Here is a 56,215-nt window from a genome sequence, read left to right on the forward strand (position 1 = left end):
GGTCACTTGTGGCCCATAAAGCAGGCCGACATGGGCCACAAGTGACCCCGCGTTGCTTTAGGAAGCGTTGTAGCCGTACGGGTTGTTCTTCTGCCAGCGCCAGTGGTCCTCGCACATCTGGTCCACAGTCTTCGTGGTGGACCATCCGAGGTCTGCGAGGGCGGAAGAGGCGTCGGCCCAGAAAGCGGGAAGGTCGCCAGCGCGGCGGCCCGTGATTTCGTAGGGCAGCTCGTGTCCGACGGCCTTTTCGAAGGACCGCAGTACCTCCAGCACGGACGATCCCTTGCCGGAACCAAGGTTCCAGCGACGGACGCCAGCGCGGTCAGCAATGAAGTTCAGTGCCGCCACGTGACCTTCAGCAAGATCCACGACGTGGATGTAGTCGCGCTGGGCTGTTCCATCAGGGGTGTCATAGTCACCACCGAAAACCATGAGCTTCTCGCGGCGTCCCACGGCAACCTGTGCGATGAATGGGACAAGGTTGTTGGGAATGCCTTGAGGGTCCTCGCCGATGCGTCCGGACGGGTGGGCGCCAACCGGGTTGAAGTAGCGCAGCAGTGCGATGTGCCAGCGGTCGTCCGCATTGCCCAGGTCCGAGAGGATGTCCTCGATCTGTTCCTTGGTGCGGCCGTACGGGTTGTTGGCACCGATTTCCATCTTCTCGATGTACGGGATGGGATTGTGCTCGCCGTATACGGTCGCGGAGGAGCTAAAGACGATGGAACGGACGTTGTGCTTGTCCATGGCTCGGAGCAGGTTCAGTGTGCCCACGATGTTGTTGTAGTAGTACGCCAGTGGCTCCTGAACGGATTCGCCCACGGCCTTCAGTCCTGCGAAGTGGATCACGGCGTCGATCTGGTGCTGGTCGAACACGTCCTCGACGGCGGGCTCGTCCACCAGGTCAACTTTGTGGAAGGCTGCAGTCTTGCCAGTGAGCTCGGAAACCCTCCGCAGGGACTCTTCGCTGGAGTTCACGAGGTTATCGAGCACGACGACCTCATGGCCGGCTTCCTGGAGGGACAGAACGGTGTGCGAACCGATGTAGCCGGTGCCACCCGTGACAAGAATTTTCATGATGTCTACGCTATCGGAAATCGGAGCCACGCCGCTCAGTGTTGAGCGGTGTTGAAGCACGTTCGTGCTAAAAAATACTGGTGCCCAAAATTGTTGATGCCGAAGCCCGGCGCCAGGAAGTTGTCCAAGCTGTCTTCAGGATCATCGCAAGCGACGGTTTGGAACGGGCCTCCCTTCGTGAAGTAGCTGATGAAGCCGGGCTGGCCGTAGGCTCCGTTCGGCACTATTTTGCCAGCAGCGACGAGCTTCTCGTGTTCTCCTTTGCCTCCGTCATCGACCGTATTAGCGGTCGGCTGGAGTCAGCTTTGCTTGCCGTTGAAGGCGAAACCCAGGGCAGCGCCGGGCAGCACGCCGCGGTGTTGAACCTCTTGGGTCAGTTCCTTCCCTTGGACGAAGAACTCGCCGTGGATGCCTGCGTTTGGATGGCCTTCCGCCACGCTGCCCGGATCAAACCGGTCCTGGCTGCCGAGGCCGAACGCAGCCACCGCGCCGTCGCTGCCATTGTCGGACGCCTCATCATCCTGTTGAGCCCCGGCGAAGCTGCAGCCCGGCAAGGCCTTGTCACAGAGGCTGAACGGCTCCTGGCCACCATGGACGGCCTGTGCATGCACGCCCTTCTCCAGCCCGAATGGATGACGGCCGAGATGTGCAGTGACGTCCTCACGGCCCATCTCGCGGCTTTCGCTCCGGTGCCGGCTATGCCGTAGCTTGTCTCCCGAGCTCCCCACAAGACGACTATGTGCCGCCAGCAAGCAGTGCCTGCCGCACCGTTACCGTAGCAAGCCAACGGGAATAGACTGGGACATGTCGGGAACCTGCCAAGGGAGGAATTCGGATGCATGAGTCAGGCGGCTCTGGATGGCGCATCACCATGGACACGTCCGGGCCGATGCTCATCGCCCTGTACTTGCGCGACGTAGCTGGACTCGACGGTGCCGGAAAACCGTTACTGTCCCACGCTGCTCCCAAGGTCCGCCATGCCGATCATAGCCACCTCACCTCGGATGTGGGTGGGATCCACGCCCTCAAAACCGAGTGGGAGGCCTGGTGGGAGAAGCTCGTGAAGACCTATCCCAACCCGGCACTTGAGCTCGCGCCCCCCAGTTTCAAGGCCTTCGGCAATTCTCCTGCCCTGCAGCGTGTCCTGCAGGCACACTTTGGTTCGGCTTTGGGATGGGCAACGGACAGGATCGATGAATACGCGAAGATCGAGGCAGAGCGCGAAGCCAACGGGGTTACGGGAGTCCTGAACGAGATGGTGGAGGACAGGCTCCTGGAAGTTGGTCGGAGCTCGCGGGACTTTGATCTCACCATTATCGAGTTGCCGCTCAACGAGCCGCGGGCCTGGTACTTGGAGCCCAGCACCATGATCATGAGCCACAGGCTGCTGTCCGAGCCTGAAGTCTTCCGCAGCTATGTCCAGCCCGTGGTGGAGATGCTCGCCTAAGGAGTCAGGTGGTAGGTGCCGAGACGGTGATGGTCACTGACTCAGACGGTGCGGCCGATGCAATCCACCCGTCGCGTTTTTCCCGATTCCACGTCTGACCACCAACATCCACTTGCGTGATGGAGAGGGACTTGGCGTTGGCTACCGCCCAATGGGCAACTGCCCAGGCTTGCGTACCAGTGATATCCAGTTGCACCGAGCGGCCCTGGACTGTGGCCGGCTGGGAGCCGAACGCCGTCGTCAATTCCTCCACGACGGCGGCAGGGTCGCCGGCCGCTTCGGGCATGCGGAGTTCACAGGTCAGCGCGGATTCCGAATGCCCGGTGAGGGCAGAAGCGAAGGCGCGCCCCATGTTCTCGTGCTGGGCGTATGCCCGGGGGAACGCGGAGCGCTGGACCTGCTGGGCTGCCTGGGTAATTTCCATGGTCTCGTAACCGGGAATTTTGATGAGGCCGTTATAGAAGGCGTTCGTCGCATAGACAGGGTCCATGACCTGTGCCTCGGTTCCCCAACCTTGGGATGGCCTCTGTTGGAACAAACCCCGCGAATCAGGTCCTGCATCGTCGCCGTAATTGATGTTCCGTAGCTTGGATTCCTGCATCGCGGTGGCGAGGGCGATGCTTGCAGCCCTTGGTGGAAGTCCGCGCTGAACGGAGATGGCCGTGATGAGCGAGGCGTTGGCCGCTTGGTCGGTAGCCAACTCGTAGCTTTCGGACCCCGTGACGGCGAGGCAGCGCTCCGAGACCAGGGTCTCGGAGCGCTGCAGTATGGCAACTATCGCGTAGATAGCACCGGCCACGAGGGCCAGCGCCAGCACCGCAACGATGGCGCGGCGGAACCGGCGCATTGCTTGTCTCCTGCTAATTGGCGTGCAGTGCCTCGTTCAACTCCACGGTCTGGCCCTTGCGGGGCAGGACTTCCACACCACCGGTGGTGGAGTTGCGGCGGAACAGCAGGTTGGGAACACCGGAAAGCTCGACGGCCTTGATGATCTTGCTGGTGTCTTCGCCGTTTTCGTCCTTGGGGCCGGGCACCCGAACGCGGGTTCCTGCGGTGACGTACAGGCCGGCTTCCACCACGGAATCATCGCCGATGCTGATGCCGACACCGGAGTTTGCGCCCAGCAGTACTCGCTCGCCCAAAGCGATCTTTTCCTTGCCGCCGCCGGAGAGCGTACCCATGATGGAGGCGCCGCCGCCGACGTCCGTCCCGTCACCGGCCACCACTCCAGCGGAGATGCGGCCTTCCACCATGGACGTGCCGAGGGTACCAGCGTTGAAGTTCACGAAGCCTTCATGCATCACCGTGGTTCCTTCGGCGAGGTGGGCACCCAGACGGACGCGGTCGGCGTCGGCGATCCGAACACCCGTGGGAACCACGTAATCGACCATCCGCGGGAACTTGTCCACGCCGTAAACCACTACATTGCCGCGCTTACGCAGGCGAGCACGCGTCATTTCAAAACCTTCGACGGCGGCTGGGCCGAAGTTGGTCCAGACGACGTTGGGGAGCTTGCCGAAGACGCCATCGAGGTTGATGCTGTTCGGCTTGACCAGGCGGTGCGAAAGGAGGTGCAGACGCAGGTAAGCATCGGCTGTATCTGCCGGGGCGGCGTCGAGGTCGATCTGTGCGAAGACCACCTTCTGCTCCGTGCCGCGATCGGCGTCTTTGCCGTCGTCAGCCAGGGCAGTGAGTGCGGGATCGGCATTGTCAACGTCGCGAAGGGTTTCAGCGGCTACACCCAGGGCCGGTGCCGGGTACCAGACATCCAGCACGGTTGCTTCCCCGGAAGGCGAGGTGGCGATGGTGGCGAGGCCGAATCCGTAGGCTGATCGGTGGTTTGCGGGCACAGCAGAGGAAGCAGTTTCAGTCATGGCCCCAGTGTATCGATCGCCCGTGGCGCGGCTGAAACCCGTCTCACCCGCAAAGGTCGCATTTGTTGCCCGAAACACAGCTGCCCGGGGAGTTAAGGTGGAGTGGTGACCCTTAACCCTGCCCCCGCCCTGCTGGACCTGCGCCAGGACGTCGCCTTGCTGACAGCCGCGCTCATCGATATCAACAGTGTCTCGGGCAACGAGACCCCGCTCGCCGATCTCGTCGAGGCCGCCCTGCGCGCCATTCCCGAATACACCGTGGTGCGCGACGGCGATGCCATCATTGCCCGCACCGAACTTGGCCGCGCAGAGCGCGTCATCCTCGCCGGACACCTGGACACTGTTCCGCTGCCCACCGTGGAAGGCTCACTGGGCACCGTTCCGGCAACGTGGGAGTCGGGCATCCCCGGAGAGGGTGTGCTCTATGGCCGGGGGACAACCGACATGAAGGGCGGCGTTGCCGTGCAGCTAGCCCTCGCGGCGACCCTGTTCGACGACGGCAGGGAGCCAGACAAAGATGTCACCTTTGTCTTCTACGACCACGAGGAAGTGGAGGCCGTCAAGAGCGGCCTGGGCAGGCTGGTCCGCAACCATGGCGACCTGCTCCTGGGGGACTTCGCTATTCTTCTTGAGCCCACACATGGCACGGTAGAAGGGGGCTGCAACGGAACCAGCCGGTTCGAAGCGACCACCATCGGTGAAGCGGCCCACTCGGCCCGCGCTTGGATGGGCAGCAACGCCATCCATGCGGCGGCACCAATTCTCGCCCGCCTCGCGGCCTACCAGCCCCGGACCATCAACGTGGACGGCCTCGATTACCGGGAGAGCCTCAATGCGGTGAAGATCAATGGCGGCACTGCCGGTAACGTCGTCCCTGACCGCTGCGTGGTGGAGATCAACTACCGCTTCGCTCCGGACAAGACGCCGGACCAGGCCGAGGCCCACGTGCGCGAGCTCCTGGAAGGATTCGACGTCGTCCGCACGGACGCTGCTGCTGGAGCCCGGCCCGGACTGAACCACCCCGCAGCTGCGTCTTTCGTGGCTGCAGTCGGCGCCGAACCAAAGCCCAAATACGGGTGGACCGACGTCGCGCGTTTCAGCGAGTTGGGCATCCCGGCCGTGAACTTCGGGCCCGGCGATCCGTTGCTGGCGCACAAGGACAATGAACACGTCGACGCCGATGCCGTCCGTGAGTGCCTTCGTGCACTGCGGACGTGGCTGGTCGCTAAGGTCTAAAAGCACTCTAAAAGCACATGAAGAGAAGGTCCGCAGCCGAATTCATGACTAAAGGAATGTTCCCGGTACTACTTGGTTTCAGGTCCAGGAACGTTGACCTCGAGATCGACGGTCTTGATGGCCGAAGCCATGCCGCCTGCGGCCTTCTTGGAGCCTCGCCGTTCGATCCAGATCGCAAGCCGGGAAACCGACAAGTTGATCAGGATGTAGATCGCAGCGCCAACGAAGAAAGCGGAGAACAACAGGCTGGGTTCCAGGTCTGAGATCAGCTTCACCTTACGCAGCAGTTCCTCGTAGGCCACGATGTAGCCAAGCGAGGTGTCCTTAAGGAGGACGACCAACTGTGCGATAAGTGAGGGGAGCATGCGGCGGATTGCCTGGGGAAACTCGATGCTCATCCTGGACTGGAAGCTGCGCAGTCCAATGGCCAAACCGGCTTCGCGTTGTCCCTTGGGAAGTGACTGGATACCCGCCCTCAGAATTTCAGCGAAGATCGCTGCGTTGTACAGGACCAGGCCACTGACCACAGCCGTGAAGGGCGTGGTAGCAAACACCAGGAGCACGAAGAGGATCATGAGCACCACTGGCATGCCGCGGAGGAACTCAAGCACCACCTGTGTGGGAACCCGAATCCAGGAGATCAGGGAAATGCGGAGCAGGCACAGCGCCACTCCAAGGGGAAAGGCAATGACGGCTGCGACGCCGGCTGCCTGCAGGGTGGCAAGGACGCCATAGCCGAGCTGCGTCCAAACGTCCTTGGCAGATTCATTAACAAAGACTTCCCAACGGGAGGCGTTGAATATGCCCTGCGAAGACAGAATGACGATGGCTCCCACCACGCCACCGGCAATGATGAGGGACCCGACAACTGAACCAATGAGGGAAACGCGGCGGGCCTTGGGGCCCGGTACGTCATAGAGAACCGAAGTCATCGGGCAATCGCCACCTTTTTCTCGACGAAGTGGGCCAACAAGCCCAGGGGCACGGTGATCAGCAGGTAGAAGAATGCCACACCGATCAAGATCCACATGACCGCGTCACCATGGCTGTTTGACAGCTGCAGGCCATAGCCGAAGAGCTCCAGGACAAAGAATGCACCCGCGACGGATGAGTTCTTGACCAAGGCAATCATGATGTTGATCAATGGGGGTATGACGGTCCGAACGGCCTGTGGCAGGACCACCAGGCCCAAAACCTGCGTGAACGTCATGCCGATGCTGCGCGCTGCCTCGGCTTGCCCCACCGGGACGCTGTTGACGCCGGATCGAACGGCTTCGGCAACAAATGCTGCCGTATAGCTGCTCAACGCGATGATGGCGGCGACTTCAAACTGTTCGAACTTGACGCCGAGCCGGGGAAGCACGATTGCTGAGAAAAAGAAAATAATTGTGAGTGGGGTGTTTCTGGCGACTTCAACGTAGAACGTGCTGAAGCCCCGTAAGGCTGCCACGGGCGAGACACGCATTGCGGCGAGGAGAGTACCCGCTGCCAGTGCGATCACGCCGGATATGACGGCTAGAAACAGGGTTCGGAGAAATCCGTCCCAATATTGGGGGAGGCTTTCGAAGATGGCGTCCATTGGCTTCCTTCGGCTGCTGCGGAAAGGTAGGGAGTCCTCAAGGTCGGTGGCTGCCGCCCTTCCCCCAAGGGGAGGGCGGCAGCCACCGGCTTCCGACTAGTAGCGGTCGATCTTGGGCAGCTCAGGAGCGGTCTTGATGACCTTTCCTGCTGTTGCTTCCCAAGCCTTCTTGTACGTGCCGTCCTTGGCGAATGCCTCCAACTGGTCATTGATCCAGTTGCGGAAGACCGTGTCATCCTTCTTCAAGCCGATACCGTAAGGCTCCTTCGTAAAGGTTTGGTCCGAAGCCAGCTTGAAGGCGTCCGGTTCCTTATCAACGTAGCCGGCGAGGATCACGTTGTCCGTGGTGACGGCAACAACCTGCTTGTTGCGCAACGGCTCCAGGCAAGCGGTGTAGTTTGCGGCCGGGACCAGTTCGGCGCCGTACTTTTCGACGATGGTCTTGGCCGGCGTGGAACCGGTAACAGAGCAGACCTTCTTGCCCTTGACGTCCTCGGGCTTGGTGATGGAGTTATCGTCCTTGTTCACCAACAGAGCCTGACCGGCTTCGTAGTACGGACCCGCGAATGCGACCTTCTGCTTGCGGGCATCGTTGATCGTGTAGGTGGCGATGACGATGTCAACACGGCCCTGCTCGATGAACGGTTCACGGTTGGCGGAAACAGTTTCCACCCATTCGATCTTGTCAGGTTCAATGCCGAGCTTGGCGGCGATGTTCTTGCCGATTTCCACGTCGAAGCCGACAGGCTTGCCGTCCAGGCCCTTCTGGCCGAACAACGGCTGGTCAAACTTGGTACCAATGGTGATCTTCTTGGCCTGGTTCAACTTGGCCATCGTTGTGCCGGCCTCGAAGCTCGCCGAGGCAACAGGCGAAGTGGTGGTCCCACTGCCTCCACCGCAGGCGCTCAGCGAGAGGGCCAGTGCAGCCGAAGCGGCCACCAGGAGAGATTTCCTCCGGGTAATAAAAGCCTTCTTCATGACATTCCTTTCATTGGTTGGCCGGCGTACGGCCTGGATGCGGTCCGTGCGGGCCTGGATGCGGGTCAGCAGGGAGCTAGTGGGTCAGAAGCTTGGACAGGAAGTCCTTGGCGCGGTTGCTCTTCGGATTCGTGAAGAATTCCTCGGGTGTTGAATCTTCCACGATCTGGCCGTCGGCCATGAACACGACGCGGTCGGCTGCCTTGCGGGCAAAGCCCATCTCGTGGGTGACCACGATCATGGTCATGCCTTCCTTTGCCAGCTGGATCATGACGTCCAGGACCTCGTTGATCATTTCGGGGTCCAGAGCCGAGGTGGGCTCATCGAACAACATCACCTTCGGCTTCATGGCAAGTGCGCGGGCAATTGCCACACGCTGTTGCTGGCCACCGGAGAGCTGCGCGGGAAGCTTGGGAGCCTGGTGGCCGACGCCGACACGTTCAAGGAGGGCCATGGCCTCCCTTTCCGCCGTGCCTTTGGCAACGCCCTTCACCTTGATCGGTCCCAGCGTGACGTTCTCAAGGATCGTCTTGTGGGCGAACAGGTTGAAGGACTGGAAGACCATTCCGACGTCTGCACGCAGGTGGGCGAGTTCCTTGCCTTCTTCCGGGAGCTTCTTCCCGTCGATCGCGATGTCGCCGTCGTCGATCGTTTCCAAACGGTTGATGGCACGGCACAACGTGGACTTTCCGGAGCCGGACGGCCCAATGACCACGACGACTTCACCCTTCCGAACCTGGAGGTTGATGTCTTTGAGGACGTGCAATTGACCGTAGTGTTTGTTGACGCTGTTCAGGGAGACGAGCGCATCGCCGGACACTTGAGTAGTCATAGGTCGAATCTAGCGAACAAAGACACAATTATGACCACGGTCACGGCAAGTTCCTCCAGATCGTGACTGAACAGAAACCTGCCCCCCAGCGATATACCAGACTGCAATGCAAGAACCGCGTCGTAGCGTCTGCGCCGGCATTTATCCGCGCTAGCCTTGGGCAATGAGCATTAGCCAGCACCCAATTCCCGGCCCGGACGCGAATGGTCACGTCGCGGGCGTCCACGTGCCCCTGCCTTCGGAGATCGCACCGGCCAAGCACAAAGGTCCCTTGGAGCTGCGACGCAAACAGGCGGACAAGGGAATGTCCGATCAGCATTTGCTGGACACGAGTGGTGCCGGGCAGTTCATTCACACCGACCCCTGGCGGGTCCTGAGGATCCAGAGCGAATTCGTTGAGGGCTTCGGGGCCTTGGCTGATATTGGTCCCGCCGTGAGTGTTTTCGGTTCAGCCCGGACCAGACCGGGAACCGAGTACTACGAGATGGCAGTGGACGTAGGACGCAAGCTGGCCGAATCCGGGGTCGCCGTTATCACCGGCGGAGGTCCGGGCTCCATGGAAGCCGCGAACAAGGGCGCTGTGGAGGGCAACGGCGTATCCGTCGGGTTGGGCATTGAGTTGCCTTTCGAGCAGGGGCTGAACCAATGGGTGGACCTGGGAATCAACTTCCGGTACTTTTTTGCCCGCAAGACCATGTTCGTGAAATACGCCCAGGGATTCGTTGTCTTGCCCGGCGGGCTTGGAACCCTGGATGAACTGTTTGAGGCCATGGTCCTGGTACAAACACGCAAGGTGACATCGTTCCCGATCGTGCTGTTGGGTGTCCGCTTCTGGGGTCCAATGATTGAGTGGATCCGAGACACGTTGGTTGCTGAAGGAATGGTTTCCGAAAAGGACCTGGACCTGATCCAACTGGTGGATGACCCTGCCGACGCTGTCCACCGCGTGTTGCATGGTGCTCCGCTGCCGGCGACCACCAATGGAAACCAGCGCCCGGAGTAGGCGGCTGTTTCTGGCACGATGGTGGCTGTGAGCTTTTTCCTGGTGTTTGTCGCGATTGTCCTCATCGGTGCCGCATTGTATTTTGCGGCAGGCATCATCCGAGGCGGCTCGATGGGCGCGGGCCTGGATGACTCCGTGCCCAACTTGCCTCCGGTGCTGCTCCCGGAGAAGGCTGCAGCCACAGACATCGATGCCGTGCGCTTTGCACTGGGGCTGCGCGGGTACCGCATGGACCAGGTGGATCAGGTCCTTGATGAGCTACGGGACCAGCTGGTAGCCAAGGACCGTGAGGTCGAGAGACTCAGCGCGTTGGTCCAATCAAAGCTTGAGGACGGCGACGCCAAACGGATCACACCGTGAGCCCACCTGCACCTGCACGTCCTGGCGGCGAGGGACCCACTGCGCGCCTTTCCCGCGGCTTCTCCGACGCGGGAGCCCGGATGGCACATTGGCCGTGGTGGCTGCAGGTTTCCTTGGTTTTTGTAGTGGCCCGGGTGGTCAGTGCCTGTATCTTCATGGCGGCTGCCGTTCATCAGGGAGTGAATCCATGGTTCCCACCCGCGCCGGACTACTGGAACTTCATCACTATCTGGGATGGACGCTGGTATGCCCAGGTTGCGGACAACGGCTACCCTTCCCTGCTTCCGGTGGATGCCAACGGGGTAGTCAAGGAGAATGCCTGGGCCTTCTATGCCCTGTTCCCGTTCCTGGGGCGGGGACTCAATGCCGTCACGGGCCTCGGGACTCTGCAGTCCCTCACCGCCATAGCAATGATTGCAGGCCTCGGTGCTGCCTTGGTGATCTTCAAACTGTTCAGGGAAGCGGCCAGCCGGCGTACCGCAATGTGGGGCGTCATCTTCGTGTCCACCTTCCCGGTGTCGCCAATTCTCCAGGTGCCCTACGCAGAATCGTTGAACCTCCTGCTGCTGTCCGGCTCGCTTCTCCTGGTGGTCCGGCGACGCTACTTGGCAGCCATACCGGTAGTGCTGTTGATGTGTTTGTCCAGGCCCACTGGAGTCCCGTTCGCCGCGATGCTGGGCCTCCTCCTGGTTTGGCGGATCTGGCAGCGCTTGAGGCCATCCGACGTCGATGACCAGCCCCGGGCAATGGCTTCGTCCACGCCAGAACTCCTGTCCCTGGGCACCCTGGCGCTGGCAACCGGACTCGGAGCCCTGGCCTGGCCGGCTATAGCTTGGGCGGTCACGGGGGATCCAAGCGCCTACACGCGTACGGAAACCGCCTGGCGCGGTCATGACCTGGTGCCCTTCAAACCGTGGTTCGATACCGGAAGGATGCTGTTCGGTCCGGCTCTTGGCGTGTTGGCGCCCTTCGTCTTCGTCGGTTTGTTCGTGCTGCTGATGGTTTCAAAGCCTGTCCGGGCACTGGGAACGGAAATGCGGCTTTGGTGCGCCTGCTACATGGGCTATTTGCTGGTGTTCCTGTATCCCCAGACCAGTACTTTCCGGATGCTCCTTCCCCTTTTCCCGCTTGCCCTGGGTGCAGCGCTGCTGTCCAAGTCCAAGGCATACAGGGGAACCGTCGTGGTCATGTTTGTCCTCCTGCAGATCGTCTGGGTGGTGTGGCTTTGGGCCTGGGCGCCCTTGCCGGGAGGCGGAGACTATCCGCCATAACCGGACCACCCGCCGTCGGGAAGTGTATTTGTTCCGTGTCGGGGTAATTAGTCCATTGATTCGCTACGGACGGGTAAGTACGGGATAATGGAATACGAGCAAGGACAAAAGCACCTAAAAGTGCCCGGCCAAGGCGGCCTCCCAAGCGGTGCCGCCGGCTGCAATTGCGAAGCGGATCCAGCCCGGCCGGGTTGGGCGTGACTTGGGACAAATGGAGGGGATTTTCCTAATGGCGGCTATGAAACCACGTACTGGCGACGGCCCTATGGAAGTAACCAAAGAGGGACGCAGCCTGATCATGCGTGTGCCGCTCGAAGGCGGAGGACGGCTTGTAGTCGAGCTCAATGCCGCGGAGGCGGAGAACCTCAAGGAATGCCTTGTAGGCGTTACCGAATAGATTCATAGGCAGGCTGGATTCAAAAGACCAGGGCCCGGCGAGAGCCGGAGCCCTGCTTTTGTTTAAGCAGCAGCGTCTTTCTTGGGTGCTGTTCTTTAAGAATGTCCGCTAAATGGCAATTGCCTATTTTTTGACAGCCACCAGAAGTCCATCGCCCGTGGGAAGCATCGCAGAGGCCAAGCGGTCGTCGTCGCGAATGGATTTGCCAACTTGCCGAAGAACCACGGTGGTGGAGTCGCGGGCTGCTGGATTTGAGACGCGGTCCTTATCCAGGGCGTCGTTGATCACCAAGGTGCCACCCGTCTTGAGCAAGCGGACAGCTTGTTCAACGTAGCGGGGGAAGTTGGGCTTGTCGGCGTCGATGAAGACAAGGTCATAGGCGGAGTCCGTGAGGCGCGGGAGGACGTCGGCGGCCCTGCCGGAGATGGTCCGGGTCCGGTTGGCGGGGCTGCCGGATTCCAGAAAGGCTTCGCGGGCGGCCTTGAGGTGTTCAACGTCGACGTCGATGGTGGTCAGGACGGCTTGCGGACCCAGGCCACGCAAAAGACAAACACCTGAAACTCCCGCGCCTGAACCAACCTCAACCACTGTCTGTGCCTTTGAAGCCGCGGCAAGGACGGTCAGCACGGCACCAACACCGGGGCTGATGGGCTTAACCCCCAACTCGAAGGACCTCTCCCGGGCGCGCAACAAGACGTCATCCTCAGCAGGCAGATCTTCTGCATAGGACCAGCTGGTTGACTTGTCGGCACTCATGAAGGGTTCGCTTTCCGCGCGTAGGGGTGTCTGTACCAGCCTACTGTGTCCGGTGCTGCAAACCCCGTGTTCGCAGCCGTCCCGGGATTGTGTCTGCAGCAGGATTTCGCCTTGCGTGGAAATTGTGCCTTAGTCAGGAAATTCCCAGAAAAACTTGGGATGATATTGATCCGGTCATCCACGTGGTGGGCGGCACCGGACAAGTACGGTGAACCACAGTTTGAGGGGAGTGGACGATGCCGGCATCGCATGCTGCGCCAGTCCAGACATCGGAGAGCCTTGAGGCCGTTACAGACTGGGTCATGCCCAGCTGGGAGGATGTGGTCGCCAACCACTCCGCCAAGGTATACCGCCTTGCCTACCGCCTGACCGGAAACAAGTTCGACGCCGAGGACCTCACCCAAGAGGTCTTCGTCAGGGTTTTCCGTTCACTGGAAAACTTCAAGCCAGGAACCCTGGATGGATGGCTGCACCGTATTACCACCAACCTTTTCCTGGATCAGGCACGTCGTAAGAGCAGAATCCGCTTTGACGCCCTTGCCGAGGACGCCGAGTCGCGCCTGCCGGGCCGTGAGCCAGGCCCGGAGCAGAGCTTCGAGCACAACAATCTGGACCTTGACGTTCAGCGTGCGTTGGAAGAATTGCCACCGGATTTCCGGGCTGCCGTTGTTCTGTGCGATCTTGAAGGATTGTCTTACGACGAAGTGGCGGAGGCGCTGGGCGTGAAGCTGGGCACTGTCAGGTCCCGTATCCACCGCGGCCGCACCATGCTGCGGGAGAAGCTCGCCCACCGTGACCCACGCCCGGCCGAGGCCCGCAAGCCCCGCCTGAAGATGCCTCGCATCGCCAGCATTCTTTAGGTAGTCGATGCCTCGACGCTACATTCGTCCGGGTGCCCTGTCACGTCGCAAACTGGCTGCACGTTACAAACTGGCTGCCCTTCGCCACACCCGGAACCCTGAGCACCTACGGCATTGCCCCGAGTGCCGTGCTGCCCTGAACCGGGAGCGGCAATATCTTGAACGGCTTCGCGGAGCAGCGGTGCCCGAAGCCAGTCAGGACCTTACGACGCGTTTGCTCCAGCACACCCAACGACTCGCGAATGAGCAGGCCCCGCCGGTCGCAAATTCCCGGACCAGGAGTGGTGCTACCGAGGGCGGTGCGTGGCGCGGCCTTCGGATTGCCGGCCTGGCCGCCGGTACTCTTACGGTAAGTGCAGGTGCCCTGGCGATTGCCGCTTATGTGGTGGCAGGTGATACCGCGCCACAAGCAAGCATCCGTGCAGGCAACGATGCCTCGTCCCTTTCCAGTGCACTCACCGGCGGCCCGGCAGAACTGATGACGAGGCCGGAGTTCGTGGCAACGCCGGACTTCCGAGCCGGCACACCGCTGAACTTGAACTCTGAGCAGTTGGATGCCCTGCGGGACCAGGGATGGGCGTGTCCTGAACTTGGTGGTCTGGGCTTCCACGTGGTCTCGGCCAAGGCCACCATGTACAATGGCCACCCGGCAGTAGAACTCCGGCTGGAAAGCAAGGGCCATTACGCGACTGTTGTGGAAGAGCACCTGCAGACTTCAGACATGGCGCTCACTGGACGCTCGCCATCGGCCCAGCTCTCTGTCACCCAGGGGACCCCGTGGGAGGCCGTATACAGGACCTCGACGGCCGTCCTCAGCTATGCATCGGACTTGCCGGCAGATGTAGCCGACGACGCCGTTCCCGAGTTGGTTCGTGCAGGCGACTCCGTGATCGGCACGAAAGCCCCGCAAGCATCCGAGACGTGGTCCGAACGGATGATCCGCGGCCTCCGGACACTGCTCCGTCCCGCTGGTTTATGACCGGCACCACAGACAAGGTAATCTTCGTAGCGTGTTTGGAATCAACGGCCCGGAGTTCATACTCCTTCTGATTATCGGCGTACTCGTCATCGGTCCCAGCCGTTTGCCCGAATACACTCAAAAGCTCGCCAACCTGGTGAAGGAAGTCCGCCGGATGGCCTCGGGGGCGCGTGAGCAGATCAAGGAAGAAGTCGGCATCGACATCGATGAGGTCGACTGGAAGAAGTACGATCCCCGCCAGTACGATCCGCGGCGCATCATCAAGGATGCGTTGCTTGACGATGATTCCAAGCCCGTCAACGCCGGCGCGCCGGCTGCTGCTGCAACAGCTGCGGCGGCAGTGGTGGATACGACGCCCAAGGCTCCGGCCCGCATTATTGAGCGGCTCGCCGAGGGCGAGGCTGCGCCCTTCGATACCGAAGCTACTTAGCCTGCCAAAGCCCTTTCGAAGGCTCTCCCGAAATCCAGGACGGTCAGCGCGGCTGGATTCCCAGTGGCATCCCGGATAATCCCCGTGGACGAGTGGCCAACATCCCGGCAATGCCTGCCAACGCTTTCGCAGCAGCAGTCTCGCTCGCGGCAAGGACTACAGGTTTTCCGGCATCTCCGCCCTCACGCAACCGGATATCCAAGGGAATCTGGCCGAGAAGGGGTACGTCGCTGCCCACAGCAGCACTCAACCGCTCAGCCAGGACGGCACCGCCGCCACTTCCGAACAATTCCATGCGACCGCCGTCGGGCATTTCCAGGAAGGACATGTTCTCGATGACGCCGGCAACCTTTTGGCCTGTTTGGGTTGCGATGGTTCCGGCGCGTTCGGCGACATCCGCGGCGGCTGCCTGCGGGGTGGTCACCACAAGGATTTCGGCGTCCGGGAGGAGCTGGGCCACGGAAATTGCGATGTCCCCTGTTCCGGGAGGCAGGTCCAGGAAAAGGGCATCGAGGTCACCGAAGTAGACGTCCGTGAGGAACTGCTCCAAGGCCCGGTGCAGCATGGGACCACGCCACGCCACCGGCTGGTTTCCGTCAACGAACATCCCAATTGATATGACCTTCACCCCGTACGCCACAGGAGGCAGGATCATGTCGTCCACCTGCGTCGGTTTTTGTGTGATGCCCATGAGCCCCGGGACGGAGAAGCCGTGTACGTCGGCGTCCACAATGCCCACCCGCAGGCCCTGGGCGGCCAAGGCACAGGCAAGGTTGACGGTGATCGAAGACTTCCCCACGCCGCCTTTTCCACTCGCTACCGCGTAGACCTTCGTCAAGGACCCGGGCTTGGCGAAAGGGATGCCCCGCTGACCACCTGGACCGCGCAGTTGTTCCTTCAGGGCCTCGCGCTGGGCGGGAGTCATGACCTTCAGCTCCACGTCAACACCGGTGACGCCTGCGATGCCTGATAAGGCAGTGGTGGCATCCGCCGTAATGGTGTCGCGGAGTGGGCAGCCGGCGATCGTGAGCAGCACTGCTACGTGGACGGTGCCGTCGTCGTTGGCCGCCACCGACTCCACCATGCCAAGTTCGGTGATTGGACGCCGCAACTCGGGGTCAATGACGGTTGCCAAGGCAGCGTGAAGTGCCTCGGCTGATGGGGTGCTCATGGGTTACGCTCGGCTTTCGGGATTTTCGGAAGGGGCCGGTTTTGCGCTGGAGTGCTGGGGCCCCGGGCGTTGTGGACGTACTTTGGGGATCTGCTGCGTGCGTGGTCCCCGCGACTTGTCCCGCTTCTCCTTGAGCTTCTCTTTGACCTTCTCGCCTGGAGACTCAGTGCCGTCTGCCGCGGCTTCGCTCTCCCGCAGTTCCTCCTGGGCATCGATGATGTCCTCCAACAGGCTGCGGAGTTCGGCGCGGACGTAGTCGCGTGTGGCTACTTCGCGAAGTGCGATTCGCAGGGAAGCCAATTCACGGGTCAGATATTCAGTGTCTGAGAGGTTCCGCTCGGCGCGCTGGCGGTCCTGCTGCAGCGAGACGCGGTCGCGGTCGTCCTGGCGGTTTTGGGCCAACAACAGGAGCGGCGCGGCGTAGGAGGCCTGGAGCGACAACATGAGCGTCAGGAGCGTGAAGCCCAGCTCCACGCGGTCGAACTGCCACTCCGTGGGCGCAAACGTATTCCAAGCCAGCCAGAAGAGACAGAAGATCGTCATGTACACGAGGAACTGCGGCGTACCCATGAAACGGGCGAAACCCTCGGTGGCATTGCCGAATGCGTCAGGGTTGGGGGAGAACTTGGGCAGTATGCGTTGACGCCCGCTTAGCGGCGTGTCCAGGCTTCCGAGACCGTTTGTACGTCCAGTGGACCTGGGGGATCGGGGGGCGTTGTTTTCAGCCAATGCGGCCTCCGAGTTTCCTTATAGGGGCGTCGTCCTCGTGAGCGCGCCAGTCATCGGGCAACAGGTGATCCAACACGTCATCAACAGTCACCGCCCCCACAAGGCGGCCGTCGTCGTCGACGACGGGGAGCGAGTTGAGGTTGTACGTGGCCAGGGTCCGGGCTACTTCGCTGATGTGCGCCTGGTCCGACAACGGCTCAAGGTTCTTATCAACCAGGTTGCCCAGCGGTTCGGGCGGAGGGAAGCGCAAGAGTTGTTGTATGTGGACGACGCCCAGGAACCGGCCGGTGGGCGTTTCCAGCGGAGGCCGTGTGATGAAGATGGAGGACGCCAGGGCGGGGGAGAGTTCCTCGCGGCGAACGTGGGCCAGGGCTTCGGCCACCGTGGCTTCAGGAGGCAGGATGACGGGCACGGGTGTCATGAGACCACCTGCAGTGTCTTCGTCGTACTCCAAAAGACGCCGGACGTCTTCGGCTTCCTGGGGCTCCATGAGTTGGAGCAGTTCTTCCGCTTGGGCGGAGGGGAGTTCGGCGAGGAGGTCGGCTGCGTCGTCGGGATCCATTTCCTCCAGGACGTCGGCGGCCCGTTCCACGTCCAGCGCGGAGAGGATCTCCACCTGATCGTCCTCGGGGAGCTCCTGGAGTACGTCTGCCAACCGTTCGTCCTGAAGTTCGCTGGCCACTTCGAAACGGCGCTTGTCGCTCATCTCCTGCAGGGCTTCGGCGAAGTCGGCGGGCTTGAGGTCTTCGTGCGTGGCAACGAACTGGGTGGCCGCCTGAGGCTCGTTGTGCCCGCCGGTCTGCGCGTCCGCCCAGTCAATGATCAGGGTTTCGTTGCGGCGGAGCCTGCTCAGGGGCGACAAGGAATGCCCGCGACGGACGAAGAGCTTGCTGACGAACCAGTCCTTGGACCGATGCTGATCCATCGCGATGTCCTCGATCGTTGCATCGCTGCCATCGGCCAGGGTGACGCGGCGATCAAACATTTCCGCTACCACGAGTGTTTCAGCGCCCCGTTGTTCGAAACGACGCAGGTTCACCAGGCCCGTGCAGATGATCTGGGTCTGGTCGATGGAGGTGATGCGGGTCATCGGTACGAAGACCCGCTTCTTGCCCGGCACTTCCACCACGATGCCAACAACGTGCGGGGCGCCGCGGGTCCCCCGGGAGAGCACGACGACGTCGCGCAACCGGCCTAAACGATCGCCCAGGGGGTCGAAAACGTCCAAGCCGAGCAGACGCGCGACAAAGACGCGTGAGGGATGTGTGCTCATGTCTACAGGCTACCGAGTCTGCTCTCTTTTAGCTGAATTCCAGCCGCTTCACATCTACATGCGACACAATGGGGCTATGTCTAACATTTTTGGTGCTCCCAAAGCCGTTGAGGAATCCCGCAGCGTACCCCAAGGTGACACTGTTGGCTCGTACACCTCATATTTGGATGCCCAAAAGGCGGTGGACTACCTCGCGGACCAGCAGTTCCCCGTCCACTTGGTGTCGATCGTGGGCAACGACCTCAAGATGGTCGAGCGGGTCACCGGTCGGCTGAGCTACCCACGCGTTGCCCTGTCCGGTGCTTTGAGCGGCATGTGGTTCGGCCTCTTCGTCGGCGTCATGCTCTCCTTCTTCACGCCCGGTGGCGGCACGTTCTCCATCATCACGTCCGTGCTCATGGGTGCAGCTTTCTTTATGCTGTTCGGCATCGCCACCTACGCCACCCAGCGCGGCAAGCGCGACTTCACGTCCACAAGCCAGGTGGTCGCCACCAACTACGATGTCATTGTTGCCATCGAGGCTGCCCACGAAGCCCGTCGGTTGCTCCACCAACTGCCCATGAATTCCGCCCAGGCTGCCACCGGACAAGCGCAAAATTACAGTCCGCCAAACGCGCCCTTCCAGCAGCCCGGCCAGGCACCTGACCGTCCGGCCACCTGGAATGATCCCTATGGCCAGCGCGGACCGGAGGCCACTGAATCCGAGGCTTCCGGCGCGCAGGCTCCTGCTGCGCAGCCAGCGCAGCCTGTACAGAACCCGACGCCGTCACCGGTGCGCTATCCGGACCTGCCCGATGGCCGCCCCCAGTACGGCGTCCGGGTCACGGAGGGCCAGAATGCCCCCCGGCACGAGGAACAGCAGCCTGGGAAGGACGACTCCCAGAAGCAATAACTTCAAAAGAAGCGCAAAGGGGAAGGCCACCGGATATCCATCCGGTGGCCTTCCCTTTTCTGCTGTTGTCGCCTGAGGAGGCCTTTGCGGAGGCTAGCCCGCAGCTTCCTGATAGATGCCGGCCATCCAGGACTCGACGTCGTCGGCCTTGCGTGGCAACGCCGCGCTCAGGTTCACGGGGCCGTCTGCCGTCATGAGGATGTCGTCCTCGATGCGGACACCGATGCCACGGTATTCGGCGGGAATAGCCAGGTCTTCGTTCTTGAAGTACAGGCCGGGCTCGATCGTGAAGATCATGCCCTCCGTGAGGATTCCATCAAGGTAAAGTTCGCGCTTGGCCTGGGCGCAGTCATGTACGTCCAGGCCGAGGTGGTGGCTGGTGCCGTGTGGCATCCAGCGGCGGTGCTGCTGGCCTTCGGGGCTGATGGCTTCCTCAACAGAGACAGGCAGCAGACCCCATTCAGCGAGGCGCTCAGCAAGGACCGTGGTGGCTGCCGTGTGGATGTCCCGGAATTTCACGCCCGGCCGTGCGGCGGCGAACCCCGCATCAGCGGCGTCCAGGACAGCTTCATAGACCTTGCGCTGCACCTCGGTGAAGGTGCCGTTTGCCGGCAGGGTCCGCGTGACGTCCGCTGTGTACAGCGAATCAGCCTCCACTCCTGCGTCAAGCAGCAGGAGTTCACCAGCGTTGACGGCTCCCGAGTTGCGGGTCCAGTGCAACACTGTGGCGTTGTTGCCTGAGGCCGCGATGGTGTCGTAGCCGAGTTCGTTGCCTTCCTCGCGGGCACGGGCGAAGAAGGCGCCTTCAACCACGCGTTCGCCACGCTTGTGCGTCAGAGCACGTGGGAGGGCCCGCACGACGTCGGCGAAGCCTTCCACGGTGGCGGCGACGGCGATCTTCATCTGCTCGATTTCCCACTCGTCCTTGATCAGGCGGAGTTCGGAGAGTGCTTCACTGAGCTTTTCGTCCAGAGCATCGAGCTCGCCCAGGTCAAGGTTCTCAGGATCCTTTGCCGTGTTGTAACGGGCAGTGTCCACCAAAGCATCGATGTTCTCATCTACCTTGCGGACCAGGCGGATGGAGATGCCGCCGATTTCGGGGGCGCCCACGTTTTTGGTGATGGCCAGTTCGAGTTCGGAAATGTGCGCCGTGGGCAGACCCAGGCGGGCTTTGAATTCTGCCAGCGTGGGCCGTGCACCAATCCAGAATTCACCGGCCCTGGAGTCGGCGTAGAACTGCTCGGTATCGCGGCCCGCCAAAGGACGGAAGTACAGCGTCGCAGTGTGGTGACCGCCGTCGTCGCCCTTTCCTTCCCCCACCGGTTCCAGGATCAAAACGGCATCCGGCTCGTGGTCCAGGCCCAACCCTGTGAGGTGGGCAAATCCGGAGTGGGGGCGGAAGCGGTAGTCGCAGTCGTTTGAGCGGACCTTCAGCGGACCGGCCGGGATAACGAGCCGTTCGCCCTTGAACAGTTCGGAAATGGCACGACGGCGGCGGGCAGCGTGGTCTGCGACGGCATCACGAGCGGGGGTTACCTGCGGTGCGGGCGCCCAGTTGCTGGCCATGAATGCCTTGAAGGCATCGGATGTGGGCCGCTGCGAACGGTTGTTGACGCGTTCTTGCAGGGGCTGGGAATCTGTGGATTCCGCGTACGGGGTGTTTTCGGCATCATTCACCGTTACATCGTCCCACCAGTTTCGTGAGGAGGCCAACGGCGCAACACCCCAAGGCGGTCCGCATCCCATAGGCTGGGAAAGTGAGGATAGACCTGCATACGCACTCGAATGTTTCCGATGGAACCGAGACCCCCGCCGGGGTGATCATTTCGGCCGCAGCTGCAGGCCTGGATGTCATTGCGTTGACGGACCACGATTCCACTGATGGGTGGGAGCTTGCTGCCGCCGCTGCCAAGGAGCACGGAGTCACTTTTGTTCCCGGCATGGAGATCTCATGCCGGACGGAGCAGGGGATCAGCGTGCACCTGTTGAGCTACCTGCATGACCCTTCCCACCCTGGGCTTCTTGAAGAGATCACCAAGTCAAAGGACGCCCGGCTCACGCGCGCTGAGCGCATGGTCACCCTGCTGTCCGAGGATTACCCTCTGACGTGGGATGACGTCATTCACCATGTGGCTCCTGGCGCTACAGTAGGGCGCCCGCATATCGCTGATGCCTTGGTTGCTGCCGGTGTGGTCGCGGACCGCTCGGAAGCCTTCACATCGATCCTCACCTCGCATTCGCGATATTTCGTGCAGCACTACGCACCGGACCCCGCTATCGCCGTCGAGCTTGTCCGTGCCGCTGGCGGCGTGCCGGTCTTCGCACACCCGGTCGCTTCGGCGAGGGGACGAATTGTGGGTGAGCGGACGTACCGGGAGATGATCGACGCCGGACTGCTTGGCCTGGAAATTGAACACCGCGACAACCCGGAAGAAGGACGCGGGTTCCTTCGCAACATGGCGTCCGAACATGGGCTGCTCATCACGGGATCATCCGACTATCACGGAGCGGGCAAACCGAATCGGCTGGGAGAGAACCTGACATCCCCGGACGTCCTGGCAAAGATCGAGGAACTGGCAACCGGCAGCACGGTTGTTCGCTGATGGATGTGCCCCTGGTCAGGATCGCCGCGGCTAATCAGGCATTCGTGAAGGGCACTGCCTGATCCAGGGCGCCTTCCGGCTGGTCCACCGCGCCGTCCGGCAAAGGCCCCCTGCTGTGGAAGACGGCCTTCGTGCCAAGGCGTTTGCGCATGACGTCGATGGCTTGCTCGTTCTGGTCCACGCAGACGAAGTTGCGGCCCAGCTTGGCGGCAACAGCGCCGAGGGTTCCTGATCCAGCAAAAAAGTCCAGGCACCAATCGCCCTCGCGGCTTGAGGCAGAGACGATCCTGCGCACCAGGCCTTCGGGTTTCTGGGTCGGGTAGCCGGTCTTTTCCCTGCCGGTGGGCGAAACGATGGTGTGCCACCAGACGTCCGTGGGAAGTTTTCCCCGCTCGCGTTTGGCAGGCGTGACCAGACCGGGGGCCATATAGGGTTCGCGGTCCACTTCAGCGTTGTCGAAGTGATACTTCGCAGGGTTCTTTACATACACCAGGATGTTGTCGTGCTTGGTGGGCCAGCGGTTCTTGGCCCGGGCGCCGTAGTCGTAGGCCCAGATGATCTCGTTGAGGAAGCACTCCCGGCCAAAAATGGCGTCCAGCATCACCTTGGCGTAGTGCACCTCGCGGTAGTCCAGGTGCAGGTACAGCGTGCCGTCGTCGGCGAGGAGCCGCCAGGCCTCTACGAGCTTGGGTTCCAGGAAGGACCAGTAGTCGCTGAAGGCGTCATCGTAGCTGTGAAGGGCACCCTTGATGGTGTCGTAGGAGCGTCCTTTGAACCCGACGCGGTCGCCGTCGCCGTCCGCGTTGCGGACCATGCGTGTTTCCTGGCGGCGTTGGACCCGGCCTGTGTTGAAGGGCGGGTCCACATAAATGAGTGTGAAGGCGCCGTCCGGCAGCGTCGGGAGGAATTCCGCGTTGTCCGCGTGCACCACCAGATTGCCGCCGTCCGGCGCCCAAACAGTATCAGTCATTGAGGACTTTAGGCCTCGGAGTTGCCGGGCTGGGCGCCAGCGGTCTCGCCGGAAACCACTTCGCCGTTACGACGGCGCGTGCGGGTACGGCGCGTGCGGGCCGGCTTCTCGGCGTTTTCGCCGGTCGCTGTGCGGGTTTCGGAGGAACCGGCAGCAGGCGCCGCATCGGCGTCGGATGTACGACGGCGGCGGGTACGGTTGCGTCCGCCTTCACCGTTGGATTCTGAGTTGGCTTCGCTGGACTTGGCTGCGTTTCCACGGCCACGGCCGCCGTCCCTGCCACGGCCGCCATCGCGTCCACCGTCACGGGATGAACCGCCGGAACGGGAGTTCTTCTTGCCTGTTTCGCCCAGGTCCTCCAGGACCTCGGCATCGACACCGGCAAGCGTACGCTTGTTGCGCGGGAGGCGGCCCTTGGTGCCCTCGGGAATGTCGAGGTCACTGTAGAGGTGGGGGGAAGAGGAGTAGGTTTCAACCGGCTCCGGAACGCTGAGCCCCAGTGCTTTGTTGATCAGGCCCCAGCGGGGCATATCGTCCCAGTCGACGAAGGTGACGGCGGTTCCCTTGTTGCCGGCGCGGCCGGTACGGCCCACGCGGTGCAGGTAGATCTTTTCGTCTTCCACGCACTGGTAGTTGATAACGTGCGTAACGTCGTCCACGTCGATGCCACGGGCGGCAACGTCCGTGGCAACCAGGACGTCCACCTTGTTGTTGCGGAAAGCACGGAGAGCCTGCTCGCGGGCGCCTTGGCCAAGATCACCATGGATCGCAGCAGCGGCAAATCCGCGGTCGACCAGTTCCTCCGCGACCTTGGCAGCTGTGCGCTTCGTCTTGGTGAAGATAATGGTGCGGCCGCGTCCGCGTGCCTGGAGGATGCGGGCCACTACCTCGGTCTTGTCCATGCTGTGGGCACGGTAGATGAGCTGGCGGATGTCGCGCTTGGTGAGGCCTTCGTCGTTCGGGTCGGCAGCGCGGATGTGGGTGGGCTGCGTCATGTAGCGGCGGGCCATCGCGATGACCGGGCCCGGCATGGTGGCAGAGAAGAGCAAGGTCTGGCGCACTGCCGGCGTACCTGCGATGAGTGTTTCCACGTCCGGCAGGAAGCCGAGGTCCAGCATTTCGTCGGCCTCGTCCAGGATCACCATTTTGACGTTTTTCAGGCTGAGGTGCTTCTGCTTGTAGAGGTCAATCAAACGGCCTGGCGTGCCGACAACTACCTCGACACCCTTCTGCAGGGCGTCAACCTGTGGCTCGTAGGCGCGGCCACCATAGATCGTGGCGATGCGGGCGTTGCGTTTACGGGATGCCGTCTGAAGATCATTAGCCACCTGTACCGCAAGCTCACGTGTAGGAACGATGACCAGGGCCTGCGGTGCGCCGGGGACGGCCAGCTTGGCGTAGCCGGGGTCATCCCGGCCTTCCACGCGCTGCAATGCCGGAATCCCGAAACCGAGGGTCTTCCCTGTACCGGTCTTGGCCTGGCCGATGATGTCGTGGCCGCTGAGGGCTACGGGCAGCGTCATGGCCTGAATGGGGAAGGGGTGGGTAATACCGGCGTCGGCGAGGGACTCAACGATGTCGGCGCGGACGTTGTAGTCAGCGAACGTTTTCTCTTCGATCTCGTGGGGCGTCTCATCAGAGATGATCGTTTCCTCGGGCTCGATGGACTCGGTTCCGGTGTCGTCGGTCAGGACTTCATGGGTGTGCAATTCACTCACAGGGAGTTTCCTTATTCATTTGGGCATTGGCGCTGCATGCTCAACGGGTGGCGGAGCCGTACCGGAGCACGAACGGGCGCGCAAGCTAATCCAGTGGAAGCCGATCGCGGGCTATCTAAGTACTGGCACTGGTGACCAGCGGGCACATCTCAAGATCGCGTAGGGGCGGGCTTGTTGAGTTCAAAAATTAACTGAATCAACGACCGGGCATCCATTACTACAGGGTCAGTCTATCCTCTGGGAGCCCTAAAGCCCGGATCGGCGGTAGTTCGCGTGCTGCGGGGCTTCAGGGGAGCAGGGTAAAACGGATCTCGCGGCTGGCGATATCGGCCTTCAGGAGTTGCACCCGGACCTTGGTGCCTGACTCCAGTTCGCCGTCGCACCGGGCTGTCACGGCGGGTTCAGCGATCTGGATGATGCCGAAGGGCCCATTGCCGTTTCCGTTTCCCCTTCCATTGCCATTGGTGGTCCCATTGGACGGCTTGGAACCGGAGATGACCACTGCATCGAACTCCTCGCCGATGTGGTTCGCGACGAGTGCAGCTTCGACGGTGTCCATGGCCAGACGCTCAAGCCGCCCGGCCAGTTGGTCGGATGACGCCATGACCTCAGGCAGGGATGGAAGTGCTTCCCGCGCCCACGCGGGGATCTGGTGGCCGTTGCTGAGGGCCTCGCAGATCACCAGGACAAAGCGGTCGATGAGTCGGCGCAAAGGTGCAGTGGTGTGGGCATAGGGTGCGCCGATGGCTGACTGGATGACGTTTGGGGGAAGCTCACCATCGAAAGGCGTGTACCCTGCGCCGCGGAAGAGCGTGCCTGCCGAGTGCAGGATGGCAAGCTGTTTGGGATCCGAAGCATCAAGTGTCCGAAGGTACTCACCGTAGGTAACCTCGCCGTCCCACGGTTTCCCCAGAGCCTTGGTCTGGCGTTTGAAATGGAGCAGGGACCGTTCGTCTGGTGCCGGCATGGTGCGCAGGATGCCCACTTTTCCATCGAGCATCAGTTGGGCCGCTGCCATTCCGGTCATGAGGGATATCTGCGCGTTCCAGTCCTCCACAGGCAGGGAAGGCGCGGCCACAATCCTGTAGCCCCCGCCGCCGGTCGCCTGGACGATTTCCTGCTCGGGCATGTTCAGATTGGCGCCACCGCGCAGCCGTTCCAGTTCCACCCGCTTCAGGCCAACCTCCTTGAGGAGCTTCAGGACCGGTGGGGCTGTGCCGGCATCGATCTGTTCCTGGGCACCCTTGTAACTGAGCTTGGCGCGGCTGCGGACAGTGCCACGGGCCACCGACGTAGTGGACACCTCCGCATTGTGGTCGAGTTCGAAGTCCCACACGAAGGCGCTGCAGTCCTGACCAGCCAACAGGCTTCCGGCGTTCTCGCTGATCACTTCCGGGTGCAGGGGGATCCTCCCGTCAGGAGCGTAGAACGTTTGTCCCCGTTGCCGCGTCTCTGCATCGAGCGCCCCGCCGGGAGCAACAAAGGATGGCACGTCGGCGATTGCGTAGAGGACTTTGTAACCGTCACCGGCCCGTTCAATGAATACCGCCTGGTCCAGATCGGTGGACGTTGCTGGATCGATGGTCACGAACGGAATGTCCCTGAGGTCACGCTCTGGCAGCGTGTGGTTTTCTACTGCTTTCCGGGCTTCCGCCACGGCTTCGGCCGGATACTCGCCTGGGAGCTCCAGTTCGGTCCGAAGGGCTGCAAATGCCTCTGCGAGCTGGTCCGACGAGTCGTCGACGTTGGGCGAAATCCGATGATGTGACACGAAAATCAGGTTAGCCCGAAATCGCTGGATAGTCTTGAACCATGAGCACTTCCTTGGACGATAATGCTCGCGTCCAGCGCCTCTCTTCGGAGCTGCTGGGAGCCATGGCGTACGGCGAGCTCTCGGCGTTTGGCCGGCTGTCTTTCGACTCCCGGTACGCTCCCACCCTGCACGACAGGGCAGTGTTGGCAAAGATTGCCGTTGGGGCTTACGGAAACTTTGCCTTGATCAGCAGCCGGCTCTCGGAGATGGGACTCGATGCCGAAGAGGCCATGCTTCCGTTCCAGCGCTCGTTTGACCACTTCCATGAGCGAACAAAGCCGGCGGACTGGTTTGAATCAGTCATGAAGGCCTATGTGATCGACACCGTGTCATCGGACTTTTACCGCATGGTCGCTTCGTACCTCGACGGCGGAACGCAACTCTTTGTCCAGAAGGTGGCCTCCGCCGACCAAGCCACGGAAGTATTACGCGTCCTCCTGCGCAGGGCCCTGGCTGATGATCCTCGCCTGGCATCGCGACTGGCTTTGTGGGGCCGCCGCCTCGTCGGTGAAGCGCTGACCCAGGCCCAACGCGTGGGCATGGAACATCCTCACTTGGGACCGCTGCTCAAGGGCGGCGGGGATGCCCGCACTGCAGTCAAGGTCCTTACCGCTGAACTTGCCGAGCGGCATGGTCGACGGATGTCCGGGCTCGGGCTCACGGCTTAAGAGACTTTCGCATATCCTCGGCTGCCGCCAGGGCGCCGGCGGTGATTATCCGGCGTCGAGCGCTTCCAGCAGAGTCTTTGCCGCCGCCGTCGGATCCTCCGCCTCAGTAATGGCCCGCACCACGACGATCCGGCTCGCTCCCGCAGCCACCACCTGTTCAATGTTGGTGAGGTCGATGCCGCCAATCGCGAACCAGGGGAGGAGGACGCCACCTACGGTCTCCGCATCCGCGCGCTTTACGGCTTCTGCGGCATATGTGACCAGATCCAGCCCGACTGCTTCACGGCCGGGCTTTGTGGGCGTTGCCCACACCGGACCAACACAGAAATAATCCAGTCCGCTCCTGCCAGGGGAGGCGGCTATCGCGGCGTCAACCTGTTCCGGCGTATGGGTGGAAAGGCCGATCACGGTGCGGTCGTGGAGGAGATGCCTTGCCGCGGGCAGGGGGATGTCCTTTTGCCCGATATGGAACACCGGAGCCCCGGAAATACTGGCAACATCGGCGCGGTCATTGACGGCCCACAGCCGTCCGTGCCGTTGGGCAACGTTGTGCAGAACCTCCAGTACCTCAAGCTCCTCAGCGGCCTCGAGCGTCTTGTCGCGAAGCTGGATGATGTCAACGCCGCCCTCAAACGCGGCGTCGACGAAGTCTTCGAAATCGCCTTGGCGTTTGCGGGCATCAGTGCATAAGTAAAGGCGGGCAGTGGTGTGGACATCATGCTGGGTCATGGAAACCAGAGTAGTTCCTCTAAACTGGGCACGTACTGCGGGAGCCGTGACAGCGTCATATGACCGTCCGGCTGAGAGGGCTTCAGCGCCGACCGCTTGACCTGATCCGGCTAGTACCGGCGTAGGGAAGGAAACACATGGCAGAATCCGGCCAAACCCCCTTGCAGGCAGACGTTGCAGTGATTGGTGGCGGCATCGTTGGCCTTGGCATCGCCCACGAAGCGCGCCGCCAGGGCCGCTCGGTGGTCCTCATTGATCCCACCCCCGCGGCCGGTGCGACGTTTGCTGCCGCGGGGATGCTGGCTCCGGTCAGCGAACTCCACTACCAGGAGGAACACCTCCTGGAACTCATGCTGGAATCCTCCCAACTGTGGCCCGCTTTCATCCGGAGCGTCCATGGCGGCGAATCAGCCACCGGATACCGCACGACGCCGACAATCGCCGTTGGTGCCGACGCCGCCGACCGCCGCGCCCTCGCAGACCTCCGCACAGTCCAGCAGGCCGCGGGCCTGCACGTGGAGCCATTGTCATTGCGGGAGGCGCGCCAACGTGAGCCTTTGCTGAGTCCACAGATTTCCTGTGCCTTCGACATACCGGCCGATCACCAAGTGGACCCGCGGCGGCTTGCACGATGCCTCATGGAAGGGTTGGCAGCCCACGGACCAGGTGACGCAACGTGGGTTTCCGGAGCGGAGGACGGTTTCGCCCTGCCGTTCCACGCATCCCGTTTGCTCTGGGATGGGGACCGCGTCTCCGGGGTTGAACTGGCTTCTGGCGCAGTCGAGGCCTCGGAAACTGTGATCGCCTGCGGGCTGGACGCGGCAAGGATCGGTAATCTCCCCGAGGGTCTCAGTCTTCCTCTGCGGCCCGTTTACGGTGACATCCTCAGGCTGCGCGTTCCCCACCACCTCCAGCCCCTCCTCACATCCACCATCCGGGGCATGGTCCGCGGGGTGCCGGTCTACATCGTGCCCCGGGATGATGGCACGGTGGTGATTGGAGCCACCCAGCGCGAGGACGGCCTATCCGCCTCCACCAATGCAGTCTCCGCCGGAGGCGTCTACCAACTCCTGCGGGACGCTCAAGTCCTGGTGCCTGCCGTGGCGGAGTTGGAACTGCTGGAAGCGACAGCCCGCGCACGGCCCGGCACTCCGGACAACGCACCATTACTGGGACGCGTTGCCGGGCGCGCGGGCACCATCGACGGTCTCGTAATCGCAACCGGGTTCTTCCGCCATGGCGTCCTGTTGACGCCTGTGGCCGCCAAAATCGTAGGCGGGCTAATCAGCGCCTCAGCCGATCCCCGATGGTCCAACTTCACCCCTGATCGATTTACGGCAACGCCGGATGACCGCCTCCAACCAGCAACCAAGGACACACCATGAACATCAAACTCAATGGCTCCGTTCATGCCGTGGCGGATGACGCATCCGTCAGCACGCTCGTCAGCGCCATCACAGGCCGCATCCTGGACCACCGCGGACAGGCGGCCGACGGCGGCAAGCTGGGTGTCGCCGTCGCACGCAATTCCGAGGTAGTGCCGCGCAGCCAGTGGGCCGCGACTGCGCTCGCCGATGGAGACGAACTCGAACTCGTAACCGCAGTCCAGGGAGGCTGAAAAAATGACAGTAGCAAAATCTGACATCCGCACAGATGCTTTGGTGATCGACGGCGTCGAATTCGGCTCCCGCCTGATCATGGGTACCGGTGGTGCACCGAGTCTTGACGGGTTGGGAGCAGCCCTTCTGGCTTCAGGAACGGAACTGACCACTGTGGCAATGCGCAGGTACTCACCGGCCGAGACAGGCTCACTGTTTCAACTCCTGCTGGATCACAACATTCGGGTCCTGCCCAACACCGCTGGCTGTTTTACTGCCAAAGACGCAGTGATGACCGCGGAGCTCGCCCGGGAGGCGCTGGAGACAGACTGGGTGAAGCTGGAAGTCATCGCCGATGAGCACACACTTCTTCCGGATGCGGTGGAACTCGTGGAGGCCACCGAACAGCTGGTGAACCGCGGCTTCAAGGTCTTCGCGTACACCAATGATGACCCTGTCCTGGCGCTGCGCCTGGAAAACCTGGGTGCCGCAGCAGTCATGCCCCTCGGCTCGCCTATTGGTACAGGGCTGGGCATCCTGAACCCGCACAACATCGAACTGATAGTGTCCCGGGCCTCTGTCCCGGTAGTGCTCGACGCCGGCATTGGAACCGCGTCCGATGCCGCGCTCGCCATGGAACTGGGATGCGATGCTGTCCTGCTGGCAACAGCCGTGACCCGTGCGCAGAACCCCGTGCAGATGGGTGAAGCCTTCAAACACGCAGTGATCGCCGGTAGGCTGGCCAAGCAGGCTGGCCGAATCCCGCGCCGGGAGCACGCCCTCGCGTCATCGGCCATGGAAGGCCGGGCAGAGTTCCTCTAAATGCAGAGTTCCTCTCAATGAAGGAGCAGTGGTGGCTGACAGGAAAGAGCCATTGACCCAGATCGCCGTGGAGACCGCCCTCAAGGGCCTTCCGGACTGGAAGCTCCAGGACGGCCTCGTGACGGTATTCAAAACCTCGACGGCGGCCGACGCCCTGGCGCTTATCGCCGCCATTGGCCGGATCGCCGAGGAACAGAACCACCACCCGGATCTTGACTGGCGTTACAACAGGGTGTTCTTGCGCTACGTTTCCCATGACGCAGGCGGCCAGGTGACCCAACGCGACATCGCGGCAGCCGCTGCCGTGAGCGAGGCCGCGGCCGCGTCCGGTGCCTTGGCGCAGCCGGATCGCTACCCGGGAGTTTCAACGGGATAGAAGAGGTTAAACGGTGCTGGCCATCACCCACGGGGTGGTGGCCAGCGTCGTTTAAAACTGAACAGTGCCTTAGAGTCTCAGTGCCCTAGAGCCTCAGGGCTTTGGTGAGGGCGGCGGTGTCATGCTGGGTGCGCGTGCGGCCAAGAAAGAGCACAACGGCAATCGCGATAACCGTCCCCAACACGATAGGGAGGATCCAGGGGATCCAGGTCAGCCCGGGCTGGTAACCAAAGCCGGCCATGATGAAAGCTATCCAGCTCAGCACGCCGACGGTTGTCGAAACGCCCGCCGGCAATGCAATGCCGTACTTGCCGTGTCGCTTGTCATTTGCCCACACGATGAATCCTGTAGCGATGGTGGCAAGAACCACCACAACGAGTGAAAGCATGGAGACTCCTTAGCGGCAGCTGTAACCGGGAACCGCTAGAGTGCGCCGAAACCGACGCGGCGGACTTCCTCAGCACCAATTTCAACGTATCCCAACACGCTGCCGGGAACGATGATCTGGCGGCCTTTCTCGTCGGTGAGCCGAAGATCCGAACCCTTGGAGATGGCCTCTCCGACAATCTTGGCTACAGCATCAGCATCGAGTGCGGATTCGAGCACGATTTCACGGCCAACATTCTGAATGCCGATCTTTACTTCCACAGCAAGGCCTCCAAGCCAATCAAGTTTTAAGTCAGTCCTCTATTTGTAGCCTAGGACTCTTTGGGGAATCGACTGATTCCGCGCCAAGCTAAACGATAGATCAGATCGCTGGCTACATCGAGGTCGAGGTTTCCATCGGTTTCGAGCCAGTAGCGGGCGCTGACCTGCGCCATTCCTGCAAGTCCCCGGCCCAGGAGCTGCGCCTCCAGAGGGGGCAACTTGGTGTCCTCGGCGATGACATGGGCCACTGCGTCCGCGAACGTTTTGTTGAAGGTCTCCAAGCGCGAGCTGACATCGGGGTCATTAATGAGGTCAGACTCGAAAACCAGCCGGTGGGCTTGGTCGTCGTCGGCAATGAACCTGTAGTAGGCCCGCATAACTGCCTTCACACGCTCTTTGTTGTCCGTGGTTGAGTTCAGCGCATTGAGCATCAAATCGGTCAGGGCAGCCAGGTGGCTGTCCAGCAGCGCCATGTACAGCTCGCGCTTGGAAGGGAAGTGTTGATACAGGACCGGCTTGCTCACATGCGCTGTCTCGGCGATTTCGTCCATGGCGGCACCATGGAAGCCGTTGGACACGAAAACTTCCAAGGCGGCGTTAAGCAACTGTGCGCGGCGCTCGTCCCGGGGCAACCTTGCTGAACGCGTCGAACCAGTCCGTTCTTGCTTCGCTGGTGCTCCATCGTTTGCCCGTGTGCCGTCAGCCACAGTCTGCCGCCTTTCCTTTGCAGTTATGACCACTGTACCGGTGGGTAATATGACCGGGCGGCATCGGCAGGCATACATTGGGGTATGGCCTCAATTCTTGCTGCCCACCCCGCGCCCGCTGTCCTGCCGCCCCTCGTTGAACCGGCCGCCGCACTAACGCCGGCCGAGGTGGAACGGTACTCCCGGCATCTCATCATTCCGGAAATCGGCGCTCTGGGCCAACGCAGGCTTAAGAATGCGAAAGTTCTTGTCATCGGTGCCGGCGGGCTGGGATCTCCAGCGTTGCTGTATCTCGCCGCGGCGGGTGTAGGAACCCTGGGAATAGTTGACGACGACGACGTAGACCTCAGCAACCTGCAGCGGCAGGTCATCCACGGGGTCAAGGACGTGGGCACCCCCAAAATCGAATCTGCGCGGAAGGCCATTGCGGAGCTTAACCCTCTGGTGGATGTTGTCCTGCACAACGTCCGCCTTGACTCCTCGAATGCCTTGGAGCTGTTCGCCGATTACGATCTCATCCTGGACGGCGCTGACAACTTTGCCACCCGTTACCTGGTAAACGACGCCGCCGCGATTTTGGGCAAGCCGTACGTTTGGGGCTCCATCTTCCGCTTCGATGGCCAGGTCAGCGTCTTCTGGGCCGAGCACGGCCCCAGCTACCGGGATCTCTACCCGGAAGCCCCGCCCGCCGGCTCGGTACCCTCATGCGGTGAGGGTGGAGTCTTCGGTATGTTGTGTGCCGCCGTTGGATCCCTCATGGTGACGGAGGCAGTGAAGCTGATTACCGGCGTCGGGCGTTCCTTGCTTGGCCGTGTGGCGCTGTTCGATGCCCTTGGCGGCAGCTGGCGCGAAATCAAGGTGTCCAAGGACCCTGAAGCGGAGCCCATCACCGAACTCGTGGATTATGAAGCATTCTGTGGGGTGACTCCGGCTGCTGCCAGTGACCTGGAGCACACCGTCACCGCGAAGGACCTTGCCCGGATGTTGGCAGAGCGGGAAGCTGGTGAACGCGACTTTGAATTGGTGGACGTCCGCGAGTCCGGCGAGCACAGCATCGTGAACATCGATGGCTCGGTCCTCATCCCGCAGGGCAGGATTCTTTCAGGCGAGGCCTGGGTCGAGTTGCCGCAGGACAAAGACATCGTGTTCCACTGCAAGGCCGGCACGCGCTCTGCTGCCGTCCTGGAGGCCGCGCAGAAGGCAGGCTACACCCGCGTCAGCCATCTCGACGGCGGCATCCTCGCCTGGGTCCGCGACGTCGAGCCCGAAAAGCCCGTCTACTAGTCGTTGCCCGTTCCCAGACTTCTCTGGGAAGCTCAGGCAATGAGCGAACATTGGACAGAGACAGAGCAGCATCCCATCGGCTCCGGATTTGGGCACGGATCCACTGCCAAGGAGGTCATTGACGGGATCAACCTGCAGGGCAAGACGGCAATCGTAACGGGAGGCTATTCCGGGTTGGGATTGGAGACCGTGCGTGCCCTGGTCTCGGCCGGGGCTGACGTAACGGTACCTGCCAGGCGGCTTGAGCACGCCCGCTCCGTCCTCGCGGACGCAGGCCTCTCCGGGGCCGTCCACGTGGAGCACATGGACCTCGCCGATCAGGACAGCGTCAAGGATTTTGCCGCCCGCTACCTGGCCGGCCACGAAAAGCTGGACATCCTGATCAACAACGCTGCCATCATGGCCAGTCCTGAACAACGTGTCGGGCCAGGCTGGGAAGCCCAGTTCGCCACGAACCACTTGGGGCACTACACATTGGTCAACACCTTGTGGCCGGCGTTGGAGGCATCAGGGAATGCGCGCGTTGTCTCATTGTCATCGACCGGGCACAAGATCTCACCGGTCCGGTTCGAGGACTTCAATTTCAGCACCGGTTATGACAAGTGGCAGGCCTACGGGCAGGCAAAGACAGCCAACGCCCTCTTTGCGGTGGAACTCGACCGCCTGGGCCGTGAATCCGGTGTACGGGCGTTCGCCGTCCATCCAGGCGGGATCATGACCGAGTTGCAGCGGCACCTCCCCAAGGAGGAAATGGTGGCCGCAGGCTGGATGAACGCCGAGGGCAAGGTGCGCGAAGGTTTCAAGACGCCGGAGCAAGGGGCAGCTACGTCAGTTTGGGCGGCGACGTCCCCGGCTTTGGCCGGCATGGGCGGTGTCTACTGCGAGGACTGTGACATTGCCAATCCGACCGACAAGGCGTCTCCGCTGTCGCGCTACCAGGGAGTCGACGCCCACGCGGTGGACAAAGCCGACGCAAGGAAGCTGTGGGCGTTGTCGGCAGAGCTGACCGGGATCAACGCGTTCGGCTAATCGGATCTCGTTAGCCGGATCTCGTTTTCCGGATGCGCTAAGAAAGCATCGCTGGAGTCCCGGCCGCTTCGGGCTGGGGGCTGGGACGTCAGGCGCTTTCGGAGCGGAGTTGCTCGTGGTCCACGGGGCATTCTGCAGCAGCGGGAGACTGGGGCTGCTCCACTTGGATGCCGTACAGGGCTTCCAAGGCGGCTACATAGTCGTCTTGTTGTCCGTTGGCTGCCAGCTCGCGGGCGCGCACGGTCGGAATGTGCAGGAGCTGCTTGACCATCCGGCGGAGCGCAAACTCCACCTCTTCGGCAGCGGCGGTGCAACCGTGGCGGGCGCGGACCTTTTCCATTTCCGCGTCAAGTACGTTCATGGTGTGGCGGCGCAAGGCCACGATCGCGGAGTCGACGGAGCGGGATTCGCGCTCCGCTTCGAACGCCGTTGCCGCGCCGTTGACGATCTTGCTGGCGTGGGACAGCGATTCTGCCTGCTCCTGAGGTGCAGCGAGACGTACGGACTCAAGCGTGAGGAGTTCCACGCCGTCGAGCTCGCCCACAGCAGGATCGAAGTCATGGGTGAGCGCGAGATCAATCGCGATGAGTGGTTTACCGGAATTCGCCCTGACGCGGGCCAGATCCTCAGCTTCAACGCGCGTGTCCGAACCGCTGCATCCGATCATGACGTCGGCTGCGGCAACCGCCGCCGGAAGGCTATCGGCGTCGAGCGCTGTGCCGCCGCGGGTGGCGACGAAACCCTCGGCGCGGCCGGAGGAAGAGTAGACGGAAATGTCGGTGCATCCGCGTTCACGGAGCAGGGACATGGTGGCCCCGGCATAAGCGCCGGTTCCGAAGACAACTACCTTCTTGGCAGACCAATCGTCACTGTCAGAGAGGTCCGTTGCCAGATCCAAGGCCACCGAGACGATGGAAAGGCCGCGGGAGCCGAGGGCCGTCTGGGCGCCTACGTCTTTTGCGGTCTTGGATGCAGCCTGGAAGAGGCGGACGAGTCCGGAACTCGCAGTGCCTTCCTGCTGCGCGGTGATCAGGGCCCGGCGGACCTGGCCGGCTATTTCGCGTTCGCCCACCACTGCGGAGTCCAAGCCGGCGCTTACAGCGAAGAGGTGCCGGGTGACGTCAGGTCCCGTGTGCGTGCTGAAGGAGCGGGACACAAGTTGCTCGTTGAGGCCGCTCAATTCGCTGATCTGGGAGACAAGGGCCGAACGAGCGGCTTCGAGGCCTGCTCCGTTGGCTGTTTCGCCGTAGATCTCGTAGCGATTGCAGGTTGCCAGGACTACGGCGCCCGAGACCAACGGGGATCCGGAGAGGGCCGAAGAGGCAAGCTCAGAGGAACCGTTGCTCAGCTGAGCAACGGTTTCGAGGTCGATGTCGGCGTGTGTAGCCACCAATGAGAAAAGAACCACAGCACCCCAATCATAGCTTTTTCGCAGGCCGGTAGAACAATGCGGCGCAGTGGGAATTCACACGCGGTTCCGTGATCCCCGCCACCCCACCGGTTGGAGGGGTGGGACGTGACAGCCTGTCGTTATCTTTTGGCCGGGATTTTCGGCACAATCAAAGGCATGACTTCTAGCGCGGCAGCATCCAATAGTACGGCCACCAACGCCCCTGCAGGCGAACCTGCCGGCAAACTTGGCGCGGATCACCCGTTGATGGACGGCCGTACGTCGGACTCCCCGCTCATCACCGCCTACCGGGGCGGCAAGCCGTCCCGCAGGCCTGTATGGTTCATGCGCCAAGCTGGCAGGTCCCTGCCGGAATACCTGAAGGTCCGTGAGGGCGTTGCCATGCTGGACTCCTGCCTGCGCCCCGAACTGGCCGCGGAAATCACCCTGCAGCCGGTTCGCCGCCATGACGTGGATGCCGCGATTTTCTTCTCCGACATCGTTATCCCGCTGAAGCTCGCAGGCGTTGGCGTGGACATCGTTCCGGGCGTCGGTCCGGTCCTGGACAAGCCGATCCGAACGGCAGCCGATGTGGCTGCCCTCCCCAAGCTGACCTGGGAAGCACTCGAGCCCATCCGCGAAGCCGTTCGCCTGACAGTGGCGGAGCTGGGCAAGACTCCCCTCATCGGGTTCGCCGGCGCGCCGTTCACGCTCGCCGCCTACATGGTGGAGGGGAAACCTTCGCGGGACCACCTCGGCCCCCGGACCATGATGCACGCGGACCCCGAAACCTGGACAGCCCTCGCCAACTGGGCAGCGGATGCTTCCGGAATGTTCCTTCGGGCGCAGCTCGAGGCCGGAGCGTCCGCTGGACAGCTCTTTGACTCCTGGGCGGGGTCCTTGGGCCTGGCTGATTACGCCAAGTACGTGGCTCCTGCATCGGCCCGGGCGCTGGATCACGTGCGTGGACTGGGTGCTCCGCTGGTGCACTTCGGTACCGGCACGTCCGAGCTCCTTGTCGCTATGCGCGACGTCGGTGTGGACGTTGTGGGGGTGGACTACAGGCTGTCACTTGATGAGGCCAACCGCCGTCTGGGTGGCACGGTTCCGCTCCAGGGCAACATCGACCCCGCCCTCCTCCCGGCCCCGTGGGAGGTCCTGGAAGCGCATGTCCGCGAAGTGATCGCGGCGGGCTCGCAGGCTCCAGGCCACGTCGTGAACCTGGGCCATGGCGTGCCCCCGGAGACGGACCCGGCTGTCCTGACGCGGGTTGTGGAGCTCATCCACTCGATCCCGGCAGAGTAGGACGCATGCGCGGGGAACACGCCCACGGCAAAGCGAAGGAAGCCGCCACTAAACCATCAATGCCTGCGCCTGCCGCTGTAGTGGTCGGTGGCGGCATATCCGGCCTTCTTGCTGCGAGGGAACTGGCCTTGGCGGGAACCGCGGTGACCATCCTTGAGGCGAGCGAAGCCTGGGGTGGTTGCGTGGGAAGCCACGTGGTAGCCGGCCTGTCATTGGACAGCGGGGCCGAGTCCTTTGCCACGCGGTCTTCAGCTGTCGCCGATCTGGCGCGCGAGCTCGGACTGGAGGGCAAGATCGTTTCCCCGCACCCGGGCGGCGCCTGGGTGCAGTTGCCGGATGGACCGCAAGAGCTGCCCAAGACTGGAATTCTTGGTATCCCCGCCAATCCTTGGGACCCCGAGGTCAGGCGTTCCCTGGGCCTCGCCGGCGCCCTGCGTGCATCCCTGGATCGCTGGCTGCCCACATCTTTTGGCGCATCATCGGAGGTCTCCAGCGTGTCCTCACTGGTGCGCGCCCGTATGGGGAAGAAGGTCCTGGAGCGGCTGGTTGCTCCGGTGGTGGGTGGTGTTCACTCCGCCGATCCAGGCCTCTTGGACGTCGATATGGTGGCTCCGGGCCTCCGCGCCGGCATGAAGAAGCATGGGTCCCTGGCTGCGGCTGTCGCTGCCCAGCGCAAAGCAGCCCCCGGGTCCGGTTCCGGATCCGCGAAAGCAGGTTCCGCCGTCGCGGGTTTGAAGGGTGGCATGAACACACTGGTCGCCGCGCTGGTTAACGACCTGCGTCGCCGGGGCGTGGACATGGTGAGTGGAAAGAGGGCTGATGTCGTTTCGAAATCGGGCAATGGTTGGCGGGTCAGCGCCGGCGAAACCACGTACGACGCCGGCCGGCTGGTAGTAGCGCTGGATGGTCCGGCTGCCGTGGGGCTCCTGGAAGGGGCCATGCCGGAACTGTCCGGCCTACGCCCTGCTCCGGGCCCCTTGGTGAGCTTGGTGACGATGGTTGTTGACCTCCCCGAGCTGGACGGGCGGCCACGTGGGACGGGGATCCTCGTGGCCCCTCAGACGCCGGGAATCCGGGCGAAGGCCCTGACACATGCCACTGCCAAATGGGACTGGCTGGCAGAAGAAGCCGGGCCGGGCACGCACGTCCTGCGCCTTTCCTACGGCCGCCGTGAGGATGCCGATGGGGGAGCGCCGGATGTTGTCATGGACGATGAACAGTTGCTGTCCGCAGCGCTTGATGATGCTTCCGCATTGTTGACGGTGCCCGTTACGCGCGCGGACATTGTGGATTGGGATGTGGTGCGCTGGGCAGGCGCCTTGCCGTTTGCCGCCGTCGGTCATAAACAGCGCGTAGAGCAGGTCCGGAAGGTGTGCGCCGCAGCCGATGGCCTGACGGTGGTTGGTGGCTGGTTGGCAGGTAATGGCCTTGCCGCAGTAGTGTCGGATACCCGCTCGCAGCTTGCCCAAGGCATCGGCGATATTCGCCCAATTTCGTGATTTGTGTCACTTCTACGCCTTGTAGAAGTGATCCGTTTCGACTTAGTGGCTGGCACGGGGCAAACTTGAACCATGAGCCACACTTCTGCCGAATCTGTCACTAAAACTGCTGGAACCGAAGAGCAGTTCTTTACGCTCTGGACCGTCTTCAAGCGCTCGGCCGACGTCCTGCGCAGCGGCGATGCTGCCCAGGAATTCGAAGCCCTTGAAGGGAAGCTCGCCGAAGAAGGCGTGACCCTGCGGGGCAGTTACGATGTTTCCGCCATGCGCTCGGACGCCGACATCATGGTGTGGCTCCACGGATCCAAGCCGGAAGACCTTCAGTCCGCCGTCCGTTCCATTCGCCGCAGCAAGCTCTTTGCCGGCACAGAGATCGTCTGGTCCGCCATGGGCGTGCACCGGGAAGCCGAGTTTGCCAAGAGCCACGTCCCGGCCTACGCGCGGGGCGTCGAGCCCAGCACCTGGCTGTGCGTTTATCCGTTCGTCCGCTCCTACGAGTGGTACCTGCTCCCAGCGGAAGAGCGCGGAAAAATGCTGCGTGACCATGGAATGCTGGGTCGGGAGTTCCCGCAGGTCATCTCCAACACCGTTTCCTCGTTCGCGCTGGGTGACTGGGAGTGGATCCTTGGACTGGAGGCACCTGAACTCGTTGACCTCGTTGACCTCATGCGCCACCTGCGTGCAACCGACGCCCGTAACCATGTCCGCGAAGAAATCCCGTTCTACACAGGCCGCCGGGTGACTGCTGCCGAGATTGCAGAGGTCCTCGCATGAGTGGCCTTGCCGTCTCCGCGGCCCCCAACGAGGTCACCGAGCGTGGCCGCCAGGAAGCAAAGCAGTACGACGCCGTGCTCCTTGCATCCTTTGGTGGTCCTGAAGGCCAGGAAGATGTCATTCCCTTCCTTCGCAACGTCACCCGTGGCCGTGGCATCCCGGATGAGCGCCTTGAAGAGGTCTCACACCACTACCGCGCGTTTGGGGGCATCAGCCCCATCAACCAGCAGAACCGTGAACTGAAGGCCGCGATCGAGGTCGAGTTGGCCAAGCGCGGCATTGAGCTTCCGGTCCTGTGGGGTAACCGTAACTGGGATCCGTACATCGCTCCGGTACTGCAGGACGCCTACGACGCCGGCCACCGCCGCATCCTGATGCTCACCACCAGCATCTACTCGTGCTACTCCAGCTGCCGCCAGTACCGTGAAGACATTGGGATCGCCCTGACGGAAACAGGGCTGGACGGCAAGCTCGAGGTGGACAAGATCCGCCAGTACTTCGACCACCCGGGCGTTGTGCAGCCTTTCCTTGAAGGTACCGCCGCCGGCCTCGAAGAAATCCGTGGCAAGCTGACTGCCGCCGGCGAATCCGACCCCGATTCAAAAATCCGAGTCCTGTTTGCCACCCACTCCATCCCCACGCGTGATGCCGAAGCAGCCGGCAGGTCTGAGGACGAGCCGCGCGAGTTCGCAGAAGGATCTGCCTACGCGGCACAGCACCTGGCAAACGCCCAGGCCATCATGGATGCCGTTGCCCCGAGCGTGGCCTGGGACCTCGTGTACCAATCCCGCTCCGGCGCGCCGCACATTCCTTGGCTGGAACCGGACATCAACGATCACCTCGAAGAAATCGCGCCCCAAGGCGTGCGCGGCGTCGTGATCGTTCCCCTCGGCTTCGTCAGCGACCATATGGAGGTTGCCTGGGACCTGGACACCGAAGCCCTGGAGACCTGTAGGAACCTGGAGATCGAAGCCACCCGCGTCCCCACCCCGGGAACGCATGCTGCCTTTGTTTCCGGGCTGGTTGACCTGATCTGTGAACGCACGGTGGAGAACAACATCGCCGATCGCCCCCACGTTACGGACCTTGGTCCTTGGTACGACGTCTGCCGCCCCAATTGTTGCGAAAACTTCCGGGGAGCAAAGCCGGTTATTGCCGAGGTTGGCTCCACCATCGGTGTCGGACATGAGGATTACACCTCCTCGGAGGTCACCAAGTGACCATTCGCATTGGCACCCGGGCCAGCAAGCTCGCGCTGACCCAGACCCAACAGACCGCCGATCAGCTGGCAACTGTTGGTGGATTCCCGGTGGAGCTGGTGCATATCAAGACCGAGGGCGATGTCAGGACCGGCTCGCTGTCACAGATGGGCGGCACGGGTGTCTTCGTGGCGGCCCTGCGCGACGCCTTGCTTGCTGAAACCTGCGATGTCGCTGTTCATTCTTTGAAGGACCTGCCCACGGGGGCTGCAGTTGGATTGAGCATCGCCGCTACCCCCAAGCGCGTGGATGTCAGGGATGTCCTGTGTGCCCGGGATGGCCTTACCCTTGCCGAATTGCCCGGTGGCGCCAAGGTTGGCACGGGCTCACCCCGGCGTGCGGCGCAGCTAAGGGCGGCCCGGCCTGACATCGAGGTGCTGGATATCCGTGGAAACGTGGACACGCGCCTGGGACGCGTCCCCGGGCTTCCCGGCAACGTCACCGACCAAGTTGTTCCCGGCAAGTCCTGCGACCTGGACGCTGTAGTGCTCGCTGCTGCTGGGCTGGAACGGATGGACCGGCTGGACACCGTGAGCGAGTTCTTCGAGACGGATGTCATGCTGCCTGCCCCGGGTCAGGGTGCGCTGGCCATCGAATGCCGCACGGCGGACGCCCCGCAGGTGGAAGGCTCCAATGGTGTTCTCGCCCAGGCTCTCGCTGCCTTGAACGACGACGACACCCGACTTGCTGTGACAGCTGAACGTGCCGTCCTCGCCCGGCTCGAAGCTGGCTGTGCCGCGCCGGTAGGCGCTTACGCCTTCAGGAAGGGCAGCATACTGCACCTTGAAGCCGTTGTCTGCGCCGTTGACGGCACCAAGACCGTGCGCGAGAAGAAAGCCACGGATGGCCTGACCGAAGTGGGGGCAACGTTGCTCGGCATTGAAGTTGCGGAGCTTCTGCTCGCTGCTGGTGCCGCGGAGATCGCGGATCTTGCAGCGTCCTGATGTGACTCAAGCATCGGCCTTGGCAGGTCGGCGGGTCCTGATTACCAGGAGCGCCGACCGTGCCCGGCCGCTTGCATCGCTTCTGCACACGCTTGGAGCGGAGCCGCTGGTGCTTCCCCTCATCGATTTCGAGCGGGCTGAGGACCAGGCTTCCCTCGACGTCGCCCTGGACCAGCTCTCCGCCGGATATTTTGACTGGATGGTGATCAGCAGCATCACCACCGTGCGTGTCCTGCTCGAAAAGGCTGCCGAGCGTGGCACGCCCCCCGCAAGCCTCGTGCCGTCAGGGACGCGCGTGGCCACGATCGGTCCATCCTCCCGGGGGATCCTGGAAGCTATCGGCCTGACCGTCTCACTGGCACCCACTGACCTTCAATCTGCCGAAGGCCTCGTCGCCCTCTGGGAGCAGGCTCCTGGACGCGTTCTTCTCCCGCAAGCCGATATTGCGGGCCCCGGCCTGCGTGACGGATTGGCGGCCAAGGGCGCAGACGTAACGTCCGTGACCGCCTATCACACGGTGGACTACCCGGCCCGGACGGGACTGCGCCTCGAAGCCGAACTGCCCGCCGGCGTCGTGCATTCCGGCCGTTCTGCATCCGGCCGTTCTGCCTCCGGCAGTGCTGGTTCCCCGACCGGACAGCCGCAGGAGATTACTCCCTCGGAAGCCCGCGCGGCCATTGACGCCGGGATGCTGGACGCCGTCGTGGCTGCTTCCCCGAGTGCCGCCCGGCGGATTGCGGAGACCCTCCTGCCGTTGGGCAGTTGCCGATTCATAGCCATTGGGCGTCCGACGGCGGCAGAGGCCACCCAGCTCGGCATCACCGTGGCAGCCACGGCCAAAGAACCTACCCCGGACGGCATGGCGGCCGCCTTGGAAACAGTATTCGCCAACGAAGGGAACCCCAGATGAGCTTTCCGAACCACCGTCCCCGCCGCTTGCGGACAACCCCGGCAATGCGCAGGCTCACGGCAGAAACACGCCTGGCCCCCGCAGACCTCATACTTCCGGCCTTCATCCGTGAGGGCCTCAGCGAGCCCAGCCCGATCAGCTCGATGCCCGGCGTCGTCCAGCACACCACCGACACTCTCAAGCGCGCAGCCGCGGAAGCCGTGGAACTTGGCGTGGGCGGCATCATGCTGTTCGGCGTGCCGGAGGTTCGGGATGCGCGGGGCACCGCATCCCTGGATCCGGAAGGTGTCTTGAACAAGGCCATCCGCGACGTCAAGGCCGAAGTGGGCGATGACCTCGTCATCATGGGCGATGTCTGCCTGGACGAATTCACTGACCACGGACACTGCGGCGTTCTGGATGCCGATGGATATGTGGACAACGACGCCACCCTGGAGATCTATGGCCAGATGGCCGTTGCCCAGGCTGAGGCGGGCGCCCACGTGCTTGGACCTTCAGGCATGATGGACGGGCAAATCGCCGTCATCCGTCAGGCGTTGGAGGATTCCGGCCACAAGAACACCGTTGTCCTGGCCTATGCCGCCAAGTACGCCTCAGCTTTCTATGGTCCGTTCCGTGAAGCGGTGGACTCCCAACTGAAGGGTGACCGCCGAACGTACCAAATGGACGCAGCCAATCGTCGCGAAGCCATTCTCGAAGTGGAACTGGACCTTGAAGAAGGCGCCGACATGGTCATGGTCAAGCCGGCCATGAGTTACCTCGATATCCTCGCGGATATTGCGGCTATGAGCCCGGTGCCGGTCTCGGCCTACCAAATCTCCGGGGAGTACGCCATGATCGAAGCGGCCGCTGCCAACGGCTGGATCGATCGGCGGGGCGCCATCACGGAGTCGGTACTGGGCATCAAGAGGGCCGGAGCCGATACCGTCCTGACCTACTGGGCCTCCGAACTGGCAGGCTGGCTGAAGGAGTCCTGATGACCGCCGTGCCTTCCGAATCGGGACTTCCGTCCGCATCCGCATCCGCATCCGCGTCCGCGTCCGCATCCAGGGCTGACTCCGACCCCACCGCACCCGTGGGTGCAAGCGAAATCCTGCTCGGCCTGAACACCTTCGGGGACGCGGGCCTCGATGCCGACGGTAATCCGAAGGAGCACGCCCAGGTCCTGCGGGAGCTGCTTGAGGAAGCAAAGCTGGCTGACGCCCTGGGCATTCATGCTTTTGGCGTGGGAGAGCATCACCGCCGCGATTTTGCTGTATCGGCTCCCGAGGTCTTCCTCGCGGCAGCTGCCGCAGTGACATCCCGGATCCGGCTGGGATCGGCCGTGACGGTACTTAGTTCGGATGATCCGATCCGGGTTTTCCAACGTTTCGCCACTGTTGATGCAATCTCCAACGGCCGGGCCGAGGTCATGTTGGGCAGGGGTTCATTTATTGAGTCCTTCCCATTGTTCGGACTGGACCTTGCGGACTACGACGTCCTGTTCGAAGAAAAGCTTGAGCTGTTTGACAAAGTACGGGCCCAGAAGCCGGTCCATTGGGAAGGGCGGACGCGCCCCAACGTGAACGGACTCCAGGTTTACCCGCGTTTGCAGCACCATTTGCTGCCGGCATGGATAGGCGTGGGTGGGACACCTGAATCCGTGTTGCGGTGCGCGGAATATGGCTACCCGATTATCTTCGCGATCATCGGGGGAGAGCCCCGCCGTTTCGCTCCCCTCGTAAATCTTTACCGCGACGCGTTGGCCAAATACGGTCACCCCATGCGACAAATCGCAACCCACTCACCCGGCTTCATTGCAGACACTGACCAGGATGCCCGGGAGGAACTCTTTCCGCATTGGCTGGAGCAGCGCAACAGAATCGGGGCCGAGCGCGGCTGGGGTCCGGGAAACCGGGGGGAATTCGACGCAATGTGCGGCCCGGAGGGCGCTCTCTACGTGGGTTCTCCCGAGACTGTGGCCCAAAAAATTGTCCTGCTCAAACGCAACCTCGGCGTGGACCGCTTCGACCTCAAATACAGCAACGGCACCCTGCCGCACGGATCCATGATGCGCTGCATTGAGTTGTACGGCACCGAAGTGGCCCCACGCGTCGCTGAGCTGTTGGCGGACGCCTCATAGCTGCGCTCCTGAATCGCCGAAAGACGTTTCTGAATGACTGAAAGAATAGGAACCATGACTTCAAACACCCCTGTGTCCGACCAGCTTTTCGATCGAGCCCAGTCGCTCATGCCCGGCGGAGTGAACTCGCCCGTGCGTGCCTTCGGTTCCGTTGGCGGCACTCCGAAATTCATGGTTTCGGCCAAGGGCGCCTACCTCACTGACGCTGATGGCAAGGAATACGTGGATCTTGTCTGCTCGTGGGGCCCGGCCCTGCTCGGCCACGCCCACCCTGCCGTGCTCGACGCCGTGCACGCTGCTGTGGACCGCGGCCTGTCCTTCGGAGCGTCCACCCCGGATGAGGCCAACCTCGCCGAGATCGTGAAGGAGCGCGTGTCCGCCGTCGAACGCCTGCGCATGGTGTCCACGGGCACCGAGGCCACGATGACGGCGGTTCGCCTCGCCCGTGGTTTTACCGGCCGCAACCTGATCATCAAGTTTGCCGGCTGCTACCACGGCCACCTGGACGGCCTGCTGGCAGCAGCAGGTTCCGGCCTCGCGACGTTGGCCCTCCCCGGCTCGGCTGGCGTCACGGCCGCCACCGCCGCTGAGACACTTGTTTTGCCTTACAACGACCTCGCAGCTGTTGAAGCTGCCTTCGTCAAGCACGGCAACAACATCGCGGCCGTGATCACCGAAGCTGCCCCGGCAAACATGGGTGTCGTCACCCCGGCCGAGGGCTTCAACGCCGGGCTGTCCCGCATCACCACGGAACACGGGGCGCTGCTCATCCTCGACGAAGTCCTCACCGGTTTCCGCACCGGTTACGCCGGCTACTGGGGACTCACGGGCCGCCAGGAAGGATGGGCGCCGGACCTGCTGACCTTCGGCAAGGTCATTGGCGGCGGAATGCCGACGGCGGCCCTCGGCGGACGTGCCGACGTCATGGATTACCTCGCACCCGTGGGTCCGGTGTACCAGGCAGGCACGCTCTCAGGAAACCCTGTGGCTATGGCTGCCGGTGTCGCAACGCTTACCCATGCCACGCCTGACGTTTACGCCTATGTGGACGCCCGTTCGCTGGAGCTGTCCGCTGCTCTTTCCTCGGCACTTGATGCCGAGGGTGTGGACCACTCCATCCAGCGTGCAGGCAACCTGTTCTCGGTTGCCTTCGGTACCTCGGTCAGCGGTGTGCACAACTACGACGACGCCCAGGGCCAGCAAGCCTACCGCTACGCACCCTTCTTCCACTCGATGCTGGACTCCGGCGTCTACTTGCCGCCATCAGTCTTCGAAGCATGGTTCCTGTCCTCGGCGCATGACGACGCTGCCATGAACAGGATCGTTGACGCACTCCCGGCTGCTGCCAAGGCTGCAGCCGCCGCGATCGCCTAAGTCCGCGGTCGCCTAAGTTCGCGATCGCCCAAGGCAAGAACTTGCAGTGCCCCGGCCGGCTGTTCCAAGCAGGCTGGGGCACTGTCACTTCCCGGGGTAGGCTCGTAAGGGAAACCCAACCCCAACGAATTCACGGTTTACCATGCGCAAGATCCAGTCAATTGCATCCCTTGGAGTGAGGGCCGCGGCGGCCGGAATCCTGGTCACAATGGTGCCTGGTTGCTCAAATGGAAATGAAACCGCGAGCCCAACGACTTCGCCCGTTTCACCATCTGCAACTACCCCTTCGCCCACGAGGACCCCTGTTCCGTCCAAGTCCGCTTCCGGGGCTTCAACCGAACCCACGGACTCCCGGCCACCTTCGGCAGCACCTACCCCTGAAGCACTGTCCACGGCGCAACAACAGCTTGCCAAGTTAAGTCTCGAACAACGCGTGGGGCAGCTCTTCATGGTTGCCGCGAAGGCGACGGGTGCTGAGCCAGGCACCATGGAAGCACTCACCAAATACCACGCAGGCAACGTCTACTTGAGTGGTCGCAGCAAGGCCGGGGCTGCTGCCACAGCTGCCGTCGTGGCCTCCCTTACCAGGACAGTTTCCGCCGAAACTACCGGTGGGCTGCCTCTCTTCGTGGCCACAGACCAGGAAGGTGGATACGTCCAGGTCCTGGCTGGTCCGGGTTTCTCCACCATCCCTGCCGCGTTGGTGCAAGCCGGAGCTGGTCCCGCGAAGCTGCGGGCAGACGCCAGCGTTTGGGGAAAGGAACTGCTTAGCGCTGGCGTCAACGTCAATCTGGCTCCGGTCCTTGATACTGTGACGAGCCCTGAATTCGCGCCCTCCAATGCACCGATCGGACAATTCCAACGCGAGTACGGATATGTGCCGGGGCAAGTGTCCAACCTCGGAAACGCTGTTGCCCAAGGTATGAAGGACGCGGGGGTGGCACCGGTCGTGAAGCACTTTCCAGGCCTCGGCAGGGTAATTCCAAACACCGATGTCAGCCAGAACGTCAGGGACACTGAAACCACGCGGAATGATCCCGCCTTGGAGCCATTTCGCACAGCCATTACGAACGGCGTGCAATGGGTCATGGTGTCCAATGCCTACTACGACCAAATCGACCCCGCCAACATTGCGCCGTTCTCGCCCGTGGTCATGGGGCAGATGCTTCGCGGGGACGCTGGCTTCAAGGGCATTATCCTCTCGGATGACGTCTGTAGTGCAGCGCAGTTGAAGCCGTGGACCACCGCGGACCGTGCCATCAACTTCTTCGCAGCGGGCGGCACGATGCTGGTTTGCGCGGACCCGGGAAGCATCCCGGCTATGTATGACGCCGTACTCCAGAAAGCACAGTCCGAGCCGGATTTCCGTACCAAGGTAGATGCTGCGGCCTTGACGGTGTTGTCGGTGAAACCAGGGAAGTAATGCTGGAAATAAGTCAAGGGCGCGGAGACTGGCCGGTGCTGACCGCAGCTGCGCTTAATGCAGGAAACCCGCCTCCATGACTTTTCACCACTGGGGCGACCGTCTGGAGGCGGGGTCTGCTGTTTGGCTGCCTTGCGGGGGACTAGAGGACGTCCGAGAGGAATCCTTGGAGCCGCTCTGTCCGGGGGCTGTTGAACAGCTGCTCCGGCGGACCTGATTCCACAACTACGCCGGCGTCCATGAACGTCACTACGTCTGAGACATTGCGGGAGAAGCCCATCTCATGGGTAACCACCACCATGGTCATGCCTCCCTGCGCGAGATCGGTCATCAGGGCAAGTACACCCTTGACGAGTTCCGGGTCCAGCGCGGAAGTGGCCTCATCAAAGAACATAACCTCGGGCTTCATGGCAAGCGCACGGGCAATGGCTACGCGCTGTTGCTGGCCACCCGAAAGGTTGGCAGGGCGGGCATCGGCCCTGTGCTTGAGGCCGACCAGGTCCAGTTGGGCCAAGGCCTCCTCACGTGCCTGTTCCTTTGACAGTCCACGAATCTTACGGAGCGCCAGAGAGATGTTCTCGGCCACCGTCTTGTGGGGGAAGAGGTTGAATTGTTGGAACACCATGCCGATGCGACGCCGGAGCTCGTCGGGATTGTCCTTGAGGACGGAACGGCCGTCCAACAGGATGTCGCCCTGGTCAGGTTCGATGAGTCGGTTCATCACGCGGAGCAGCGTTGACTTGCCGGAACCCGAGGGGCCGATGACCGAAGCCGTGGTGCCCTTCTCAACGTGCAGGTCGATTCCCCGCAGGACATGGTTGGTGCCGAACGACAAATGGATGTTTCTTGCCGTCAACGTGCCGGATGTAAATTCACTCATGCGTGGGCTCCCTTCCCGACGACCGCCGCGGCATCGTCCGGTTCTTTCTTTTCAGGCCTGCCTGAACGGAAGCGGGCATCAATCCAGTTCACGAAGTGCGTGAGCGGAATAGTGAGTACCAGGTAGAAGATCGCCGCAGCCACATAAGGCGAGAGGTTGCCGCTGGTCGCAGCCGCGTCCTTGCCTATCTGGAAGATCTCGCGCTCCGTGGCCAGCAGGCCCAAGAGGAAGACGAGGGAGGATTCCTTGATCAGGGCAATGAATTGGTTGACCAAGGCAGGAAGCACCCGTCGGATGCCTTGGGGAACCACTACCAAGCGCATGGAAGCGCTGTAGCCGAACCCCAAGGCACGGGACGCTTCGAGCTGTCCCTTGTCCACGCTTTGGATACCGGAGCGGAAGATCTCGCCGATGTATGCCCCGGACATCAAAGACAATGCTGCGATGGCCATCGGGTAGGGGCTCGTGGAACCAGTCAGTTCACGGATGATGGGGCCAAAGCCGAATCCGATGACCAGAATGGTCAGCACGGGCGGAAGTCCGCGGAGGACGTCCGTGTAGATGCGTGCAATCCACCGGGCCGCGGCGTTCCGGGAAATCCCCATCAGGGCCAGGGCCATGCCCAGCAGGGTCCCGATGATGCCCGAAATGACAGCGAGCACCAGGGTGTTCGGCAGGCCGACGGCAAACATCTTGGGAATGACTTCGCCCATCGCCTCCCAGTCAAGGAAGGTGTCAGCCAGTTGCTTGAGGATATCCATGGAACGCCCGGGTTACTTGGCTGGGATCTGGACGGCCTTGCTGCCCGGCTTCCAGCCCTGCGGAGTCTGCTCGGCCGCGGTGGGACGATCCTTGTACCACTCGGAGGTGAGCTTGGTCCATGTACCGTCAGCAATAACGGCGTCCAGGCCGGCGTTCAGGGCATCGAGGAGGGGCTGGTTGTCCTTGTTCACAGCGTAAGCCGTGAAGTTCTGCGTGTTGACAACCTTTTCGGCGATCTTGGTACCGTCGCCGTCCTTGACCTGGCCGGAAGCCTGCTGGGAGGGAGCCACCCAAGCGTCGATCTGACCGTTCTTCACGTTGCCATAAACGGTGTTGTAATCAGGGAAACGCACGGGCTCGAGCTTGAGCGTGTTGGTGACATAGTCATCCTGGACGGTGCCCTGGACGACGCCGATCCGGACGCCTTCCTTAAGGTCGGCGAAGCCGGTGACCTTGGCGTCGTTCTTGGTCACAACGGCCATGTAGCCAAAGTCGTAGCCGTTGGTAAAGCCGACGGTCTTGCGACGGGCGTCCGTGGTGGAGATCGAGGAGGATCCGACGTCGAACTGCTTGTTTGCTACCTGCGAGAGCAGGGCGGAGAAGTCAGTCGAGGCAAACTCCACCTTCAGGCCAAGCTTGTCGCCGATGGCGCGCAGGAGCTCGTTGTCATAACCGGTGAACTTGCCCGAAGGATCAATGAAGATGTTCGGCGGTGCATCAGACAGGGTACCAACACGCAGCGTGCCATCGGTGACGAGGCCCAGCTTGGACTTGTCGATCTTGTCCAGCGCTTTGACGTCCGCAGTGGTGTACTTGTCCAGGGTCTGCTGGTCGCTGCCGGCGAGGGCATCGGTGGGCGAGCCGCTGGGTTGGGAGGTTCCTCCGCCGCATGCTGCCAAGGAGATCGCCAGGGCCGCCGCTACGGGAGCAGCAGACAGCCACTTGAGGGCTTTGAATTTCATGAAGAAATCACTTTCGTCGGGTCACAGAGACGTTCGCGGTGGGCGGGGAACGTGGCAGCAAGTATGGGGATGGCTGCCCTAGCAGACTTCAACCCGCCAAACTTAATTATGTCACCAGCCCACGGAAGCGCTGTGAATCGAACAAGTGATTGCTCTGGCTCGCTTATTACGAATAAAGTTTCTGGAGGACGCCTTACCTCGCCGAACTATTCCGGCGATAGGCAAAGAGATGGAATCCCTGCGCGCAAGTTTCGTGCTGAAGGAGCTTCGGGATTCTTGTGACTTGCGTCCCAACTCCGGCTGGTCTGGAGCTGGAACCCCCTCAGAAGCCGCCTCGACTGGCGTCCTCGGGTGGCAGTACGGGCCACTCGCCTTCGATGACAGCGGTGGGCTTGCTTCGCCGCAGATACTGCTGGAAGTCAGCAGCTTGGGATGCGGCCCAGTCCACCTGCAAATGGTGCAGCTTGGAGGCCGGCATTTGCAACTTGGGGAATTTGCCAGCCATGGCATCCAAAACGCGCAGTGTCGCCAAGGCGTCCGCGGCGGAGGTGTGGGCGTTGTCCAGGTTCACACCATATTCCTCGCATAAAGCTGTCAAGGTGCGCTTGCCCTTACGGTACCGGTCCACCTGCTTGTTCATCACATATGGGTCCAGTACCGGGAAACGGGTCAATTGCGGGACACCATGCCGTGCTGACTCGGCGGCGAGCACCGTGAAGTCGTAGCTGGCGTTGAATGCAATGACCGGGGTGTCGTCGTCGAACAATTTTTGAAGAACGGCGGCCACCTCGCGGGTGACCTCGGCCGCCGGGCGGCCTTCGGCGCGGGCCTTCTCGGTGGTCACTCCGTGGACCTCGCTGGCCTCCAGCGGAATCTCCACCCCGGGGTCCGCCAGCCATTCATGCTCTTTGATGAGCTGTCCGTGCGCGTCCACCACAGTGATTGAAGCCGTGACGATGCGGGCGGAACGGGAATTCTTCCCTGTGGTTTCGAGGTCGAAGGCAGCGCGGGGGAGGGTATTCCAGGAGCTCATGTTTTCACGCTACCGGCTGGCACTGACAGTACTGGGCACGACACTCCTGCGGCTACGCTGGAGCACATGCGGATGGAGTATGTGACGGCGGTACTGGCCGTCGTGGACCTTGTTCCGCCCGGCACGGCCGTGTCATATGGTGACGTCGCAGAACTCCTTGGAGCCGGCGGACCCAGGCAAGTGGGCGCGGTGATGAGCCACTACGGCAGTTCCGTAGCTTGGTGGCGTGTCCTACGGGCTAGCGGTGATGCCCCGCCCGGCCACGAGGCAGAAGCCCTGCGCCATTATGTACAGGAGTCCACGCCCCTGCACGGCGCCTTTGAGGAATTCCTGCGAACAGGTGAGGGCCGCTGGCGCGTGGACCTTGGCACTGCACGATGGGCGCCAACTGATGCTGATTTCGATCTTATTGATGTGATCTCGGACCAGTTGGAGCGTCAGCTCCATATTTTGTCGGTGCCCGATGATGAAATGACTTTGTGACCGCAACAGCTACCAAAACCCGCCAAGCCCCGGCAGCCCTCCGCCTGCTTCCGCCGCGCGAGATTCACTACGCGGCACCTGACCTGTCCACGGACCAGCGTGCGGTGGTGTCAGTCGGGCAAGGAGGCGGACCTGTGCTGGTCCCTGGAGGTCCGGGCACCGGAAAGTCCACAGTGCTGGTCGAATCAGCGGTCCGCCGGGTTAATGAAGACGGCGTGGATCCCGAACGGATCCTTATTCTCGCCCCTGGCCGACACGCCGCGGCCGCCTTGCGGGACACCTTCACCGGTCGCCTGGACCGGAGCCTCAGTACGACGCCGGCACGCACCTGGGCGTCGTACGCGTTCGACGTCATCCGGCGCGCCAAAGCGGAAGGCGTCCTGCCGTTGCCCCGGCCGCCCAAGCTCCTGTCCGGACCGGAACAGGATCTGATCATCAAAGAGTTACTGGAGGGCCATTCCCGCCCAGGGCACCAGTTGCCCTGGCCAGAGGACCTCTCCGCAGCGCTGCCCACCCGTGGTTTCCGCCACGAGGTCCGCCAATTATTTGATCGCATTATCGAGGCCGGCCGCACTGCAGAGGACGTGGTGGGCCTCGCCTATGAATGTGGGCGTCCGGATTGGATGGCAGCCGCCGAGCTCTACGGTGAGTACCGGGATGTTTTGGACCTCCGAATGCCCGAGGCCTTCGACCCCGCGGGGATCATCACCACGGCGCGCCAGATTTTTCAGGACTCGCCGGCTTTCCTGGCCGCTGAGCGCGACCGCCTGCAGCTGGTTCTCGTGGACGACGCCCAGGAATCCAATCCTGCCGTGTTTGAACTCCTCGCGGATATTGCAGAGGGCAAGGACGCCGTAGTTACATACTCGCCTGACACGGTGGTACAGGGCTTTCGCGGAGCGCGGCCCGACCTTGTCGCCGAGCTGCCCTTGCTGCTCGAAGGAAGCCACGGGGTTCTTGAGCGGCCACTGTGGATCACGCATCGTCACCGACCCGAGGTGGCGGAGGCCTGGACAAGGGTTGCCGCACGTATCTCCCAACGATCCGGAGGCCAACGGGCCAGGCGCCTAGAACAGCCGGAGTCCATCGAAAGCGCTGATGAAATCAGCAACGGTGGGCGGGTGGAAGCGCATGTGCTTCCTTCTCCTGTCCATGAGCTTCGGTATGTTGCGCAGCGGATTCTGGAAGCCCAGTTGCGTGAGGGCCGCGAGTTTGGTGACATCGCCGTCATTGTCCGCAATGGTGGATTGATCTCGCAGCTCCAGCGTTACCTCAACGGGCAGGGAATCCCCGTGCGTGTTCCGGTGGCTGATTCCGCAGTACGGGACGAGGTGGCCGTCCGACCCCTCCTGGAGGTCTTCGCTGTCATCCTTGACCCGGCCAAGCTCACTCCTGAGAGTGCTGTTTCCCTCCTGACTTCGCGTATTGGTGGAGCCTCCGCCATTGAGCTGCGCCGCCTCCGTCAATCTCTCCGGCGCGAGGAGCTCCTGGGGGGCGGCGGTCGATCCAGTGACGCTTTGCTGGTAGAAGCGCTGCTTGAACCCGGAGCGCTGGCGTCGTTGGGGATTGAAGGGAACCCTGCCCGGCGGCTTGCACGGATGATCGCTGCCGGCACCGCCGCAGCAGCCGAGCCGGGGGCCAATGCGGAATCTGTCCTCTGGGCGCTGTGGCATGCCACGGGCTTGGCTTCGCGCTGGTCTGACGCCGCCTTGGAAGGAGGGAGTGCCGGGGCCCGCGCTGACCGCGACCTTGACGCCATGATGGCACTGTTCCACACAGCAGAGCGTTTTGTGGATCAACTGCCCGGCTCTGGCCCGGAACAGTTCCTCGATTACTTGTTGAACCAGGAACTTCCGATGGACACACTTGCGGCGAGGGCCCAGCTTGAGGAATGCGTGGAAATCATGACTCCGGCCAGTGCTGCCGGGCGCGAATGGCCTGTGGTGATCGTGGCCGGCCTGCAGGAAGGTGTCTGGCCGAACACCCGTCTACGTGGTGAACTCCTGGGCAGTACCCTGTTTGCGGACGCCGTGGAGCATGGAGTTGACTACGCGTTGGGCCGCGGACCACTCAGCAGGCTGAGGGACATTCGCTACGACGAACTCAGGAGTTTCTCCACAGCGGTCTCGCGCGCCAAGGAGGTCCTCATCTGCACGGCAGTCTCCTCCGAGGACGAACAACCATCGGCCTTCCTGGATTATGTAGCCCCCTTGGCTCCCGGCGATTACAAGCGTGACTACACCCCGGTAGATCGTCCAATGACCCTGCGTGCGCTGGTAGCTGAGTTGAGACAGCATGCCCAGGCTGAGGATCAGAACGACGGCGAATCGTCCACCGCGCGCGAAGCAGCGCGGGTGCTGGCTCGCCTCGCGTCTGTTGATCCACCAGTAGCGGGAGCCCATCCGGATACATGGTGGGGGTTGGCTCCCTTGAGCTCCGAGGAAGCGGTGGTCCCGGCGGGAGGCACTGTATCCGTGTCGCCATCCAAGGTGGAGGCTGTCCACAAGTCCCCCCTGGACTGGTTTGTGCAAGCGGCCGGGGGAGAAGCTGCCACCGACTTCGCACGGAGCCTTGGCACACTGGTCCACACCATTGCACAGGAGCTGCCGGACGCTTCGGGTGCGCAGTACGTTGCCGAACTCGTTCGCCGCTGGCCCACCCTTGGCATGAAGGACAATTGGGAGGGCAAGCTCGATTACCAGCGCGCGGAACTGATGGTTCGCAAGTTAGCGCAGTACGTGCTCATCATGCGCAGCGAAGGCCGGAGCCTGCTCGCGGTGGAGCACGACTTCGAAGTCCAACTTCCTGACGTCCACCTTCCTTCTGCATGTCTGGAGGAAGGCGCGGATGATTCCACAGCCACCCGGCACGCTGTGCTTCGCGGACAGGTTGACCGCTTGGAAATCGACGCCGAAGGCCGTTTGGTGATCGTCGATCTCAAGACCGGAAAACGCCAGCCGGGCAAGGCCGAAGTGGCCCGGCACCCTCAGCTGGGAGCGTACCAGGCAGCGGTTCTCAAAGGTGCATTTGAGGATGCGGGCACGTTGGGGGAGTTCGACAAACCTGTTCCCGGTGGGGCCGTCCTTGCACAGCTGGGAACCAAGACCAAAAGCCCCGGGGTTCAACAACAGGATCCACTCGAGCCTGACGACAATTGGGCAGAGGCTTTGGTCAACGAGGCCGCGGAACTCATGGCCGGCGCAACGTTCGAGGCCCGGCACGATCCGAGCAAAGGGGGACACGGCGGACATGGCTGCCGTCTACCCGATATTTGCCCACTGTGCGCCAGAGGAAAGCAGGTCACTGAATGACTACCGATCTTCTTGAAGGATCCGAAACCAGGGACGCCGAAATCCTGGATGTGGTGTCCGGGCTGCCTGTTCCCAGGTTCTCCCCGTCCGAGTTGGCAGACATTCTTGGCGAAAAGAACCATCCCACTGCAGAGCAGGCCAGCATTATTTCTTCCTCGCTCACTCCGCGCCTTGTGATAGCTGGCGCGGGCTCGGGGAAGACGGCCACCATGGCAGACCGCGTTGTGTGGCTTGTGGCCAATGGTTGGGTCCGGCCCGAGGAAGTCCTCGGTGTGACATTTACCCGTAAAGCTGCCGGCGAGCTGGCCAGCAGAATCCGGGCCAAACTGGCCACCCTCCAGCGAATAGCAGGCGAGGACGATGGCAGCATCGGCTTCCCTGAGGGGCTTCTGGGTGCCGATGACCTTGAGCCCAAGGTGTCCACCTACCATTCCTACGCGAGCGGAATTGTTTCGGACTATGGATTGAGATTGGGCATCGAGCGTGACGTCGTCCTGCTGGGTGCCGCGCAATCGTGGCAGTTGGCAAGCGAGGTCGTTGAGGCCTACGACGGCGAATATGAGCACTTCACCGCGGCAAAGTCGACGCTCGTCAATGCCGTCATCCAGCTCGCGGGTGAGTGCGCAGAACACCTGCAGGACCCGGCCGCCGTCCGGGACTGGTTGCTGGAGCGCGTTCAGTCCTTCGAACAGCTCCCTTATGTGGCCGGCGCAAAGAAGAACCCGACGCAGGCGGCAGGCGAGCTCGCTGCCATGCTACGGACCCGGGCCAGCGTCGCAGACATGGTTCTCCGGTACCAGGATGCAAAACGGCAAAGGGGAGTGCTGGATTTCGGGGACCTCGTGGCACTCGCGGCCCGCATTTCGAGGGAAATACCATTGGCTGCGGCCACTGAGCGGGCACGCTACAAGGTGGTGCTGCTGGACGAGTTCCAGGACACTTCGCATGCTCAGCTTGTCTTGTTTTCGCGCCTCTTCGGTCTCGGCCATGCCGTCACCGCGGTAGGGGACCCCAACCAATCGATCTACGGATTCCGCGGTGCCTCGGCGGGGCAGCTCTTCCACTTTGTGCAGGAGTTCCCTGTGAGGCACAACGACCAAGAGTCAGGCGGCGAGGCCTATTCTGTGGCCCCGACGTCTTACCTGACCACGGCTTGGCGCAACGGCCGGAACATCCTCCAAGCGGCCAACACAATTGCGGCCCCGTTGAACAAAGCCGCGGCCACCGACGGTCCGGCGGGGGAGAGAGGGAATGCAGGTGGCGTTGCTGTTCCGCCCCTGGTGCCGAGTCCGGCCGCGGCCGAAGGCAGCGTTGTTATCGGTCGCTTTGGCACTGACGAAGACGAGGCTGGCGCTATTGCCCGCGACATCCGGCGCTACCAGAGGACTGTCTTCGAGGAAGAGAAAGACGGTACTCCGGTCAAGCCAACCATGGCGGTTCTGTGCCGGCGACGTGCGCAGATGGAATGCCTTCGGAGGGAATTCGAACTCCAAGGAATTCCCTATGAGATCGTCGGCCTCGGCGGTCTGTTGGACACTCCTGAGATCGTGGACTTGGTGGCAACGCTGCGGGTCCTGGCTGATCCTGGCCGTTCCGATGCTTTGATGCGACTCCTGGCGGGAGCCCGCTGGCGCATTGGACCAGCGGACCTCATGGCGTTCAACGATTGGTCCCGTTT

The 56,215-nt window shown here is 62.3% G+C and carries 56 protein-coding genes and 1 riboswitch (1 of these 57 cut by a window edge); of the genes, 32 read left to right on the plus strand and 24 right to left on the minus strand.

Going from position 1 to position 56,215, the window contains the following annotated elements; all coding sequences use genetic code 11:
• Positions 1-57 precede the first annotated feature (57 nt).
• Positions 58-1,074, minus strand: coding sequence for a UDP-glucose 4-epimerase GalE (gene galE / locus AB4Z15_RS13130; protein WP_442017627.1), 1,017 nt, complete (start codon positions 1,072-1,074; stop codon positions 58-60).
• An 80-nt stretch (positions 1,075-1,154) separates the two neighbouring features.
• Here galE and AB4Z15_RS13135 point away from each other — a divergent pair, with 80 nt between their 5' ends.
• Together AB4Z15_RS13135 and AB4Z15_RS13140 are read left to right on the plus strand one after the other, a co-directional pair.
• Positions 1,155-1,781 carry a TetR/AcrR family transcriptional regulator gene (locus AB4Z15_RS13135; RefSeq protein ID WP_442017628.1) on the plus strand — a complete coding sequence of 209 codons (627 nt, stop codon included), beginning with the start codon at positions 1,155-1,157 and terminating at the stop codon, positions 1,779-1,781.
• 128 nt (positions 1,782-1,909) lie between these two features.
• Positions 1,910-2,521, plus strand: a complete 612-nt coding sequence (locus tag AB4Z15_RS13140) for a hypothetical protein (protein WP_442017629.1) — start codon at positions 1,910-1,912, stop codon at positions 2,519-2,521.
• 4 nt (positions 2,522-2,525) lie between these two features.
• Here AB4Z15_RS13140 and AB4Z15_RS13145 read toward each other — a convergent pair whose 3' ends face one another.
• Together AB4Z15_RS13145 and dapD are read right to left on the minus strand one after the other, a co-directional pair.
• Positions 2,526-3,368, minus strand: coding sequence for a hypothetical protein (locus AB4Z15_RS13145; RefSeq protein ID WP_442003689.1), 843 nt, complete (start codon positions 3,366-3,368; stop codon positions 2,526-2,528).
• A gap of 13 nt (positions 3,369-3,381) precedes the next feature.
• Entirely contained in the window at positions 3,382-4,395 is a 1,014-nt protein-coding gene (gene dapD / locus AB4Z15_RS13150) for a 2,3,4,5-tetrahydropyridine-2,6-dicarboxylate N-succinyltransferase (RefSeq protein ID WP_431115824.1), read from the minus strand.
• A gap of 105 nt (positions 4,396-4,500) precedes the next feature.
• On the opposite strand from dapD, the gene dapE reads away from it, so the two are divergent.
• Positions 4,501-5,631, plus strand: coding sequence for a succinyl-diaminopimelate desuccinylase (dapE, locus tag AB4Z15_RS13155; RefSeq protein ID WP_442017630.1), 1,131 nt, complete (start codon positions 4,501-4,503; stop codon positions 5,629-5,631).
• Between the two features lie 68 nt (positions 5,632-5,699).
• Here the strand turns inward: dapE and AB4Z15_RS13160 are convergent, their stop codons facing one another.
• From AB4Z15_RS13160 to AB4Z15_RS13175, 4 genes are all read right to left on the minus strand, one after another.
• Entirely contained in the window at positions 5,700-6,563 is an 864-nt protein-coding gene (locus AB4Z15_RS13160) for an amino acid ABC transporter permease (RefSeq protein WP_442017631.1), read from the minus strand.
• Entirely contained in the window at positions 6,560-7,210 is a 651-nt protein-coding gene (locus tag AB4Z15_RS13165) for an amino acid ABC transporter permease (protein WP_442017632.1), read from the minus strand. The genes AB4Z15_RS13160 and AB4Z15_RS13165 overlap by 4 nt, the downstream gene beginning before the upstream one ends.
• A 96-nt stretch (positions 7,211-7,306) precedes the next feature.
• Positions 7,307-8,188 (minus strand): glutamate ABC transporter substrate-binding protein, encoded by an 882-nt coding sequence (locus AB4Z15_RS13170; RefSeq protein WP_442017633.1) that lies wholly within the window; start codon positions 8,186-8,188, stop codon positions 7,307-7,309.
• 76 nt (positions 8,189-8,264) lie between these two features.
• Complete coding sequence (locus AB4Z15_RS13175) at positions 8,265-9,020, minus strand: amino acid ABC transporter ATP-binding protein (protein WP_442017634.1); 756 nt, start codon at positions 9,018-9,020, stop codon at positions 8,265-8,267.
• Positions 9,021-9,183: 163 nt separating this feature from the next.
• On the opposite strand from AB4Z15_RS13175, the gene AB4Z15_RS13180 reads away from it, so the two are divergent.
• The 4 genes from AB4Z15_RS13180 to AB4Z15_RS13195 all read left to right on the plus strand — a co-directional run bounded on the left by AB4Z15_RS13180 (position 9,184) and on the right by AB4Z15_RS13195 (position 12,051).
• The gene (locus tag AB4Z15_RS13180) at positions 9,184-10,023 is read left to right on the plus strand and encodes a TIGR00730 family Rossman fold protein (RefSeq protein ID WP_442017635.1); all 840 of its coding nucleotides are present in this window, start codon (positions 9,184-9,186) and stop codon (positions 10,021-10,023) included.
• 18 nt (positions 10,024-10,041) lie between these two features.
• Positions 10,042-10,383: a DivIVA domain-containing protein gene (locus AB4Z15_RS13185; protein WP_442017636.1), complete on the plus strand. Its 342-nt coding sequence runs from the start codon at positions 10,042-10,044 to the stop codon at positions 10,381-10,383.
• A gap of 80 nt (positions 10,384-10,463) precedes the next feature.
• Entirely contained in the window at positions 10,464-11,654 is a 1,191-nt protein-coding gene (locus AB4Z15_RS13190; protein ID WP_442017716.1) for a hypothetical protein, read from the plus strand.
• 229 nt (positions 11,655-11,883) lie between these two features.
• Positions 11,884-12,051, plus strand: a complete 168-nt coding sequence (locus AB4Z15_RS13195; protein ID WP_064721643.1) for a DUF3117 domain-containing protein — start codon at positions 11,884-11,886, stop codon at positions 12,049-12,051.
• Between the two features lie 123 nt (positions 12,052-12,174).
• Here the strand turns inward: AB4Z15_RS13195 and AB4Z15_RS13200 are convergent, their stop codons facing one another.
• Entirely contained in the window at positions 12,175-12,807 is a 633-nt protein-coding gene (locus AB4Z15_RS13200) for an O-methyltransferase (protein WP_223946472.1), read from the minus strand.
• Positions 12,808-13,043: 236 nt separating this feature from the next.
• On the opposite strand from AB4Z15_RS13200, the gene sigE reads away from it, so the two are divergent.
• From sigE to AB4Z15_RS13215, 3 genes are read left to right on the plus strand one after another with little or no spacing between them, the layout of a single operon-like run.
• Positions 13,044-13,667, plus strand: a complete 624-nt coding sequence (gene sigE / locus AB4Z15_RS13205; RefSeq protein WP_442017637.1) for an RNA polymerase sigma factor SigE — start codon at positions 13,044-13,046, stop codon at positions 13,665-13,667.
• 7 nt (positions 13,668-13,674) lie between these two features.
• Positions 13,675-14,646 carry a hypothetical protein gene (locus AB4Z15_RS13210; protein WP_442017638.1) on the plus strand — a complete coding sequence of 324 codons (972 nt, stop codon included), beginning with the start codon at positions 13,675-13,677 and terminating at the stop codon, positions 14,644-14,646.
• Positions 14,647-14,677: 31 nt separating this feature from the next.
• Positions 14,678-15,076, plus strand: coding sequence for a Sec-independent protein translocase TatB (locus AB4Z15_RS13215; protein ID WP_442003697.1), 399 nt, complete (start codon positions 14,678-14,680; stop codon positions 15,074-15,076).
• 43 nt (positions 15,077-15,119) lie between these two features.
• Here the strand turns inward: AB4Z15_RS13215 and AB4Z15_RS13220 are convergent, their stop codons facing one another.
• The 3 genes from AB4Z15_RS13220 to AB4Z15_RS13230 are packed head-to-tail and all read right to left on the minus strand — an operon-like array spanning position 15,120 to position 18,249.
• Positions 15,120-16,247 carry an Mrp/NBP35 family ATP-binding protein gene (locus AB4Z15_RS13220; RefSeq protein ID WP_442017639.1) on the minus strand — a complete coding sequence of 376 codons (1,128 nt, stop codon included), beginning with the start codon at positions 16,245-16,247 and terminating at the stop codon, positions 15,120-15,122.
• 3 nt (positions 16,248-16,250) lie between these two features.
• Positions 16,251-16,976: a DUF1003 domain-containing protein gene (locus AB4Z15_RS13225; RefSeq protein ID WP_442017640.1), complete on the minus strand. Its 726-nt coding sequence runs from the start codon at positions 16,974-16,976 to the stop codon at positions 16,251-16,253.
• Positions 16,969-18,249, minus strand: coding sequence for a magnesium transporter MgtE N-terminal domain-containing protein (locus tag AB4Z15_RS13230; protein WP_224164857.1), 1,281 nt, complete (start codon positions 18,247-18,249; stop codon positions 16,969-16,971). Before AB4Z15_RS13230 ends, AB4Z15_RS13225 begins: the two co-directional genes overlap by 8 nt.
• A 76-nt stretch (positions 18,250-18,325) precedes the next feature.
• On the opposite strand from AB4Z15_RS13230, the gene AB4Z15_RS13235 reads away from it, so the two are divergent.
• Positions 18,326-19,141 (plus strand): general stress protein, encoded by an 816-nt coding sequence (locus AB4Z15_RS13235; RefSeq protein WP_442017641.1) that lies wholly within the window; start codon positions 18,326-18,328, stop codon positions 19,139-19,141.
• Between the two features lie 93 nt (positions 19,142-19,234).
• Here AB4Z15_RS13235 and AB4Z15_RS13240 read toward each other — a convergent pair whose 3' ends face one another.
• On the minus strand, positions 19,235-20,818 hold the full coding sequence (locus AB4Z15_RS13240) for an aminopeptidase P family protein (RefSeq protein ID WP_442017642.1): 1,584 nt from the start codon (positions 20,816-20,818) through the stop codon (positions 19,235-19,237).
• A gap of 80 nt (positions 20,819-20,898) precedes the next feature.
• Between AB4Z15_RS13240 and AB4Z15_RS13245 the strand changes: the two genes are divergently transcribed.
• The gene (locus AB4Z15_RS13245) at positions 20,899-21,744 is read left to right on the plus strand and encodes a PHP domain-containing protein (protein ID WP_442017643.1); all 846 of its coding nucleotides are present in this window, start codon (positions 20,899-20,901) and stop codon (positions 21,742-21,744) included.
• A 34-nt stretch (positions 21,745-21,778) separates the two neighbouring features.
• On the opposite strand, the gene AB4Z15_RS13250 is transcribed toward AB4Z15_RS13245, so the two are convergent.
• The 3 genes from AB4Z15_RS13250 to AB4Z15_RS13260 form a co-directional block, all read right to left on the minus strand.
• Entirely contained in the window at positions 21,779-22,714 is a 936-nt protein-coding gene (locus AB4Z15_RS13250; RefSeq protein WP_442003703.1) for a DNA-methyltransferase, read from the minus strand.
• An 8-nt stretch (positions 22,715-22,722) separates the two neighbouring features.
• A complete protein-coding gene (locus AB4Z15_RS13255; protein WP_442017644.1) occupies positions 22,723-24,432 on the minus strand; it encodes a DEAD/DEAH box helicase in 1,710 nt (569 codons plus the stop codon).
• A 286-nt stretch (positions 24,433-24,718) separates the two neighbouring features.
• Positions 24,719-26,203: an RNB domain-containing ribonuclease gene (locus AB4Z15_RS13260; protein ID WP_442017645.1), complete on the minus strand. Its 1,485-nt coding sequence runs from the start codon at positions 26,201-26,203 to the stop codon at positions 24,719-24,721.
• A gap of 41 nt (positions 26,204-26,244) precedes the next feature.
• Between AB4Z15_RS13260 and AB4Z15_RS13265 the strand changes: the two genes are divergently transcribed.
• Positions 26,245-26,913: a ferritin-like fold-containing protein gene (locus tag AB4Z15_RS13265; protein ID WP_442017646.1), complete on the plus strand. Its 669-nt coding sequence runs from the start codon at positions 26,245-26,247 to the stop codon at positions 26,911-26,913.
• Positions 26,914-26,958: 45 nt separating this feature from the next.
• On the opposite strand, the gene thiE is transcribed toward AB4Z15_RS13265, so the two are convergent.
• Entirely contained in the window at positions 26,959-27,642 is a 684-nt protein-coding gene (gene thiE / locus AB4Z15_RS13270; protein WP_442017647.1) for a thiamine phosphate synthase, read from the minus strand.
• A gap of 27 nt (positions 27,643-27,669) precedes the next feature.
• Positions 27,670-27,787: riboswitch (TPP riboswitch) on the plus strand.
• Between thiE and thiO the strand changes: the two genes are divergently transcribed.
• From thiO to AB4Z15_RS13290, 4 genes are all read left to right on the plus strand, one after another.
• On the plus strand, positions 27,780-29,027 hold the full coding sequence (thiO, locus tag AB4Z15_RS13275; RefSeq protein WP_442017648.1) for a glycine oxidase ThiO: 1,248 nt from the start codon (positions 27,780-27,782) through the stop codon (positions 29,025-29,027). (Overlaps the previous riboswitch by 8 nt.)
• Positions 29,024-29,260, plus strand: a complete 237-nt coding sequence (gene thiS / locus AB4Z15_RS13280; protein ID WP_442017649.1) for a sulfur carrier protein ThiS — start codon at positions 29,024-29,026, stop codon at positions 29,258-29,260. The genes thiO and thiS overlap by 4 nt, the downstream gene beginning before the upstream one ends.
• 4 nt (positions 29,261-29,264) lie before the next feature.
• The gene (locus AB4Z15_RS13285) at positions 29,265-30,062 is read left to right on the plus strand and encodes a thiazole synthase (RefSeq protein ID WP_442003710.1); all 798 of its coding nucleotides are present in this window, start codon (positions 29,265-29,267) and stop codon (positions 30,060-30,062) included.
• Between the two features lie 31 nt (positions 30,063-30,093).
• The gene (locus AB4Z15_RS13290) at positions 30,094-30,438 is read left to right on the plus strand and encodes a 4a-hydroxytetrahydrobiopterin dehydratase (protein WP_442003711.1); all 345 of its coding nucleotides are present in this window, start codon (positions 30,094-30,096) and stop codon (positions 30,436-30,438) included.
• An 85-nt stretch (positions 30,439-30,523) separates the two neighbouring features.
• On the opposite strand, the gene AB4Z15_RS13295 is transcribed toward AB4Z15_RS13290, so the two are convergent.
• From AB4Z15_RS13295 to AB4Z15_RS13305, 3 genes are read right to left on the minus strand one after another with little or no spacing between them, the layout of a single operon-like run.
• Positions 30,524-30,826: a hypothetical protein gene (locus AB4Z15_RS13295; protein WP_442003712.1), complete on the minus strand. Its 303-nt coding sequence runs from the start codon at positions 30,824-30,826 to the stop codon at positions 30,524-30,526.
• A gap of 35 nt (positions 30,827-30,861) precedes the next feature.
• Positions 30,862-31,086 (minus strand): DUF3107 domain-containing protein, encoded by a 225-nt coding sequence (locus AB4Z15_RS13300; protein WP_216924096.1) that lies wholly within the window; start codon positions 31,084-31,086, stop codon positions 30,862-30,864.
• Between the two features lie 50 nt (positions 31,087-31,136).
• Positions 31,137-31,871 carry a TetR/AcrR family transcriptional regulator gene (locus AB4Z15_RS13305; protein WP_223946458.1) on the minus strand — a complete coding sequence of 245 codons (735 nt, stop codon included), beginning with the start codon at positions 31,869-31,871 and terminating at the stop codon, positions 31,137-31,139.
• Positions 31,872-31,877: 6 nt separating this feature from the next.
• On the opposite strand from AB4Z15_RS13305, the gene moeB reads away from it, so the two are divergent.
• Entirely contained in the window at positions 31,878-33,077 is a 1,200-nt protein-coding gene (gene moeB / locus AB4Z15_RS13310; RefSeq protein ID WP_442017650.1) for a molybdopterin-synthase adenylyltransferase MoeB, read from the plus strand.
• Between the two features lie 39 nt (positions 33,078-33,116).
• Positions 33,117-34,106: an SDR family NAD(P)-dependent oxidoreductase gene (locus AB4Z15_RS13315; RefSeq protein ID WP_442017651.1), complete on the plus strand. Its 990-nt coding sequence runs from the start codon at positions 33,117-33,119 to the stop codon at positions 34,104-34,106.
• 88 nt (positions 34,107-34,194) lie between these two features.
• Here the strand turns inward: AB4Z15_RS13315 and AB4Z15_RS13320 are convergent, their stop codons facing one another.
• On the minus strand, positions 34,195-35,514 hold the full coding sequence (locus AB4Z15_RS13320) for a glutamyl-tRNA reductase (RefSeq protein WP_442017652.1): 1,320 nt from the start codon (positions 35,512-35,514) through the stop codon (positions 34,195-34,197).
• 159 nt (positions 35,515-35,673) lie between these two features.
• Here AB4Z15_RS13320 and hemE point away from each other — a divergent pair, with 159 nt between their 5' ends.
• The 10 genes from hemE (at position 35,674) to AB4Z15_RS13370 (ending at position 47,106) form a co-directional block, all read left to right on the plus strand.
• Positions 35,674-36,801 carry a uroporphyrinogen decarboxylase gene (hemE, locus tag AB4Z15_RS13325; RefSeq protein ID WP_442017653.1) on the plus strand — a complete coding sequence of 376 codons (1,128 nt, stop codon included), beginning with the start codon at positions 35,674-35,676 and terminating at the stop codon, positions 36,799-36,801.
• A gap of 59 nt (positions 36,802-36,860) precedes the next feature.
• Positions 36,861-38,300 (plus strand): protoporphyrinogen oxidase, encoded by a 1,440-nt coding sequence (hemG, locus tag AB4Z15_RS13330; RefSeq protein WP_442017717.1) that lies wholly within the window; start codon positions 36,861-36,863, stop codon positions 38,298-38,300.
• Positions 38,301-38,372: 72 nt separating this feature from the next.
• Complete coding sequence (gene hemQ, locus AB4Z15_RS13335; protein ID WP_216924089.1) at positions 38,373-39,074, plus strand: hydrogen peroxide-dependent heme synthase; 702 nt, start codon at positions 38,373-38,375, stop codon at positions 39,072-39,074.
• Positions 39,071-40,294: a ferrochelatase gene (locus AB4Z15_RS13340; RefSeq protein ID WP_442017654.1), complete on the plus strand. Its 1,224-nt coding sequence runs from the start codon at positions 39,071-39,073 to the stop codon at positions 40,292-40,294. Before hemQ ends, AB4Z15_RS13340 begins: the two co-directional genes overlap by 4 nt.
• A complete protein-coding gene (hemC, locus tag AB4Z15_RS13345; RefSeq protein ID WP_442017655.1) occupies positions 40,291-41,277 on the plus strand; it encodes a hydroxymethylbilane synthase in 987 nt (328 codons plus the stop codon). Before AB4Z15_RS13340 ends, hemC begins: the two co-directional genes overlap by 4 nt.
• 1 nt (position 41,278) lies before the next feature.
• Positions 41,279-42,187: a uroporphyrinogen-III synthase gene (locus AB4Z15_RS13350; RefSeq protein WP_442017656.1), complete on the plus strand. Its 909-nt coding sequence runs from the start codon at positions 41,279-41,281 to the stop codon at positions 42,185-42,187.
• Positions 42,184-43,164 (plus strand): porphobilinogen synthase, encoded by a 981-nt coding sequence (gene hemB / locus AB4Z15_RS13355; RefSeq protein ID WP_442003721.1) that lies wholly within the window; start codon positions 42,184-42,186, stop codon positions 43,162-43,164. Before AB4Z15_RS13350 ends, hemB begins: the two co-directional genes overlap by 4 nt.
• Positions 43,164-44,309 carry an LLM class flavin-dependent oxidoreductase gene (locus AB4Z15_RS13360; protein WP_442017657.1) on the plus strand — a complete coding sequence of 382 codons (1,146 nt, stop codon included), beginning with the start codon at positions 43,164-43,166 and terminating at the stop codon, positions 44,307-44,309. The genes hemB and AB4Z15_RS13360 overlap by 1 nt, the downstream gene beginning before the upstream one ends.
• Positions 44,310-44,363: 54 nt before the next feature.
• Entirely contained in the window at positions 44,364-45,683 is a 1,320-nt protein-coding gene (gene hemL, locus AB4Z15_RS13365) for a glutamate-1-semialdehyde 2,1-aminomutase (RefSeq protein WP_442017658.1), read from the plus strand.
• A gap of 433 nt (positions 45,684-46,116) precedes the next feature.
• Positions 46,117-47,106, plus strand: coding sequence for a glycoside hydrolase family 3 N-terminal domain-containing protein (locus AB4Z15_RS13370; protein WP_442017659.1), 990 nt, complete (start codon positions 46,117-46,119; stop codon positions 47,104-47,106).
• Between the two features lie 142 nt (positions 47,107-47,248).
• Here AB4Z15_RS13370 and AB4Z15_RS13375 read toward each other — a convergent pair whose 3' ends face one another.
• From AB4Z15_RS13375 to AB4Z15_RS13390, 4 genes are all read right to left on the minus strand, one after another.
• Positions 47,249-47,986 (minus strand): amino acid ABC transporter ATP-binding protein, encoded by a 738-nt coding sequence (locus AB4Z15_RS13375; RefSeq protein ID WP_442017660.1) that lies wholly within the window; start codon positions 47,984-47,986, stop codon positions 47,249-47,251.
• Complete coding sequence (locus AB4Z15_RS13380; protein ID WP_442017661.1) at positions 47,983-48,747, minus strand: amino acid ABC transporter permease; 765 nt, start codon at positions 48,745-48,747, stop codon at positions 47,983-47,985. The genes AB4Z15_RS13375 and AB4Z15_RS13380 overlap by 4 nt, the downstream gene beginning before the upstream one ends.
• A gap of 12 nt (positions 48,748-48,759) precedes the next feature.
• Complete coding sequence (locus AB4Z15_RS13385; RefSeq protein WP_442017662.1) at positions 48,760-49,710, minus strand: ABC transporter substrate-binding protein; 951 nt, start codon at positions 49,708-49,710, stop codon at positions 48,760-48,762.
• A gap of 322 nt (positions 49,711-50,032) precedes the next feature.
• A complete protein-coding gene (locus AB4Z15_RS13390) occupies positions 50,033-50,743 on the minus strand; it encodes a 3'-5' exonuclease (protein WP_442017663.1) in 711 nt (236 codons plus the stop codon).
• Positions 50,744-50,809: 66 nt separating this feature from the next.
• Between AB4Z15_RS13390 and AB4Z15_RS13395 the strand changes: the two genes are divergently transcribed.
• The 3 genes in view from AB4Z15_RS13395 to AB4Z15_RS13405 are tightly spaced (each overlapping or abutting the next) and all read left to right on the plus strand, a layout consistent with a single transcriptional unit that may run on beyond the window.
• On the plus strand, positions 50,810-51,226 hold the full coding sequence (locus AB4Z15_RS13395; RefSeq protein ID WP_442017664.1) for an MGMT family protein: 417 nt from the start codon (positions 50,810-50,812) through the stop codon (positions 51,224-51,226).
• Positions 51,223-54,537: an ATP-dependent helicase gene (locus AB4Z15_RS13400; RefSeq protein ID WP_442017665.1), complete on the plus strand. Its 3,315-nt coding sequence runs from the start codon at positions 51,223-51,225 to the stop codon at positions 54,535-54,537. The genes AB4Z15_RS13395 and AB4Z15_RS13400 overlap by 4 nt, the downstream gene beginning before the upstream one ends.
• Positions 54,534-56,215, plus strand: the 5' portion of a protein-coding gene (locus tag AB4Z15_RS13405; RefSeq protein WP_442017666.1) for an ATP-dependent helicase. The gene runs 1,849 nt beyond the window's last position; 1,682 of the gene's 3,531 nt are visible here — the first part of the coding sequence; it begins with the start codon at positions 54,534-54,536; its stop codon lies beyond the right edge, outside the window. The genes AB4Z15_RS13400 and AB4Z15_RS13405 overlap by 4 nt, the downstream gene beginning before the upstream one ends.

Origin of the sequence: Paenarthrobacter sp. 2TAF44 (assembly GCF_052114885.1) — a bacterium.
GTDB lineage: Bacteria > Actinomycetota > Actinomycetes > Actinomycetales > Micrococcaceae > Arthrobacter.

Coding starts and splice junctions, on each gene's coding strand:
- hemL (WP_442017658.1), top strand. CDS start 44,364: ATGACTTCAAACACCCCTGTGTCCGACCAGCTTTTCGATCGAGCCCAG.
- AB4Z15_RS13180 (WP_442017635.1), top strand. CDS start 9,184: ATGAGCATTAGCCAGCACCCAATTCCCGGCCCGGACGCGAATGGTCAC.
- thiS (WP_442017649.1), top strand. CDS start 29,024: ATGAACATCAAACTCAATGGCTCCGTTCATGCCGTGGCGGATGACGCA.
- hemG (WP_442017717.1), top strand. CDS start 36,861: ATGCCTGCGCCTGCCGCTGTAGTGGTCGGTGGCGGCATATCCGGCCTT.
- thiO (WP_442017648.1), top strand. CDS start 27,780: ATGGCAGAATCCGGCCAAACCCCCTTGCAGGCAGACGTTGCAGTGATT.
- galE (WP_442017627.1), bottom strand. CDS start 1,074: ATGAAAATTCTTGTCACGGGTGGCACCGGCTACATCGGTTCGCACACC.
- AB4Z15_RS13140 (WP_442017629.1), top strand. CDS start 1,910: ATGCATGAGTCAGGCGGCTCTGGATGGCGCATCACCATGGACACGTCC.
- AB4Z15_RS13395 (WP_442017664.1), top strand. CDS start 50,810: ATGCGGATGGAGTATGTGACGGCGGTACTGGCCGTCGTGGACCTTGTT.
- moeB (WP_442017650.1), top strand. CDS start 31,878: ATGGCCTCAATTCTTGCTGCCCACCCCGCGCCCGCTGTCCTGCCGCCC.
- hemQ (WP_216924089.1), top strand. CDS start 38,373: ATGAGCCACACTTCTGCCGAATCTGTCACTAAAACTGCTGGAACCGAA.
- AB4Z15_RS13160 (WP_442017631.1), bottom strand. CDS start 6,563: ATGACTTCGGTTCTCTATGACGTACCGGGCCCCAAGGCCCGCCGCGTT.
- AB4Z15_RS13165 (WP_442017632.1), bottom strand. CDS start 7,210: ATGGACGCCATCTTCGAAAGCCTCCCCCAATATTGGGACGGATTTCTC.
- AB4Z15_RS13145 (WP_442003689.1), bottom strand. CDS start 3,368: ATGCGCCGGTTCCGCCGCGCCATCGTTGCGGTGCTGGCGCTGGCCCTC.
- AB4Z15_RS13295 (WP_442003712.1), bottom strand. CDS start 30,826: ATGCTTTCACTCGTTGTGGTGGTTCTTGCCACCATCGCTACAGGATTC.
- AB4Z15_RS13200 (WP_223946472.1), bottom strand. CDS start 12,807: ATGAGTGCCGACAAGTCAACCAGCTGGTCCTATGCAGAAGATCTGCCT.
- AB4Z15_RS13375 (WP_442017660.1), bottom strand. CDS start 47,986: ATGAGTGAATTTACATCCGGCACGTTGACGGCAAGAAACATCCATTTG.
- dapD (WP_431115824.1), bottom strand. CDS start 4,395: ATGACTGAAACTGCTTCCTCTGCTGTGCCCGCAAACCACCGATCAGCC.
- AB4Z15_RS13230 (WP_224164857.1), bottom strand. CDS start 18,249: ATGAGCACACATCCCTCACGCGTCTTTGTCGCGCGTCTGCTCGGCTTG.
- AB4Z15_RS13220 (WP_442017639.1), bottom strand. CDS start 16,247: ATGAGCACCCCATCAGCCGAGGCACTTCACGCTGCCTTGGCAACCGTC.
- AB4Z15_RS13285 (WP_442003710.1), top strand. CDS start 29,265: ATGACAGTAGCAAAATCTGACATCCGCACAGATGCTTTGGTGATCGAC.
- hemE (WP_442017653.1), top strand. CDS start 35,674: ATGACTTCTAGCGCGGCAGCATCCAATAGTACGGCCACCAACGCCCCT.
- AB4Z15_RS13190 (WP_442017716.1), top strand. CDS start 10,464: ATGGCACATTGGCCGTGGTGGCTGCAGGTTTCCTTGGTTTTTGTAGTG.
- AB4Z15_RS13305 (WP_223946458.1), bottom strand. CDS start 31,871: ATGTATGCCTGCCGATGCCGCCCGGTCATATTACCCACCGGTACAGTG.
- AB4Z15_RS13385 (WP_442017662.1), bottom strand. CDS start 49,710: ATGAAATTCAAAGCCCTCAAGTGGCTGTCTGCTGCTCCCGTAGCGGCG.
- AB4Z15_RS13210 (WP_442017638.1), top strand. CDS start 13,675: ATGCCTCGACGCTACATTCGTCCGGGTGCCCTGTCACGTCGCAAACTG.
- AB4Z15_RS13360 (WP_442017657.1), top strand. CDS start 43,164: ATGACCGCCGTGCCTTCCGAATCGGGACTTCCGTCCGCATCCGCATCC.
- AB4Z15_RS13195 (WP_064721643.1), top strand. CDS start 11,884: ATGGCGGCTATGAAACCACGTACTGGCGACGGCCCTATGGAAGTAACC.
- sigE (WP_442017637.1), top strand. CDS start 13,044: ATGCCGGCATCGCATGCTGCGCCAGTCCAGACATCGGAGAGCCTTGAG.
- AB4Z15_RS13315 (WP_442017651.1), top strand. CDS start 33,117: ATGAGCGAACATTGGACAGAGACAGAGCAGCATCCCATCGGCTCCGGA.
- AB4Z15_RS13175 (WP_442017634.1), bottom strand. CDS start 9,020: ATGACTACTCAAGTGTCCGGCGATGCGCTCGTCTCCCTGAACAGCGTC.
- AB4Z15_RS13390 (WP_442017663.1), bottom strand. CDS start 50,743: ATGAGCTCCTGGAATACCCTCCCCCGCGCTGCCTTCGACCTCGAAACC.
- thiE (WP_442017647.1), bottom strand. CDS start 27,642: ATGACCCAGCATGATGTCCACACCACTGCCCGCCTTTACTTATGCACT.
- AB4Z15_RS13265 (WP_442017646.1), top strand. CDS start 26,245: ATGAGCACTTCCTTGGACGATAATGCTCGCGTCCAGCGCCTCTCTTCG.
- AB4Z15_RS13250 (WP_442003703.1), bottom strand. CDS start 22,714: ATGACTGATACTGTTTGGGCGCCGGACGGCGGCAATCTGGTGGTGCAC.
- AB4Z15_RS13170 (WP_442017633.1), bottom strand. CDS start 8,188: ATGAAGAAGGCTTTTATTACCCGGAGGAAATCTCTCCTGGTGGCCGCT.
- AB4Z15_RS13380 (WP_442017661.1), bottom strand. CDS start 48,747: ATGGATATCCTCAAGCAACTGGCTGACACCTTCCTTGACTGGGAGGCG.
- AB4Z15_RS13340 (WP_442017654.1), top strand. CDS start 39,071: ATGAGTGGCCTTGCCGTCTCCGCGGCCCCCAACGAGGTCACCGAGCGT.
- AB4Z15_RS13235 (WP_442017641.1), top strand. CDS start 18,326: ATGTCTAACATTTTTGGTGCTCCCAAAGCCGTTGAGGAATCCCGCAGC.
- AB4Z15_RS13185 (WP_442017636.1), top strand. CDS start 10,042: ATGGTGGCTGTGAGCTTTTTCCTGGTGTTTGTCGCGATTGTCCTCATC.
- hemB (WP_442003721.1), top strand. CDS start 42,184: ATGAGCTTTCCGAACCACCGTCCCCGCCGCTTGCGGACAACCCCGGCA.